Below are 55,153 nucleotides of genomic sequence, written 5' to 3' on the forward strand. Positions count from 1 at the left end.
GCGCCGAACAGGTGCAAGCCCAGCCGGCGCTGGCGGAGGAGCGTGAGCGGCCGATGCTGTTGCTGGTCGCCGCACAGCGCTGAGCGGGGAAAGGCCGGCGGCTATGCTGGAAACATTGCGCCCGTTCCCCGTCGGAGATCGCCATGTCCACGCCCGTTCCCGCCGTCCGTCCCAGCGTCATCCCGTGCCTGCGCTACCGCGATGCGCCCCGCGCCATCGACTGGCTGTGCGCCACCTTCGGCTTCCAGCGCCAGTTGGTGGTGGCCGATGACCACGGCGGCATCGCCCATGCGCAACTGGTGCTCGGGGATGGCAGCGGGCTGCTGATGCTCGGCTCGCTGCACGACAACGAGTACGGCCGGCTGATGCGCCAGCCCGACGAGGCCGGCGGCTGCACCCAGAGCATCTACGTCGTGGTGAAGGACGCCGAGGCGCTGTATCGCGCGGCCGTGGGCGGCGGCGCGCAGATCGTCATCGACATCAAGGACGAGGACTACGGCGGCCAGGGCTTCACCTGCCGCGACCTGGAAGGCCATATCTGGAGCTTCGGCACCTACGACCCCTGGCACTGAGAGCCCACGCGAAATCCTGTCGGCTGCGCTACCCTGTCCAGCCCGCTGCCCCGACGGGCGGTCGGCCCCGTGATCCCCAACCCAACGACAAGGAGCACGTGATGAACACAGTGGTATTCGCCGACGGCACCGCCGTTCCCGCCATCGGCCAGGGCACCTGGCGCCTGGGCGAGAACCGTTCCGAGCGCTCGCGCGAAGTGGCGGCGCTGCGCGAAGGCATCGAGCGCGGCCTGACCCTGATCGACACCGCCGAAATGTACGGCGAAGGCGGCTCGGAAGAGGTGGTCGGCGAGGCCATCGCCGGGCTGCGCGAGCAGGTCTTCCTGGTCAGCAAGGTCTATCCGCACAACGCCAGCCGGCGTGGTATTCCCGAAGCCTGCGAGCGCAGTCTCAAGCGCCTGCGCACCGACTGCCTGGACCTCTACCTGCTGCACTGGCGCGGCCAGTATCCGCTGGAGGAAACCGTCGAGGCCTTCGAGCGCCTGCGCGAGGCCGGCAAGATCCGCCGCTGGGGCGTGTCCAACTTCGACCTGGACGACATGCAGGAGCTCGGCGAGCCGGCCTGCGCCACCAACCAGGTGCAGTACAGCCTGGAAGAGCGCGGCATCGAATGGGACCTGCTGCCCTGGTGCCAGGAGCAGCGCATGCCGCTGATGGCCTACTGCCCGGTGGGGCAGGGCGGCAGCTTGCTGCGCCACCGCGCCCTGGCTGAGATCGCCGCCCGGCATGACGCCACTCCGGCCCGCGTGGCGCTGGCCTGGCTGATCCACCAGCCGGGGGTGATCGCCATTCCTAAGGCGGTGGAGTCGCTGCACGTGCGCGACAACGCCGCCGCGCTGCAACTGCGCCTGAGCGCCGAAGACCTCGAACTGCTCGACGCCGCCTTCCCGCCGCCCACGCGCAAGCGGCATCTGGCGGTGGTCTGAGTCCTACCCAAGGGTCGGCCCCGGTCGTCGCCGCAAACGGCGTGGCCGGGGCAGGGTGCTAGCCTTCCCCGATACCGGACGCACCGGCAGGGAGGGCTGCACAGATGAGCAACTACACGGCCGATAGCGCCGCCATCAACCGGGTTCTCACGGATTACGTGGAGGGCATGACCTTTGCCGACGAGGCGAGGTTGCGCCAGGCGTTCCATCCGTCCTGCAAGATCATCGGTAACTACCACGGCGAGCTGGAATGGGCTTCGCTGGATGACTTCATCGGCGCGATCAAGGCCGAATCGCCGCCGTCATCCGGCGCACCGCCGGTATGGGAGCTGAAGTCGCTGGACATCACCGGCGACAGTGCGGTGGCGAAGGTGACGGACGATTTTCTCGGCATGCATTTCACCGATTACCTGTCGTTGCTGCGCATCGGTTCGCAGTGGTCGATCATCAACAAGCTCTACTACCTGCACGAGTGACCGTGGAGCGCATCGGTCTGCGCGGTACGCCGGAAACCTTGCTGATCACCTTCTACGCCAAGGCGAAGGAGAGCGAGCTGCCCGACAGCCTGCTGCACGACCATTTCTCCCGGCGGGTGCTGGATCGGCTCGACTATGACTTCGCCCGCCTGCACCTGGGCCGCTCCGGTTGGATCGGCGTGGCGTTGCGGGCCAAGCTGTTCGACGACTGGGTGCGCGACTTCCTCGCGCGCCACCCGCAGGCGGTGGTGCTGCAGCTGGGCTGCGGGCTCGACAGCCGGGTCTGGCGTATCGATCCGCCGTCCACCGTGCAGTGGTTCGAGGTGGACTTCCCCGAAGTGATCGCCCTGCGCGAGCGCCTGTATCCGGCGCGGGAGAACTGTCACCTGGTGGCCAGCGCGCTGACCACGCCGGATTGGTGGCGTGTAGTACCGGTGGGGCGGCCGGTGCTGATCGTCGCCGAAGGTGTGCTGCCCTACGTGGAAAGCGAGGCGGTGCCCTGGCTGCTGCGCGCCCTGATCGCGCATTGTGGCAGCGGCGAGCTGATCTTCGACGGCTATACCCGGCAAGGCATCCGCTGGATGCAGTACCACCCGATGATCCGCAAGACCGGCGCGATCCTGCGCTGGGGGATCGATGATTCCGCCGAGCTGGAGGCGCAGGTGCCCGGCCTGCGCTTCGTCGATACGGTCGAGCCCTACGACGAGACGCAGATCGCCCGGATGTCCCTGGGCGTGCGCCTGCTGTACCGGATTACCCTGGCGATCCCGCCCTTGCGGCGCATGGGGCGGCTGCTGCGTTATCGGTTTGGCTGAAGAAGGGCGCTTGGGGAACATGGCCGGTGAGGGATGCGGCTGCTTTACTCAAGGGGTTATGAGCACGCCTTGCAGGAGCTGTGGATGAAACTCGAGCCGCTGATGAACATGCACGTGAAGGCGAGCGTGCCGCTGGAAATTGGCCGGGTGCCCCACGGGCAACGCCTGATCTCGGCGGCCGGCGGCGGAACCTTCCAGGGGCAGCGCCTGAGCGGCGAAGTCCTGCCCGGTGGGGGCGACTGGATTCTGGTGGACAACGACGGCGGCTGGCACCTGGAGGTGCGCCTGGTGCTGCGTACCGACGACGGCGCGCGGATACTGATGCAGCATAACGGCCTGCTGGTGGCCAATCCGAAGACCATCACGGCGGTATCCCGGGGCGAGAGCTCCGAGTACGGTGACACCTACTTCATGATCCAGCCGCGCTTCGAGGTCGGGGACGAGCGGTACCGCTGGCTGAACCATCTGCTTGCGGTGGGCGAGGGACGGCTGGGGCCGGGCTGGGTGGAGTACCGGTTGTATTCATTGGCCAATGGGTGAGCGATGAGAACCCGTAGTTGTCACATACGGCGGGCAGAGTGTGCGGACCAGGCTTCCGGAGACGACGCCATGCCGCTGCCCCCCAACATGCTTCCCGGTGACAAGGTTGTGCTGTTCGACGGCGCATGCCGCCTGTGCAATGGCTGGAGCCGCTTCCTCCTGCGTCATGACCGGCAGCAGCGCGTGAAGCTGTGCAGCGTGCAGTCGGCGGAGGGCCAGGCGATCCTCGACTGGTTCGGGCTGCCGACCGACTATTTCGACACCATGCTGTACATCGACGGTCACTGTGGCTACGACCGCAGCGAAGCCTTCCTGCGCGTGATCGGCCAGCTGCCGGCGCCGTGGAACTGGCTGCGCGTGCTGTGGCTGGTGCCCATGGAGTGGCGCGACGCGCTCTACGACCGTATCGCCGTCAACCGCTACCGCCTGTTCGGCCGCGAAGACCGCTGCCTGGTGCCTTCGCCGGAATTCCGCGGTCGTTTCCTGGGTAATGGCTAGCGCCGCCTTAGCGCGTCTGGCGCTGGGCGTGGTGTTCCTCTACCACGGTCTGGTGCCCAAGCTGTTGTTCCTCAGTCCCGATGAGGTGCGCATGATCGAGGCCCACGACTGGCCGCTCTCGACCCTGCGCATCGCCCAGGCCGCCGGCGCCGCGGAGGTGGTCCTGGGGCTCGCCATCCTCCTGCTGCGTCGCAGCCGCTGGCCCTTGTGGATTGCCAGCATGGCGCTGGTGGCGCTGCTGCTGGACGTGGCGCTGTTGGTGCCGGAGCTGCTGCTCGGCGCCTTCAACCCTGTCACCACCAATATCGCCGCCCTGGCGCTGTGCCTGATCGCCCTGCAGGGCGAACGGGGCGCGCGGCCGCCCCGCTCGAACGCCCTGCGTTAGAAGGTCTTCGAGACACCAGCCACCACGGTGGCGGTGCAGACGTCCTTGTAACCCTGGTTGTTGAAGCACTCGTTCTGCGAAAGGTCGGTGTCGATGTAGCTCAGCGACCAGTCCAGCCCCACCAGTTCATGGCTCAGCTTGACTTCCCACTCGTTGTAGCCGTCGCGGGTGTCGCCGCTGCCGGAGAGGTAGAGCGGGTCCTTGGCGTCGTTGTGGCCGAAGCGCGTGCGCAGCTTGAACTCGGCCGGCAGCTCGGCGTTGTAGGCCAGGTAGCTGTAGAGGTTGCTGTTTCTGTCGCCGAAGTAGTTGGGGTAGTCGTTGCCGTAGTAGACCCCCGCCTCGAAGCCATAGGCGTGGAGGATGGCGTACACGTCGCTCTGGTTGAACTCGCTCGACTTGGGATAGGTGTACTTGATGTAACCCAGGTCCAGGGCGACGTCGTCGTTGGCCTGCCAGTAGTAGCCTGCGTAGTAGTCCACTTCCTGGCGGGTGTCGTAGCCGTAGCCGTAATCGACGTTGGAGGTCCAGGCACCCACGTACAGGCCGCTGATGTGCTGCAGGGTGAGGCCGAACTGGGCGGCCGGGTCGCCCTGGGTCTGCGAGAGGCCGCGGGTGCGATAGTCGCTGACCAGGGCGGCGTCGATCTGCAGGAGGAAGTCCTGGTTGAGTTCCACGGCCAGGGTGGAGGTGAGCGGCGCGCAGGTGAGCAGCGCACCGATGAGCCATTGCGGGCGGTTCATGCGGATGTCCCTTTTTTTGTGATTGTGTGTAGGGCAGTGCGAAAAGGCCCGCGCAGCACCAGCGCTCTCGACGTCGCCGAGGGACTTGAAGAGAAGGCTGGGCTGGCGGGCAGGGCGCCGGGGGTGTTCAGGCCCCAGCGCAGGAGCCCGACTCGGTCAGAGAGCCGGAGCGTCGTCGGCGCGGTAGACTTCGCGACCTTCGAACAGGGTGTGCAGCACGCGGGCTTCGGCCAGTTGCTCGTCGGGCACGGTGAACACGTCACGGTCGAGCACGACCATGTCGGCCTGCTTGCCGGGGGCGAGGGTGCCGATCTGCTTGTCCAGACCGATGGTCTGCGCGGCATTGCGGGTATAGGCGTAGAACATGGTTTCGCGGTCGACGCGCTGCTCGGGGATGAGCACGCCCAGCTCGCCCTTGCGGGTGACGGCCTGGTAGATGGCCTTCATCGGGTCCGGGGTGGACACCGGCCAGTCGCTGGCGCCGGCGATTTCGGCGCCGTTGTCCAGCAGGGACTTGGCCGGATACATGCCGCGGTAGGCGTCATCGGCGATGTAAGGCTTCACCAGGTCGACGGTGTAGGGTTCGGCGGCGGCCCAGTCCAGTTGCATCGAGGCGATCACGCCCAGTTGCTTGAAGCGCGGGTAGTCCTGCGGGGTGACCAGTTGCAGGTGGGTGATCGAGTGGGCGATGCCGCTCTGGCGGTCCTTGCGCGCCTGCTCGATGCCGTTGAGCGATTCGCGCACCGCGCGGTCGCCGATGGCGTGGATGTGCACCAGCCAGCCACGGGCATCGGCGGCGCTGACCAACTCGCCGAAATGCTTCGGATCGATCAGCAGCTCGCCGGGCTTGTGGCTGTTCTTGTAGTCCTCCAGCAGTGCGGCGGACTGTGCCGGGAATTCGATCACGCCATCGGCGAACACCTTGATGCCCGGCAGCGTCAGGTTGGGCACGCCCTGGAATTGCTCGCGGACCTTTTCGATCACGTCCAGATCGGCCGGGCTGCTCTTCGGATTGACCACCTGCAGCGCGGCGACGTGGGCAGTGAGCTGGCCGTTGCGAGACAGGTTGCGGTACACCGGCAGTACGCCAACGCTCTTCTCGGTGGGCTTGATATTGAACACCGCCTCGCCCGGGCTGCCGTTGGCGGCCGGGTCCATCCAGGCGGTGATGCCGAAGCTGTTGTTGTACTTCACCGCGGCCAGGCCCGCGCGGTCCATGGTCTTGGCGTCGGCGGCCGGCATGGCGGCGGCGACCAGGTCGAAGCCAGAGTCGACGACGAAACCGGTGGGGTTGAAGTCCTTGTCGTGGGCGATGTTCTGCTGTTCCAGCTTGCTCAGGCTGCGCAGGCGCTTGGCGTCGAGGCCGGCGCGCTTGAGCATCGCGGCGTTGGCCCAGGCGGTGTGGTGGTCGCTGCCAGCCAGCACCACCGGCACCTTGGCCCACTCGCCGTGGTTCAGGCGCTTGGCCAGGCCGTCGGCCTGGGACCAGTAGCTGGAGTGCATGCCGTTCATCACCACGATGTCGCCGACCCGCGCCTTGCCGCTGTCGCGGTCCTGCTCCAGGCGCTTCATGAAGGCGTCGAGGTCCATCTGCTCGTCCACCAGGCTGGCGGAGATCAACTCCAGGCCGCCGAAGACGGAGTGCGAGTGGCTGTCGATGAAGCCCGGCATCAGCACCTTGCCACCCAGATCGACGACCTTGCTCCTGGCATCGCCCAGGGCGCGGATTTCGTCGTTGGAGCCCACCTTCAGCACTTTGCCGTCCGCCACCGCGACGGCCTGCTGCAGCGCCTGGCCGGGTTCGGCGGTGAAGACCTTGCCGTTGAGCAGGATCAGGTCTGCGTTCTGTGCCTGTGCTTCCAAAGTGCTGAGCGCGATCGCTACTGCCAGTGCGCCTTTGAGCCACGTGTGCATGAGGTTACCTTGTGTGCCGGTTGATTTTTATTGGTCTGCGCAAGAGGCTATCGAGGCGGCCGGCGGCTCGAAAGGCGTCATCGCTCATAACACTTGTGAATGTTTGGAACGAATATGGACAAGTTCAGCAGCCTCGAGATGTTCGTCGCCAGTGCCGAAACCGGTAGTTTCAGCCGCGCCGCCGAGCGCCTGGGCAAGACCCCGTCGGCGGTAACCAAGGCCATCGGCCTGCTCGAAAGCGAGCTGGGCGCGCGGCTGTTCGAGCGCACCACGCGCAGCATGTCGCTGACCGAAGCCGGCCAGCTCTACCTGGACGGCGCCCGCGAAGTGCTGGAACGCATGCGCGAGACCACCGAGGAGATCGCCCAGTTGCATCACAGCCTGCGCGGTGTGCTGCGTATCACCGCGCCGCTGGTGTTCGGCCCGGCCTTCCTCGACCAGGCCTGCGCGGACTTCCTCGCCCTGCATCCGGATGTGCGCCTGCAGGTGGACCTCTCCGACAGCTACCTCGACCTGCTCGACGGCCGCTACGACCTGGCGCTGCGCATGGGCAACAGCGACCTGCCGGGGCTGATCGCCCAGCCCCTGGCCGGCAGCCGCCTGGTGGTCTGCGCGAGTCCCGACTACCTGGCGCGGCGCGGCACGCCGCGGCACCCGCGCGAGGTGATCGAGCACGACTGCCTGATCTACCGCCATCCGGCGCTGGAAGAACGCTGGTGGTTCGACCTGGGCGAGGAGCGCTATTCGACGCCGCGCCACGGACGCCTGAGCAGCGACAACCAGGCGGTGCTGCTGGCGGCTTGTCTGACGGGCCACGGCCTGCTGCCGTGCCCGCGCTGGAGCGTGCTGGAGCACCTGCGCTCCGGGCGGCTGGTCACGGTGCTGGATGAGTTCTACTTCGAGCCGGACACCTTCGGCGCACAGATTCTTGCGGTGTACCCGAGCAACCGCCGGGCCACGCGCAAGATCCACGCCTTCATCGAGCACCTGCGCGAGGCGCTGAAGCTCAACGGCATCCTCTGAGCCGCTCAGAGCAGCGCGCCGGCCCAGGCCGAGACCAGCAGCAGGATCGCCATCAGCTGGTTCAGCCGCTGCATCTGCCGGGGCGTGAGCAGGCGCTGGCTGCCGATGCCGAGGCTGGCCCAGACCGTCATGCAGGGCAGCGACACAAGGAAGAACAGCAGCGACAGCAATTGCACGCGATCCAGGCGATCGGTGCCGTGGCCGGCGTACACGCTGACCACCGCCAGCGCCATCATCCAAGTCTTGGGATTGACCAGTTGCAACGCGGCGGCGCCGACCAGGCCCAGCCGCGCGGCATCGGCGCCCTGTTCCAGGCGGACCGGCGGGCTGCGGAAGATCTGCCAGGCCAGCCAGCTCAGCCAGAGCACCCCGACCGCGCTCATGGCCTGCTGTACGCCGGGCAGCCGTCCCAGCGCCTCGCCCAGGCCGCTGCCCACCGCCAGCACCAGTGCAGCGGCGGCGCCGCAACCGCCGAGGATGATCGGTAGTGCCGCGCCCCAGCCGAAGCGCGCGCTGTTGCTGAACACCAGCAGATTGGTCGGACCGGGGGTGATGGACGACACGAAGGCGAAAAGCAGGAAGGGCAGCCATTGGCTGATCTGCGCGAGGGTCATGGCGAGGGCTCCGCTGAGTCGGTGGGAGCCTCATCTTCGCCAGGGGGCTGGGCTCAGTCTGGAAGCTTTGAGCAGCGCTTGCGGTAGTAGGCCGGCGTCACTCCGTAGGCACGGCGGAACCAGCGGCCCAGGTGGCTCTGGTCGGCGAAGCCGAGATCGGCGGCGACTTCCGCCGGTGCTATGCCGCGCCCGAGCAACTGGCGTGCGCGGGCGAGACGCAGCTGGATCAGGTAGGCATGCGGCGGCAGGCCGAAGGCCTGCTTGAAGGCGCGGGTCAGGCGGAAGCGGTCGCAGCCGCTGGCGCGGGCCAGGTCGTCGAGGCCGATGTCGGTGGTCAGGTTGGCGTGCAGGAAGTCCCGCGCGCGCTGCGCCACCAGCGGCAGGTGCGCCTGTGTGGTGCCGCGCTGGCGCCAGTGCAGGTGGCGGGTCATGCCGTCGAGCAGATCGTCGATGGCGCTCTGCCGGACGATCTTCAAATCATGGCTGTGCACCGCCTGGAAGGCGTTGTCGATGCGCCGCGCGAGCTGCGGGTCGTCGATCAGCAGCTCGGGTACGGCCAACTGGCAATTGCCCGGCGCTTCTTCGAACAGCGTGGCGATCTCCCGCTCCAGCCAGGGCGCGTCGAGATACAGGGTGCGGTAGGTGAAGCCACCCTCGGTGGGCGCATCGCCGTCATGGATGTCGCCGGGTTCGAGGAAGAACACCTTGCCGGTGGTGCTGATATGGCGCTGGTTGCGGCTGCGGAACTGCTGCACGCCGGACTCGGTGAAGCCGATCAGGTAGCTGTCGTGCCAGTGCGGGTCGTAGGCGTGGCCCTTGAAGTGCGCGCGCAGGCTCTGGATGCCGGTGTCGGCATCCTGCAGCAGGTCGATCCAGTTGTCCTTGTGCATGGGCCATTCTCGCCTCGCTTGCCCGGTTGGCCAGCATAGCGCGCCAAAATGCCCTGTCTGGAAGATTCGTGCAGCCGCCGCTCGGGCTGCCGTCTGGGAGGTTCTTGATCCTGCACAGGAGCGGCGTAGCGTGACCGGTGTATCGTGCGTCGGGCGACTCGCAGCGACAGACTGCCAGCGCCAGAGGAGCCGTGTCATGCCCGAATCGATGAGTTTCAACCGCGCGCTGGTGGAAAAGTACGACCGCCCCGGCCCGCGCTATACGTCCTATCCCACCACGCCGCAGTTCCATGGCGCCTTCGCCGCCGACGACTATCGCGCCGCCGCCCGGCGCAGCAACGAGGCGCCGTCCAAGCCGCTCTCGGTGTACATCCACATCCCGTTCTGCCAGAGCCTCTGCTACTACTGCGCCTGCAACAAGATCATCACCCGGAAGACCCACCGCGCCGTCGAATACCTCGATTACCTCAAGCGCGAGATCGCCCTGCAGGCGGCACTGTTCGATACGTCGCGCAAGCTGACCCAGTTGCACCTGGGCGGCGGCACGCCGACCTACCTGACCAGCGAGCAACTGGGCGAGCTGATGGACGGCCTGCGCGAGCACTTCAACCTGGACGAAAGCGATGCCCACGAGTTCTCCATTGAAGTCGACCCGCGCACCATCAGCCGCGAACGCATCGCCGAACTGCGCGCCCAGGGCTTCAACCGCCTGAGCTTCGGCGTGCAGGACTTCGACGAAAAGGTCCAGGCCGCGGTCAACCGCGTGCAGAGCGAGCAGCAGGTCTTCGACCTGGTCCAGGCCGCCCGCGAGGCGAACTTCAAGTCGGTCTCGGTGGACCTGATCTACGGCCTGCCGTTGCAGACGGTGGAGAGCTTCGACACCACCCTGGCCAAGATCATTGCCCTGCGCCCCGACCGCATCGCCGCCTACAGCTACGCCCACCTGCCCGAGCGGGTGCGCGCGCAACGGCTGATCCGCCGCGAGGACATGCCGCCGCCCGAGCGCAAGCTGGAGCTGCTGGAGCTGACCATCCGCCGGCTGACGGAGGCGGGCTACGCCTACATCGGCATGGACCACTTCGCGCTGCCCGACGACGAACTGACCGTGGCCCGCGCCAAGGGCACGCTGCAACGCAACTTCCAGGGCTACTCGACCCACGCCGATTGCGACCTGATCGCGCTGGGCGTGTCCTCGATCAGCAAGGTCGGCGATACCTACGGGCAGAACGTGAAGGAGCTGTCCCAGTACTACGCGCGCATCAACGAGGGCCTGCTGCCGGTGCACAAGGGCTACCGGCTGACCGACGACGACTGCCTGCGTCGCGAGGTGATCGGTGCGCTGATGTGCCATGGTCGCGTGGATTACGCACCGCTGGAGGCGCGTCACGGCATTCGATTCAAGGAGTACTTCGGCGATTCGCTGCGCCAGTTGCAGGAGCAGGCCGGCGACGGGCTGGTGGCGTTGCATGACGATGCGCTGGTGCTGCTGCCCCAGGGGCAACTGATGATGCGCAGCGTGGCGATGGCCTTCGATGCCTACCTGGGCGGTGGGCAGCAGGAGCGCTTTTCGCGCACCATCTGAAGCGGGACGGGCCCCGGCAACCGGTACAGGTTGCCGGGGCTTTTTTCAGGGTGGCGTCAGCCGGCGGCCGCTTCGAAGCTGTCGCTGCGCGCCATGCGCCAGATGCGCTCGTAGAACTCGCCCTCGATATTGCCCGAGAGCAGTTCGCCGGGTTTCAGGAAGTAGTGCAGGTGCGAGAACAGGCGGATCTCGGTGGCCGAGACGCGGCGCACCAGGTGCTTGGCTTCCAGCTGCGAGGGATGCTGCAGGCCGGCGGCGGCGATCATTTCGGCCAGGCCCTTGAGGGTGTTGTGGTGGAAGTTGAGCACTCGCTCGGCCTTGTCCGGCACCACCAGGGCGCGCTGGCGCAGCGGGTCTTGGGTGGCCACGCCAGTCGGGCACTTGTTGGTGTGGCAGCTCTGCGACTGGATGCAGCCGATGGCGAACATGAAGCCGCGCGCCGAGTTGGCCCAGTCGGCGCCCATGGCCAGTACGCTGGCGATGTCGAAGGCGCTGACGATCTTGCCGCTGGCGCCGATGCGGATCTTGTCGCGCAGGCCCAGGCCAACCAGGGTGTTGTGCACGAACAGCAGGCCTTCGCGCATCGGCAGGCCCATGTGGTCGGTGAACTCCAGCGGTGCCGCGCCGGTGCCGCCTTCCTTGCCGTCGACCACGATGAAGTCGGGGAGGATGCCGGTCTCGTGCATGGCCTTGGCGATGCCCATGAACTCCCATGGATGGCCGATGCACAGCTTGAAGCCCACCGGTTTGCCGCCGGAGAGCTCACGCAGTTTGACGATGAAGTCGAGCAGTTCCTTGGGTGTGCTGAAGGCGCTGTGGGAGGAGGGCGAAATGCAGTCCTGGCCCATGGGCACGCCACGGGTGGAGGCGATTTCCGGGGTCACCTTGTGCTTGGGCAGGATGCCGCCGTGGCCGGGCTTGGCGCCCTGGCTTAGCTTGATTTCGATCATCTTCACCTGCGGGTCGACCGCCTGCCTGGCGAAGCGCTCCGGGTCGAAATGGCCGTCCGGGGTGCGGCAGCCGAAGTAGCCGCTGCCCAGCTCCCAGGTCAGGTCGCCGCCGTATTCGCGGTGGTAGGGGCTGATGCTGCCTTCGCCGGTGTCGTGGATGAAGTTGCCCATCTTCGCACCCTTGTTCAGCGCGCGGATGGCGTTGGCGCTGAGGGAGCCGAAGCTCATCGCCGAGATGTTGAACACCGAGATGGAGTAGGGCTGCTTGCACTCCGGCCCGCCGACGTCGACGCGGAAGGTGCGGGGGTCGGACACCGGCGCCGGGCGGATGGAGTGGGCGATGAATTCGAAGCCCGACTGGTAGACGTCGATCAGGGTGCCGAAGGGTTTGTCGGCGCTCTCGTTCTTCGCCCGCGAGTACACCAGCGCACGCTGGGCGCGGGAGAAGGGCAGGGCGTCGTTGTCGCCTTCGAGCAGGTACTGGCGGATTTCCGGGCGGATGCCTTCCACCAGGTAGCGGATGTTGCCCAGGATCGGGTAGTTGCGCCGCACGGCGTGGCGCTCCTGAGTGAGGTCGAGTACCCCAAGGATGCTCAGGGCGAAGGTGAGCAGGGTCAGCGGCCAGATATCGCCGAGAAACGGCAGGCTGAACAGGGTGAACAGGACACACGCGGCAAAGAAGGCATAACGGCTTAGGAGCGACAGGTTCATGGAATCTCCAGTCGTCGGGCTGAACACGGTAAGGGTGAGTCGAAAGGACCGCTAGAGCATGGCATTCGTTGCAGGAATGCGCCTGGCCGAAGGTCAATGCGGCGTACTTTCGGAAGATTTCTAGTGTTGGCGGAGCGACGTTAGTCCGAAGGCGAGAAAAAAGAAAGCTAGCTAACTATTTTCTCTGGGGGTGAGAAAGGTTGTCTCGGGCGGTGCAATAAATGGGGGCAGGGTGCGTGCTCTTCGTAGGAGCGAGCTTGCTCGCGAACCGCGCCCTGCCCAACTAACAGGCGATCACATTCACCGCCAGCCCACCCTTGGAGGTCTCCTTGTACTTGTCCATCATGTCGCGCCCCGTGTCGCGCAGGGTGTCGATGGCCTTGTCCAGGCTGACCAGGTGCTGGCCGTCGCCACGCAGCGCCAGTTGGGCGGCGTTGATGGCCTTGAGCGAGGCCATGGCGTTGCGCTCGATACAGGGCACCTGCACCAGCCCGGCCACCGGGTCGCAGGTCAGCCCGAGGTTGTGCTCCAGGCCGATCTCGGCGGCGTTCTCCACCTGTTCCAGGCTGCCGCCGAGGACTTCCGCCAGGCCGCCGGCGGCCATGGCGCAGGCCGAGCCCACTTCGCCCTGGCAGCCCACTTCAGCGCCGGAGATCGAGGCGTTGAGTTTGCACAGGATGCCGATGGCAGCGGCGGTGAGCAGGTAGCGTTCGATGGCGTCCGCGTTGGCCTGGCCGTCGTAGCGGGCGTAGTAGTGCAGCACCGCCGGGACGATGCCGGCGGCGCCATTGGTGGGGGCGGTCACCACCCGTCCACCGGCGGCATTCTCCTCGTTCACCGCCAGCGCCCAGAGGTCCACCCAGTCCATGGCACCGAGAGTGCTGGCGATCAGATTGCCGCTGTCGGCTTCGTTCAGCCGGCGGAAGAGCATGGGCGCACGGCGGCGCACCTTGAGTCCGCCGGGCAGGGTGCCTTCGGTTTCCAGCCCGCGGCGCACGCAGGCCTGCATTTCCTCCCAGATATGCGCAAGGCCGGCGTGGATTTCCGCCTCGCTGCGCACGGCGAGCTCATTGGCCCACATCAGGTCGCTGATGCGCGTGAAGCCTTGTTGGTGGCACAGGCGCAGCAGTTCCTCGGCGCTGTGGAAGGGGTAGGGCATGGGGCTGTCGGGCAGGGCGCGGTCGGTGTTGAAGTCGGCCTGGTCGACCACGAAACCGCCGCCCACCGAATAGCAGATGCGCTCGGCCAGCAGCTCGCCGTTGGCCGCCAGCGCCCGCAGGTGCAGACCGTTGGGGTGGGCGGGCAGGCTGTCGTCGTGGAAGACCAGTTGCTGCGCCGGGTCGAAGTCGATTTCCTGAAGGCCGCCCAGGCGCAGGCGATGGCGCAACAGGATGTCGTCCACTTGTGGCGCCAGCGCGGCCGGGTCGGCTTCCGCCGGGTCGATGCCGAGCAGGCCGATCAGGCAGGCGCGGTCAGTGGCGTGGCCCTTGCCGGTGGCACTGAGGGAACCGTAGAGATGCACCTCGACCGACGCTACCCGGTCCAGCAGGCCGTCCGCCCGCAGGCGGTCGACGAACTCGCGGGTGGCGCGCATCGGCCCCACGGTATGGGAGCTGGACGGTCCGACGCCGGGCTTGAACATGTCGAAAACGCTGAGGCTCATGGGGAATTCCTCCTGTCCTCAAGCATGGACCCGCAATGGCGCCGATGCTCACCGACCGCTCGACGGCTGGCCGTTCTTGCAGGAGCGAGCCTGCTCGCGAAACGCATGGCAGGGGAGGTGCCGGTAAATTCTGTTCGCGAGCAAGCTCGCTCCTACAGTGAGGGCTCGGCTCGCGTAGGAGCGGACCTTGTCCGCGATCCGGCCGGAAGGCTGGTGGTCGGGGATTGCATCGCTATCGCGGTGATCGCGGAGAAGCTCCTCTCCTACGGGAGCAGAAGCAGCTCGGAGCACGGCAGTTTGCTTTTGCTCTTGTGGACTTCCAGAGAACTATCCGTGCACTCCGAGCGCCCCTTCAGGAGGCCGAGCGGAATCGGAGTTTCAGGGGTTGAGCGGCATGGATGCCGCGAGAGCGTCGTTGGGCCAGGGATGGCCCGTCGACGCGTGCCCCTGAAACTTCGATGGAACGAGGGAAACGAAGCGCAGCGAAGTAACAGCCGAAGGCTGGCCCGAAGGGTGAGCGAAGCGAATCAGTCCCGCGAAGCGGGAACCGGATGATGGGGCAGAGACTTTTGCCTACTTTGCGTGGGGCGGCCATCCGTCGTTTGGCAAAGTAGGTCGCCCGAGGGGGCGAAACAAAATCTCTCAGCGCGCACCGAAGCGGCGCAGAACACCAATCCCCAAAAAATCGCGGACAGAGTCCGCTCCTACGGGGGCGTTGCCACGCCTCACCCCTGCGCTTGCAAAAACAACGAGAACAACTCCGACTGCGACTTGATCCCGAGCTTGGCGTACATGTGCTTGCGGTGAACCTTCACGGTTTCGGCGGAGATCGCCAGCTTGCGGGCGATTTCCTTGCTGGAGCAGCCGCTGAGCATCAGCCGGCCCACTTCCAGCTCGCGGGCGGTGAGCGGGGTTTCCACCTGCTGGGCGGTGGCTTCCAGACGGGTCTGCCAGCGCGGCGGCGGGGGCGCTTCCTGGACTTCGCACTCGAAGGTCATGCGCTGGCGCATCAGCCCGGCGACCCAGGGCTGCACCAGGCCCAGCAGGGCGATCTGCTCGGGGCTGAAGCGGCCCTTGCTGCCCACCGAGCAACACAGGGTGCGTTCGCCATCGAGCTGCACGTTGATCTGCACTTCGTCAGCCACCACGTTGAGGCTGAAGTAGCGCTGGTAGTAGTCGGTCTGCTCGAACATCTCCGGCGCCACGTCGTCCAGGCGGAACAGCCCGCTGCCGGGCGCTTCGCGGCTGGCGATGTAGAAAGGGTCGAGCAGGTAGAGGCCCTTGAGGTAGTCCTGGAACAGCGGGTCCGGCCCGCCGTCCTCGCCCGGGCATTCGGCGAACACCTGTGGCCTGCCATTGCTGAAAAGCAGCACGACCCAGCTGTCGAAGGACACATACTGGCCCAGCAGACGCACCAGCAAGGTCCAGAAGTTCGGCTTGTCCAACGCCTCGATCAGCTGCCCGACCGAGCGGTGCCAGGCGATGTCCTGAAGGGAAAGGCCCATGACTCTACCCCCGTTGGGTTACCACGCGGGCGTAATTACCCGGTGAGGGCGCCGCCGGCATACTCGACCGATACCTTGAGCCGGCGCGGGGTGCAGTTTGACCCTTTTGCAGCGCGCGGTCACCGGAAGACAAGAATCTGAGGAAGCCCATGAAAGTCGAACTCGTGCAACTGGCCGGCCGTGATGGCGATGTGGCCTGGAACCTGGCCCGCACCCTGGAGGCCATCCACGCCTGCGCAGCGGACACCCAGTTGGTGGTGTTCCCCGAGACTCAGCTGACCGGCTTCCCCACCGAGCAGAACATCGCTGCCATCGCCGAGCCGGTCGACGGTCCCAGCGTGCAGGCCGTGCAGCGCGCCGCACGGGAGAAGAACATCAGTGTTGCCGTAGGCTTCGCCGAGGCCGCCGCCGACGGCCGCTTCTACAACACCACGCTGCTGATTACGCCTGAAGGCATCGCCATGCAGTACCGCAAGACGCACCTGTGGGCGTCGGATCGCGGCATCTTCACCCCGGGCGATCGCTACGCCACCTGCCTGTGGAATGGCATCCGCGTGGGCATCGCGATCTGCTTCGACATCGAGTTTCCGGAAAGCGTCCGCGCCCTTGGTCAGTTGGGCGCGGAACTGATCATCGTGACCAACGGCAACATGGACCCCTACGGCCCGACCCACCGCACCGCGATCATGGGCCGCGCCATGGAAAACCAGGCCTACGCAGTGATGGTCAACCGCGTCGGCGAGGGTGACGACGGCCTGGTGTTCGCCGGTGGCAGCGCGGTGGTCGATCCCTTCGGCCAACTGCTCTGCGAAGCCGGCCGCGAAGAGTGTCGGCAGATCGTCGAACTGGACTTCGAGCGCCTGGCACAGGCGCGCCGCGACTACAGCTACCTGGCCGAGCGCCGCTTCGTGCTGCCGGGCGAAATGCGCGAGCACGAAGGTGGCCTGCGCGAGCTGATCATTCCGGCCTGACGTTTCTTTCCGGCCCGGAGTGTTTTCCGGGCCGGGGCGCAGGGCCGCGCCACCACAGCGATTCTCCAACACCGACGGGGGCCCCGAGCACCCGCACGGCTTTCGGGTGAGCGGAAGCCGGAATCTTTGCACTGCCCATAACAAACACAATGTGGAGTAAGCAGTAATGGCTCAACTGAAACGAACCCTGTCGCTGGGTTCGGTGGTGCTGTTCGGCATCGCCTACATGACCCCGATCATCGTCCTGGGCACCTTCGGCATCCTCGCCGACGTCACCCGTGGCGTAGTGCCCTCGGCGTACCTCGTCGCCTCCGTTGCAATGCTCTTCACCGCGCTCAGCTATGGGCGCATGGCCGCTGCCTTCCCGGTGGCCGGGTCCGCCTACACCTATGTGCGCAAGTCGATCAGCCCGAAACTGGGCTTCCTCGCCGGCTGGGCGGTGCTGCTGGACTACCTGTTCCTGCCCATGGCCATCTGGCTGATCGGCGCGGCCTACCTGCACTCGGCCTTCCCGGCGGTGCCCCAGGCGCTCTGGGTGCTGGCCTTCATCGGCGTGACCACGGCGATCAACGTCGTCGGCCTGCGCCTGGCGAAGAACGTCAACGGCGTGCTGATGCTGGTGCAGTTCCTGGTGCTGATCGCCTTCGTCGGCCTGGCGATCCACTACGTGATGGGCGACGCCAGTCGTCCGCTGTGGACCCTCGAGCCGTTCCTCAAGGAGGGCACCCAGCTGCCGCTGATCATGGGCGGCGCGGCCATCGCCTGTTACTCCTTCCTGGGCTTCGATGCGGTCAGTACCCTGACGGAAGAAACCCACGAGCCGCGCAAGACCATTCCGCGCGCCATCCTGCTGATCACCCTGATCGGCGGTGGCATATTCATTGCCGCCAGCTATTTCGTACAACTGGCGCATCCGTCGGTGGAGTTCCAGAACGCCGATTCCGCAGCCTACGAAATTGCCCGCAACATCGGCGGCGACCTGTTCGTCAGCTTCTTCCTGATCGGTCTGATCGTCGGCCAGTTCACCTCCGGCCTGTCGGCCCAGGCCAGCGCCTCGCGCCTGCTGTTCGCCATGGGCCGCGACGGCGTGCTGCCGCGCCCGTTCTTCGGCCGCATCAGCAAGCGCTTCGAAACCCCGGTGAACAGCATCGTGCTGTGCGGCGTGGTGGCCCTGCTGGCGCTGCGCATGGACGTCACCACCTCCACCTCGTTCATCAACTTCGGTGCCTTCCTGGCCTTCAGCCTGGTGAACCTCTCGGTGATCTTCCACTACTACCTGAACGCCGAGCGCCGTGGCCCGCGCGAGCTGGTGCTGTTCCTGCTGTTCCCGCTGATCGGCCTGGTCGCCGACCTGTGGCTGATGGTCAGCCTCGACCACCTGGCGATCTGGCTCGGCGCCACCTGGCTGGTACTGGGTGTGATCTACCTCGCGGTAATCACCGGCGGCTTCCGCGAACAGCCGCCGGAGATGAGCTTCGAGGAGGCGTGACGGCCGAGCGGGGCTATGCTGGGGGCTCCATGCAGTGGCGTGCCACAGGAGATCCCGCCATGTCCCGCATCACGCTTTATCACTCGCCCCAGACACGCTCCAGCGGCGCCCTGGTGCTGCTGGAGGAGCTGGGCGCCGACTACGACATCGAACTGATCAACATGAAGGCAGGCGAGCAGCGCAAGCCGGCTTACCTGGCAATCAACCCGATGGGCAAAGTCCCGGCGATCCGCCACGGCGAGGCGCTGGTGACCGAGCAGGGCGCGGTCTTCCTCTACCTCGCCGATCTCTTCCCCCGCGCGGGCCTGGCGCCCGCCCTGGACGACCCGCTGCGCGGCCCCTACCTGCGCTGGCTGGTGTTCTACGGCTCCAGTTTCGAGCCGGCCATCCTCGATCGCGCGCTCAAACGCGACCCCCCGCCGCCGGCCATGAGCCCCTACGGCGACTACGACAGCGTGATGCGCACCCTCGCCGAGCAGCTGGAAAACGGACCCTTCCTGCTGGGCAGCCGCATGACCGCCGCCGACGTGCTGTGGGGCACGGCGCTGAGCTGGACCATCGGTTTCGGCGTGGTGCCCAGGCTGCCGGTGTTCGAGCGCTACGTCGAACTCATCACCTCGCGGCCGGCCTTCGCCCGCGTACGCGAGCGCGATGAGCAGTGGGCGGCGGAGCACGCACGGGCCGCCGAGGCGAAGGCGCCCTGATACCGGAGGGCAGGGGCGTAGCTGCAAGTGGGGACGGGTGGAGAGGCCGTTGCGCGTTCTGCGAAAACGGTCTCAAGTCCCATAGGAAGTTTCTTATTTGCTTGTAGCTTTCTTTGCTGGCTTGCAGGGCTGATCAATGATGGCCCCAACGCCGCGTCGTTCCCCATCTCGCGGCGTCTGCTCCAGCATAACGATGAGAAAGGTGTTGCATCCGTTAGGTCCCGAAGCCCATCCGCGAGGATGGGCTTTTTTTCGTTCGCTATTCGGGTGCTCTTCATGCCTGATCTTCCTCAGGTGAAGTCGGAAAGGTCTTTTGTTTTGAGGGGAGAGGTGTAGGCAGCTCGGGGAAATGCCGACGATGTGCTGTTTATCTCAAATCGGCTTAGGTCTTTTCTTACATGGATATCTGGGGCTTGGAGACGGCTGTCAGCTGCTGGATCATATGTCCCGCGCCCTGTTCCTACAGGGAGCCCTAAAGATTGATCGACTAGTCAATCGTTTAGTCCTTGGCCCGCCAGCAATGGCGGGCTTTTTTATGCGCGGTTTCATGGTGGGCTGCGCAGGACGCTCAGGGTAGGGCGGTTGAGCGCGTTTCCCTGTGAGCCAGAGGCTTTTCGTCAGACTGCCTTTCTTGTGGGATTCCAGTGTCAGCTCTTTGCCGCGCTGACCCCTTCCAGGGTGGCGAAGGAGGTGTCCTTGGCCGTCAGCAGGAAGTCGCGCATGAACGGCGCGTCCAGCATGTCGGCGCGAATCGCCGCGAACAGCGTGCAGTACAGACCTTTCTCCCCCAGGCGCTTGGCGGTGACGTAGCCGCGCGAGCTGTATTCGTGCAGCGCCCAGTTGGGCAGGCTGCAGACGCCGCGTCCGGAGGCCACCAGCTGCATCATCATCACCGTCAGTTCCGAGGTCCGCACCTGCGCCGGCTCGATGTCGGCGGGCTCCAGGAAGCGGGTGAAAATGTCCAGGCGGTCCCGCTCGATGGGGTAGGTGATCAGGGTCAGGCTGGCCAGGTCTTCCGGGACTATGTACGACTTGCCGGCCAGCGCGTGGTGGTTGTCCACCGCCAGCAGCGCCTCGTAGGTGAACAGCGGCACGTAGGTGATGCCGGCCAGGTCCACAGGGTCCGAGGTCACCACCAGGTCGAGATCACCACGGGCCAGTGCCGGCAGCGGGGCGAAGGAGAAGCCGGAGGCGAGGTCGAGTTCGACTTCCGGCCAGGCGTCGCGGAACTGGTCGATGGTCGGCATCAGCCACTGGAAGCAGCTGTGGCATTCGATGGCCATGTGCAGGCGGCCGGCGGTGCCGCCGGCCAGGCGCGCCAGGTCGCGTTCGGCGCCGCGCAGTTGCGGCAGCACGCTGTCGGCCAGTTGCAGCAGGCGCAGGCCGGCACTGGTGAAGCGCACTGGCTTGGTCTTGCGGATGAACAGCGACAGGCCGAGGCGATCTTCCAGTTCCTTGAACTGGTGGGAGAGGGCGGATTGGGTGAGGTGCAGGCGCTCGGCCGCCTCCACGAGGCTGTCGGCCTCGCGCAGGGCGTGGAGGGTTTTCAGGTGACGGAGTTCAAGCATGGTGCCGGCCTCGACCTCAATATGAGGAAAACTTGATTTCAACGCGAATGAATTGAGTTTGTCTCATGAGTGGCCGGCTGTCGACAATGCGTGCATCTGACGTATTGGTTTGGAGTCTTCGCCATGGCATTGGCACACACCCTCGGCTTTCCCCACATCGGTCGTGACCGTGAACTGCAGACGGCGCTGGAGGGCTTCTGCAACGGCGAGCTGGACGAGACCGGACTGCGTCGTGTGGGGCGCGAGCTGCGTGCTGCGCACTGGCAGGCACAAAAGGACGCCGGCATCGACTTGCTGCCGGTCGGTGATTTCGTCTGGTGCGACCCGGTGCTGACCCACTCGCTGACCTTCGGTGTGCTTCTTGGGGGCGACAAGCCAACCCTGCAAACACTGTTCGCAATGGCTCAGGGTGGCAACGGTGCGCCTGCTGCACAGTGGTTCGACACTGACCACCAGTACCGGGTCCCGGAGTTCAGCGTTGACCAGCAGTTCGAGCTGAGCTGGGAGCAACTGTTCGAGGAGGTGGATGAGGCGCTGGCGCTGGGGCACACCGTCAAACCGGTGCTGATCGGCCCGCTCACCTACCTGTGGCTGGGCAAGCTCAAGGGTGAGGACGCCGGCTTCGACAAGCTCGACCTGCTGGAACGTCTGCTGCCGGTCTATGGCCAGATATTCCAGCGCCTGGCCGCCCAGGGCGTGGAGTGGGTACAGATCGACGAGCCGATCCTGGTGCTCGACCTGCCGCAGGACTGGAAGAACGCCTTCGAGCGCGCCTACAACCTGCTCCAGCGTGAACCGCTGAAGAAGCTGATCGCCACCTACTTCGGCGGCCTGGAAGACAACCTCGGCCTGGCCGCCAGCCTGCCGCTGGATGGTCTGCACGTCGACCTGGTGAGTGCGCCGCGGCAGTATCTGACCGTCCTCGACCGCCTGCCGTCCTACAAGGTGCTGTCCCTGGGCCTGGTGAGCGGCGGCAATGACTGGGGCTACGATCTCGAATCGGCGCTGGACGTGCTGCGCCATGCCCATGAGCGGTTGGGTGAGCGGCTGTGGGTGGCGTCGTCCTGCTCAGCGCTGCAGAGCCCGGCGGATGCGCCGGAGGATTCCCAGGCGATTGCCGCGCAGAAGTGCGCCGAGGTGGCGCTGCTGGCGCGGGCGGTCAACCAGCCCGAGGCGCCGGATGTGCTCGCCGCGCTGGCCGGGATTGGGCGTCGCCAGTGTGCTTGAGTGCCCGTTCGAGGATGCGTCAGAGGTAGAACATGCCCTTGGCCAGCACCACGATGGCCAGCACATGGACGAACACGCTGTAGTGGATACGCCGCGAGCGCTGGCCGGTCATGCGGCCGGTGCGGAAAGACAGCATGGCGAAGGCGAAATGCCCGAGCACGCTGGCAGCCAGCAGCAGCTTGAGGCTGAGCAGGGTGGCGAAGGTGGACGCCAGCGGATCGGCCAGCAGCGGCAGGTAGCGCAGGTGCAGCATGCCCAGGCCGGCGCCGAACAGGACGAGGATGGCCCACGGCATCAGGCGCCGGGCGCGCCGCCCGACGGCGGCTTCCACCATGCGCATGGCCCGCGCTGGCACGTGCTGGCGGACGCTCTCCAGGACCAGCACTTCGAAGAACACCGTGCCGACGAACAGGATCGCGGCGAGCAGGTGCAGGGTGAGCAGGAGCGGGTAGGCCATGGCGCTGGGTTCCGAGAGGGAAGCCGCTATCTTCGCCAGCGGGCCGTGGCTCGCCCATGACCCCGGTCATGCCGCGCGTTGTGACGGGTGCACGACCGCTCAGCGCCTTTCATCAAATTGTCACGGACCTGTGGCAGAGCGAATGACGGAAATTCATCAGAATCCCGTTCCACTGGGGTTTTGCGTTCCGGATTTTCATGATGCGTGCTTTGCTGCTGGCGGTCGCCCTTTTGTGCGGACTGCCGTCCTTTACTTTTGCCGGCGATCGTTGCGATCCCCGGGTGCCGACCGAGCTGGTCGACCTGGGCGACGTGCGCCTGGCCTATCAGAGCATCGGCCGTCCGCAGGACCCGGCACTGCTGTTGATCATGGGCCTGGGCGGCCAGCTGATCCACTGGCCCGACGAGGTGGTCGAGGCGCTCTGCCAGCAGGGCTTCCGGGTCATCCGTTATGACAACCGCGATGTCGGCCTGTCCGCCTGGCGCATTCCTACGCCCAGCGGCAACCTGACCTATGAAGTGATCCGCTATCGCCTGGGCCTGCCGGTGAGCGCGCCCTATAGCCTGACCGACATGGCGGGTGATTCGCTGCGTCTGCTCGATGCGCTGCACATTCAGCGTGCTCACGTGCTGGGGGCGAGCATGGGCGGGATGATCGCCCAGCATGTTGCCGACCTTGCGCCGGAGCGGGTGATCAGCCTGACCCTGGTGATGACCAGCTCCGGCGCCGAAGGCCTGCCGGCGCCCAGCGAGTCGCTGCTGCGCCTGCTCGCCCGGCGCGAGGCGGCCAGCCGCGAACAGGCCATCGAGCAGCAGGCCGATCTGCTGGCTGCACTGGGCAGCCCCGACGTGCGCGACGACCGCCAGCAATTGCTGCAACAGGCGGCGCGCTCCTACGACCGCGCCTTCAACCCCGAGGGCGTGCAGCGGCAAATGCTGGCGATCCTCGCCGAGCCGAGCCGGGTGGAGTTGCTCAACCGCCTGGACGTGCCGACCCTGGTGGTCCACGGCACCGCCGATCCCTTGCTGCCGGTGATGCACGGGGTGCACGTGGCGGCGCATATCCGCGGTTCGGAGCTGAAGCTGATCCCCGGCATGGCGCATCGCTTCCAGGAGGACTTCAAGGAACCGCTGCTCGGTGCAGTATTGCCCTACCTGCGGGCGCATCAGGGGAACGGGCACGTGGCGCAGCTCTGATCCTGCGTAGCGCCAACCTGTAGGCGGCGCTCTTCGCGGGCATGACCCGCTCCTTCGGATCTGGACGGCTCCCGTAGGAGCGGACCTTGTCCGCGAAATGGTCCGATTCACGCCGGGCCGTTCAGGGCGCGCCGGTCGGGACTTCGCGGAGAAGCTCCGCTCCTACGAGATGCATCTGCGCTCGGGTTGGCCCTCACCCTAACCCTCTCCCAGGGGGAGAGGGGACCGTCCGGTGCAGGATGAAACTACTCTGTCAGCCGGCACGATCTGGCTCCCTCTCCCTGAGGGAGAGGGCTGGGGTGAGGGGGAAAGCCCAGGCACAGATTCAGCCGGGACAAGACAGTTGCTCCTACGAGATCAAAAACCTGGGGACGCGCAGGCCTATGACCGTCACGTTTCCGGCAGGCTGTAGCGCTCGGCGAAGTACTGCCGGAGGAACTCCACCGCCACCCGCACCTTGGCCGAGCTGGCCAGCGGCGCGGTGTACACCGCCCAGATGTCGGCCGGCTGCTGGTATTCCGGCAGCACCCGTTGCAGGCGCCCGTCGGCCAGGCTGTCGTGCACGTCCCACCAGGAGCGCAGCAGGATGCCGCGTCCGTCGAGGCACCACTGGTGCACCACCTCGCCGTGGTTGGACGACAGCGGCCCCGTTACCTTCACGTTCTCCTCGCCATTGGGCCCCTGCAGGTGCCAGATGCCGAAGGGGTGGTCGCGCTCCTTGATCACCAGGCAGTCGTGCCCGGCCAGCTCCGCCAGGGTGCGTGGCGTGCCGCGCCGTTCGAGGTAGGCGGGCGCGGCGCAGAGCACCCGGCGGTTGCGCGCCAGGGGCTTGGCGATCAGGTGCGGATCGATCTCGTTGCCCACCCGCACGTCGAGGTCAAAGCCTTCGTCTATCAGGTCCACCAGGTGGTCCTGCACGTCCAGGCGGATATCCAGTTGCGGGTGGCGTGTCGCCAGTTCCGACAGGGCGGGGGCGACGAAACGCCGGCCCAGCCCCAGGCTGCTGGCGATGCGCAGCTGGCCGCTGGGCTCGCGGTGCAGGGCGGAGACGTCGTCCCCCATCCGCTGCACCGCGTCGAGGATACGCAGCGCCCACTGGTAGACGCGCTCGCCGTCCTCGCTCACCGATACCCGACGAGTGGTGCGGTGCAGCAGGCGCACGCCGAGGTCCTCCTCCAGCAGGCGGATGCGCTTGCTGACGAAGGCGGTGGACATGCCCAGCTCGGCGGCGGCGCTGGCGAAGCTGGTGCGGCGGGCGACCTGGATGAAGACCCGCAGGTCCTCCAGATTGGGAAGATTGTTCACGATTCGTGATCCAAGAATCCACGGAAGTGATGATTATGTTTGATTTGTCGGCTTATAGCATGAAGGCCACTTCTTCCCCATCCCATCTGCAAGGGTGCCCTCATGAGCAAGACATACAGAATCGCTGCCATTCCCGGTGACGGTATCGGCCAGGAAGTCCTTCCCGAGGGCCTGCGCGTGGTTCAGGCGGCGGCGCGCAAGCACGGCCTGAATCTGGAAATCGAACACTTCGAATGGGCCAGCTGCGACTACTACCTGGAACACGGCAAGATGATGCCGGACGACTGGTTCGAGCAGCTGCAGCAGTTCGACGCCCTGTACTTCGGCGCTGTCGGCTGGCCGGACAAGGTGCCGGACCACATCTCCCTGTGGGGCTCGCTGCTCAAGTTCCGCCGCGAGTTCGACCAGTACGTGAACATCCGCCCGGTACGCCTGTTCCCCGGCGTGCCGTGCCCGCTGGCGAACAAGAAGCCCGGCGACATCGACTTCGTGGTGATCCGCGAGAACACCGAGGGCGAGTACTCCTCCCTGGGCGGTCGCATGTTCGAAGGCACCGAGAACGAGTTCGTGCTGCAGGAGTCGGTGTTCACCCGCCGTGGCGTGGATCGCATCCTCAAATACGCCTTCGACGTGGCCCAGACCCGCGAGCGCAAGTACGTCACCTCGGCGACCAAATCCAACGGCATGGCCGTGAGCATGCCCTACTGGGACGAGCGCACCGCCGCGATGGCCGCCAACTACCCGGAAATCAGCTGGGACAAGCAGCACATCGACATCCTCTGCGCACGCTTCGTGCTGCAGCCGGAGCGTTTCGACGTGGTGGTGGCTTCCAACCTGTTCGGCGACATCCTCTCCGACCTCGGCCCGGCCTGCGCCGGTACCATCGGCATCGCGCCGTCGGCCAACCTCAACCCCGAGCGCAAGTTCCCCTCGCTGTTCGAGCCGGTACACGGCTCGGCCCCGGACATCTTCGGCCAGAACATCGCCAACCCGATCGCCATGATCTGGTCCGGCGCGCTGATGCTGGAGTTCCTCGGCCAGGACGACGAGCGCTACCGCGCCGCCCATGACGACATCCTGAGCGCCATCGAGCAGGTCATCGCCAACGGCAATGTCACCCGCGACATGGGCGGCAAGCTGTCGACCCAGGCGGTCGGCCAGGCCATCGCCGAGATCGTCGCCGGCTGATCCCTTCGCTTCGGGCTGGCGCCTGCCCTGGACGGGGTATGGCGCCGCCATGAGGCGATGGACTGCTCTTGCGTTGCGTGGCAAATCACCGCACACTGTTAACCAATAGATTGTTGTTAACCAATGGTTGATTGATAGGAGAAACGTCAACCTGCCCTAGCGCTGCACTTCATGTCCCATCGCCTGCCTGGGCGGGGATGTGAAGCACAATAAAATCGTCCCAGGAGACGCCTGATGTCCCACAAGAATAAAAAGGTCGATGTATTCCTGATCACCATGAGCCTGGTTGCCGTCCTGCTCACCGTGATCGGCCTCGCTGCCTTCCCGGCAGAGGCGGAACACGCGGCCAATCAGCTGTTCGAGTTCTCCACCCGTTCCTTCGGTACCGCGGTCCAGTTGCTGATCTTCGGCAGTTCGCTGGCGGTGCTGTACATCGCCTTCAGCAAGTACGGAAACATCCGTCTGGGCAGCGGCAAGCCGGAATACTCCACCGCGACCTGGGTATTCATGTTCATCTGCGCCGGCATGGGCTCCTCGACCCTCTACTGGGGCGTTATGGAATGGGCCTACTACTACCAGTCGCCCGGCCTGAACATCGCCCCGCAGTCCCGTGAGGCCCTGGAGTACAGCGTCAGCTATTCGTTCTTCCATTGGGGCATCAGCGCCTGGTCGATCTATGCCCTGGCGTCGCTGGCCATGGCCTATCACTTCCACGTGCGCAAGAAGAGCGGCCTGAACCTGGCTTCCATCGTCGAAGCCGTCACCGGCTTCAAGGCCACCGGCCCGGTAGGCCGCCTGGTCGACCTGGTCTTCCTGCTGACCATGATGGGCGCGCTCACCGTCTCCCTGGCGCTCACCGCTTCGACCCTGACCCGTGGCCTCTCCGGCCTGGTCGGCACGCCGGACACCTTCACCGTACAGGTCATGGTGATCGGCATGATCGCCGTGCTGTTCTCCCTGAGCTCCTACATCGGCATCGACGGCGGCCTGCAGAAGCTGAGCAAGATCGTCTGCTACGGCGCCCTGGTGTTCGCCGCGGTGGTACTGCTGGTCGGCCCGACCCAGTTCACCATCAACAACACCGCCAACGGCATCGGCCTGATGATCCAGAACTACGTGCACATGAGCCTGTTCACCGACCCGGCGGGCGATGGCGCGTTCACCCGCAACTGGACGGTGTTCTACTGGCTCTGGTGGGTGTCCTACGCGCCGGGCGTGGCGATGTTCGTGACCCGCGTATCCCGTGGCCGGCAAATCAAGGAAGTGGTGTTCGCCCTGCTGCTGGGCGGTAGCTTCGGCTGCTGGTTCTTCTTCGGCGCGCTGGAAAGCTACAGCATGCACCAGTTCATCACTGGCGCCATCGACGTACCGAAGATCCTCACTGAGCAGGGTGGTGAGAGCGCGGTGGAAGCGCTGCTGGTAGGCCTGCCGTGGGGCAAGGTGTTCCTCGCCGTGTACCTGTTCATCATGGCCGTGTTCTGCGCCTCGCACATGGACGCCGCCGCCTACGCCGTGGCCGCCACCAGCACCCGCAACCTGGAAGAAGGCGACGACCCGACTCCGACTCACCGTCTGTTCTGGGCCATTACCCTGACCCTGGTGCCGCTGGCCATGTTGTTCGCCAAGGCCTCGCTGTCGACCATGAAGACCGCCGTGGTGCTCACCGCGATCCCGTTCACCCTGATCCTGCTGGTGAAGGTCTACGGCTTCATCAAGTGGATGCTGGAAGACTACGCCAAGGTGCCGGCCTACCGTATCGAGGAAGAAGCCGCCGCCATGGCCGACGAGGCCCTGCCGGAAAGCGCCGAGCCCGCGCCGGTGCGCAAGCCTCTGGCCGAGGCAATGGCCCAGTAATTCCTGCGTGGCGCCGTTCGCCTCTGGGCGGCGCCACCCGCAGGCTTTTTTTTTGCCTGTTTTGTTAACCAATAGGTTGCAGTTAACCAATAAGTAAACCGACCGCCTCGCCGCGAGTCGATGAAGCCTGGAGATAGCAAGATGACCGATTTCGAACGCCTGCCCGCCGATTTCTGCAACAACCCCAACCACGCCTACACCATTCCGGCGAAGTTCTACACCAGCGATGCCGTGTTCGAGCACGAGAAGGAAAAGATCTTCGCCCATAGCTGGATCTGCATGGGCCACCGCAGCGAAGTGGCGGAAAAGAACGCCTACATCGTCCGCGAAGTGATCGGCGAGAGCATCATCGTCGTCCGTGGTCGTGACGGCGTGCTGCGCGCCTTCTACAACGTCTGCCCGCACCGCGGTCACCAACTGCTGGAAGGCACCGGCGGCATCGCCAAGAACGTGATCGCCTGCCCCTACCATGCCTGGACCTTCAAGCTCGACGGCGAGCTGACCCACGTGCGCAACTGCGACCAGGTGGAAGCCTTCGACAAGGGCGACTACAGCCTGGTGCCGGTGAAGGTCGAAGAGTACGCCGGCTTCATCTTCATCAACATGGATCTCGATGCCGGCAGCGTCGAAGAGCAGCTGCCGGGCCTGGAAGCGCGCATGCGCCAGGCCTGCGGCGTGATCGACGACCTGCACCTGGCCGCCCGCTTCGTCAGCAACACCCCGGCCAACTGGAAGTCCATCGTCGACAACTACATGGAGTGCTACCACTGCGGCCCGGCTCACCCGAGCTTCGCCGACTCCGTGGACGTTGGCCAGTACACCCACACCCTGCACGGCAACTGGTCGCTGCAGTACGGCATCGCCAAGTCCTCCGAGCAGTCGTTCAAGGTCGACGAAGGCGTTTCCGATCCGTCCTTCGCCGGCTTCTGGGCCTGGCCGTGCACCATGTTCAACGTGCCGCCGGGCGCCAACTTCATGACCGTGATCTACGAGTTCCCGGTCGATGCCGAAACCACCCTGCAGCACTACGACATCTACTTCCTCAACAAGGACATCACCGAAGAGCAGCAGAAGCTGATCGACTGGTACCGCGAAGTCTTCCGTCCGGAAGACCTGCGCCTGGTGGAGAGCGTACAGAAGGGCCTGAAGTCCCGCGGCTACCGTGGCCAGGGCCGGATCATGGTGGACAAGGAGCGCTCCGGTATCAGCGAGCACGGCATCGCCCACTTCCACAACCTGATCGCCGTCGCCCACCTCGACTGATCCATATCGCCGCCGGCCCCTGCGGCCGGCGGTCTCTCGCGGAGTGCCTTGCGTGAAACTCAACGATTCCAACCTGTTCCGCCAGCAAGCCTACATCGATGGGCGCTGGTGCGACGCCGACGACGGCCGCAGCCTGGACGTGCATGACCCGGCCACGGGCGAGCGCCTGGGCAGCGTGCCGTTGATGGGCGGCGCCGAAGCGGTGCGCGCCATCGAAGCGGCCAACGCCGCACTGGAAGGCTGGCGGGCGAAAACCGCCAAGGAGCGCGCGCAGATCCTGCGCCGCTGGTTCGAGCTGCTGCTCGAACACGAAGAAGACCTGGCCCGGCTGATGACCTTCGAGCAGGGCAAACCGCTGCACGAAGCCCTCGGCGAAATCCGTTACGCGGCTTCCTTCATCGAGTGGTTCGCCGAAGAAGGCAAGCGCATCTACGGCGACGTGATTCCCAGCCCGGCGGCGGACAAGCGCCTGCTGGTGATCAAGCAGGGTATCGGCGTCTGCGCGGCCATCACCCCGTGGAACTTCCCGGCGGCGATGATCACCCGCAAGGCCGCGCCGGCACTCGCCGCCGGCTGCACCATGGTGATCAAGCCGGCCAACGAAACGCCGTTCTCCGCACTGGCGCTGGTGGAACTGGCCGAGCGTGCCGGCATCCCGGCGGGCGTGCTCAGCGTGGTCACCGGCGACGCGCCGGCCATCGGTGCCCAGCTCACCGGCCATCCGCTGGTGCGCAAGCTCAGCTTCACCGGCTCCACGCCGGTCGGCCGCCTGCTCATGGGCCAGTGCGCCGAAACCATCAAGAAAGTCTCCCTGGAGCTGGGCGGCAACGCGCCGTTCATCGTCTTCGAGGACGCCGACATCGAGGCCGCGGTGGAAGGCGCCTTGATCGCCAAGTACCGCAACGCCGGGCAGACCTGCGTATGCGTCAACCGCTTCTACGTGCATGACGCGGTGTACGAACGCTTCTCCGCGCGCTTCGTCGAGCGCGTGCGCGAACTGGCGGTTGGCCATGGCGCCGAGCAGGGCACCCAGATCGGACCGCTGATCACCGACAAGGCCGTGGCCAAGGTGCAGAGCCTGGTCGATGACGCCACCGCCAAGGGTGCCGAGCTGGTGCTGGGCGGCAAGCTCCATGCGCGCGGCGGCAACTTCTTCGAGCCCACCGTGCTTGGCGGCATCCGCCCCGGCATGGACCTGCTGCAGGACGAAATCTTCGGTCCGGTGGCGGCGCTGGTGCGCTTCTCTTCCGACGCCGAAGTGATCGAGCTGGCCAACGACACCCTCTATGGCCTGGCCGCGTACTTCTACAGCCGCGACCTGGCCCGCGTATTCAAGGTCGCCGAGCGTCTGGAGTACGGCATGGTCGGGGTCAACACCGGGCTGATCTCCAACGAGGTCGCGCCCTTCGGTGGCGTCAAGCAGTCGGGCCTGGGCCGCGAAGGCTCCAAGTACGGCATCGAGGACTACCTGGAAATCAAGTACCTCTGCCTGGCGGTGTGAGCCGGGCGAGGAATAGCCGGGGCGGCGAGGCCGCCGCCCCGTGTCGCAATTGAGGTGAATGATGGCCAACACATACGAGATGTTCAGCGTGCGGGTGACCGCGGTAGAACAGGCGACCCCGCAGATCAAGCGCTTCACCCTGGCGCGCACCGATGGCCAGCCGATGCCGGCCTTCACCGGTGGCAGCCACGTGATCGTGAAAATGACCGACGGCCTGAGCAACGCCTACTCGCTGATGAGCGACCCGCGCGACCTGAGCCACTACCAGATCGGCGTGCGCCTGGAAGAACAGTCCAAGGGTGGTTCGGCCTTCATGCACCAGCAGGTGGAAGTCGGCAGCGAGCTGACCATTTCCACCCCGAACAACCTGTTCGGCCTGGACCCCAAGGCCGGACGCCATGTGCTGATCGCCGGCGGCATCGGCATCACCCCGTTCCTTTCCCAACTGCATGAGCTGGAAGGCGGCGCGGTGCCCTACGAACTGCACTACGCCTTCCGCAGCCCGGAGCACGGCGCCTTCCAGGGCGAGCTCGCCGACGGCCCGCATGCCGAGAGTGTGCGTTTCTACATCGACAGCCTGGAACGCCGCCTGGACCTCGCCGGGCTGTTCGCCTCGCTGGCGGAAGACGCCCACGTGTACGTCTGCGGTCCCAAGCCGCTGATCGATGCCGTGATCGACGGTGCGAAAAAGGCCGGCATCGCCGAATCCCGCGTGCACTTCGAACAGTTCGCCGCGGCCCCGGCCAGCGGCGGCGCCTTCACCCTGGTGCTGGGCCGCTCCGGCCGCGAGCTGCGGGTGGAAGAGGGCATGACCATCATCCAGGCCATCGAGAACGTGAAGGCCGCCAAGGTGGAGTGCCTGTGCCGCGAAGGTGTTTGCGGCACCTGCGAGACGGCCATCCTCGAAGGCGAGGTCGAGCACTTCGACCAGTACCTCTCCGACGATGAAAAAGCCTCGCAGCAGACCATGATGCTCTGCGTCTCGCGTGCCCGTGGCGAGCGCCTGGTGATCGATCTCTGATCCGTGCGTAGGGCGTACAACCGTTCGCGGTTGTACGCCGATACACCGCGCTCCATCGTCGGCTCCGACTACGTTCGAAGCGCTCTGGCATGGAGCTGCGGGCTCCCGTCCGGAGTGCGGTGGGCTACGGTCAAACGGCGTATAACGTCGAACGTTATACGCCCTACGTTCCATCTATCCGTAACTGCCACGCCTCTGTTATCCACCAGTTTACAGCTGTGTATACTGCGGTCCTCGACGACTTTCAGGGACCACGCCTTCCATGCAGGAAAACAGCTTCGCCTTCCGTCTCAAGGAATTGCTCGAACTCCACAAGCTGACCCTGCAGGCAGTGGGCACGGCCCTGGGCATCTCGCGCACCGCGGTGCACAAGTGGACCAAGGGTGGCGAGATCGACTACGACAACCTGCGCAAGCTGGCGGATTTCCTCAAGGTCAACTGGATCTGGTTGCGCTACGGCGAGGAAGCCCTGCGCGACGTGCAGCAGGCCGAGCCGATCGAACTGCCGATGACCGACCTGCGCCGCCGCTACACCGCCGAGATCATGGAAAGCGAGACGCGCATGAAGCTGGCCCAGGAAGGCGCACGCATCGTCACCTGGGAATGGAACCTGATCAGCGACGAAGTGACCTACTCGCCCAACGTCGAGGCCGTCTATGGCTGGCCGGTCACCTCCAACAAGGACTTCTGGCGCCATCTGCCGCCGGAGGACGTCGCCGCCATGCAGTCCATGTACGACCGCGCCATCGCCGAGGGCGGTACCTGCGAGTGCGACTTCCGCATCTTCCAGCCCGATGGCGCGCTGCGCTGGATCGCCTCCCGCGCCACCGTGGTCCAGGACGCGGCGGGAAGGCCGGTGAAAATGGTCGGTATCAGCATGGACAACACCGCGCGGATGATCACCGAGGAGGCGCTGCGCAACAGCGAGGAGCGTTTCCGCGCGATCTTCGAACTGACCTGGGGCGCACTGGCCTACATCGGCCTGGACGGCGGCTGGCAGCGGGTCAATGGCAGCCTCTGCGAACTGCTCGGCTACAGCCCGCTGGAGCTGTACTCCATGACCTTCCAGGAGCTCACCCACCCGGATGACCTGGGCAAGAATCTCGAATTGCTGCGCCAACTGCTGGCCGGCCATTTCGACCGCTACGTGGTGGAAAAGCGCGTGCGCCGGCGCGACGGCGCGTATGTCTGGGTGCGCGTGCGCACCTCGCTGCAGCGCCGCCGCCAGGATGGCCTGCCCGACCACCTGATCAGCGTGTTCGAGGACATCAGCGCCGAGCGCGCCGAACGCGACCGCCTGCAGGCGCGCATCGCGGAACTGGAAGCCCGCCTGGCCGAACGCGCCTGATTCAGTGCAGGCGCACCCATACGCCCACCAGTAGCGAGGCGGCCACCAGCCAGGCCAGCGCCGCCATCGCCAGGGATAGCTCCAGGCGCAGGCGATCCACCAGCAGGTAGAGCGCGGCGAGGTAGACGAAGTAGGGGATGATCGACCACATGCCGAAGGCGATGGTGGTCTTCAGGTCATCCAGCGAGCGGCTCTTGCCGACGATGTAGTGGGCGATCAGGGCGAAGGTGGGGAACAGCGGCACCAGCCCGGCGATGTAGTAATTGCGCGTCTTCGACAGCGCGGCGAGGATCAGCACCACGCCGGCGCCGAGGGTTGCCTTGAGAATCAGGTCCACGGAGTTCTCGATACAGCGACGCCACCGGAATGGTGGCGTCGGGCATTATCGGCGAGCGCGGCAGGCCGTCAATCAGAGCGTGCGTTCAGGCCACCTGCGTGCTCGGCTCCAGCGGGCTTTCGCTGTGCAGGAACTGCTCCAGCCGCTCCTGCTGCCGGTCGGTGAGGAACAGGCCGAGCTTGGTGCGGCGCCAGAGAATGTCTTCGGCTTCGCGCGCCCACTCCTCGCGGCACAGGTATTCCACTTCACGGGCATAGAGCCCGCCACCCAGGTGTTCGCCCAGCTCGCTGAGGTTGGCGGCACCGTCCAGCAGCTTCCAGATGCGATTGCCGTAGGTGCTGGCCCAGCGCCGGGCGAGAGCGGGGTCGAGCTGGCGCAGGTGCTCCATCAATTGGATGGCCAGGTCCTCGATGCCGAGCATCGCTTCGCCGCCGGGCAACGGGGCGCCGGCGGTCCAGCGCGGACCCATGACGCCGGCGAAGTAGGGCGCCAGTTGCTCCAGCGCGGCTTCGGCGAGCTTGCGGTAGGTGGTGAGCTTGCCGCCGAACACTGAGAGCAGCGGGGCTTCGCCGGGGGTGTTGTCCAGCGCCAGGGTGTAGTCGCGGGTGACGGCGGACGGATCGTCGGACTCGTCATCGCACAGCGGGCGAACCCCGGAGAAGCTGCGCAGGATGTCCTCGCGGCCGAGTTGGCGCTTGAAGTGGGCATTGACCACGTTCAGCAGGTAATCGGTCTCTTCCTCGCTGATGCGGATCTGCGCCGGGTCGCCCTTGTACTCGCGGTCGGTGGTGCCGATCAGGGTGAAGCGCTGCAGATACGGGATGGCGAAGACGATGCGGCGGTCCTCGTTCTGCAGGATGTAGGCATGATCGCCGTCGTACAGGCGCGGCACGATCAGGTGGCTGCCCTGGATCAGACGGATGCCATAGGGCGGGCGCTGGCGCAGTTCCTCGCGCAGAAAGCGGTCGACCCAGGGGCCGGCGGCGTTCACCAGGCAGCGGGCGCGGACCGAGTAGAGGCTGCCGTCCTTGCGCTCCAGGTGCAGGTGCCACAGCCCCTTGCTGCGCCGTGCACTGACGCAGCGGGTGCGCGGGTGGATATGCGCGCCGTGCTCGCGGGCGCTCATGGCGTTGAGCACCACCAGGCGGGCGTCGTCCACCGAGCAGTCGGAATATTCGAAACCGCGGCTGATCTCGGCTTTCAGCGGGCTTTCCGGGCCGAAACGCAGGCCGCGCGAACCCGGCAGCTTCTCGCGCTTGCCGAGGTGGTCGTAAAGGAACAGGCCGGCGCGGATCATCCAGGCCGGACGCAGGTGCGGACGGTGCGGCAGGACGAAGCGCAGCGGATGGACGATATGCGGTGCCTTGGCCAGCAGTACTTCGCGTTCGGCCAGGGCTTCGCGCACCAGGCGGAATTCGTGGTGTTCGAGGTAGCGCAGGCCACCGTGGATCAGCTTGCTGCTGGCGGAGGAGGTGTGGCTGGCCAGGTCATGCTGTTCGCAGAGGAACACCGACAGGCCGCGCCCGGCGGCGTCTGCCGCGATGCCCACGCCATTGATGCCGCCACCGACGACGGCCAGGTCATAGACTTCGGCCAGGGGCGCGTGGCGTGAGCGGGTTGGATTCATGGGGCGCCTCGGTATTGGAAATGAACGCGGTTATGTTCGTTTTCGAAAATATCTTAGTTCGATGAACGAAACATGACCAGCCGAAAGCGCGAAATCGCGCATACATTCGTCAGTTTCTTCGAAATTGAACGTGCGGGGATTGGCGGCGCGCGCTCAGACCAGTTCGAGCTGGACCTTGTGCTGTGCCAACAGGCGCGCCACGGCGGCGGGGGGCGGGCTGTCGGTGAACACGCGGTTGACTAGGGCGATCGGCCCCAGGCGCACCATGGCGTTACGCCCGAACTTGCTGGAGTCGGCGGCGAGGAACACCTGCCGGGCGTTGTCGATGATCGCGCGGGAGACGCGCACTTCCTGGTAGTCGAAGTCCAGCAGGCTGCCGTCATCGTCGATGCCACTGATGCCGACCACGGCGAAGTCGACGCGGAACTGCTCGATGAAGTCCACGGCCGCCTGGCCGACCACGCCGCCGTCGCTGCGCACCGTGCCGCCGGCGACCAGCACTTCGAAGTCGTCCTTGCCGGCGAGGATGCTGGCCACGTGCAGGTTGTTGGTGATGATCTTCAGGTGGTTGTGGCCGAGCAGGGCGCGGGCGATCGCTTCGGTGGTGGTGCCGATGTTGATGAACAGCGAGGCGTTGTCCGGGATGTGCGCGGCGATGGCTTCGGCGATGCGCTGTTTTTCGTCGCGCATCTGGTCGGCACGGGTGTTGTAGGCGGTGTTCTCGACACTCGAGTCCCAGGCCGCACCGCCGTGGTAGCGGCGCAGCAGGCTCTGCTCGGCGAGCTGGTTGATGTCACGGCGGATGGTCTGCGGGGTGACGGCGAACTGCTGGGCGAGTTCCTCGATGCTCAGGTAGCCGCGCTCGCGGACCAGGTCGAGGATGCTTTGCTGTCGGGGTGGCAGGTTCATGCGCGGTGCTCGCTGGGACGGGCCGAAGGGGCAAGGATGCCGGAGTGGGCAGGGTATGTCATGAACTTGTAGGAGCGAGCTTGCTCGCGAACCCCGCTTGGCACGTCGGCATCAGGCGGTTCGCGAGCAAGCTCGCTCCTACAAAGAGCCTGTCGCGTCAGTCCTCGGCGGCCCAGCCGCGAGTACGCTCCACCGCCTTCTTCCACCCCGCATACAGCCGTGCGCGCTCCGCTTCGTCACACGCCGGCTGGAACACCCGCTCGATCACCGCCTTGTTCTTCAGCTCCGCGAGGCTGCCCCAGAAGCCGCAGGCCAGCCCTGCCAGTACGGCGGCGCCGAGGGCAGTGGTTTCGCGCATCTGCGGGCGCTCCACCGGGGTGCCGAGGATGTCGGCCTGGAATTGCATGAGGAAGTTGTTGGCCACCGCACCGCCGTCCACGCGCAGGGCGCGCAGCGGTTCGCCGGCGTCCTGCTGCATGGCGTCGAGTACATCACGGGTCTGGTAGGCGATGGATTCCAGGGTGGCGCGGATCAGGTGGTCGGCCTTGACCCCGCGGGTCAGGCCGAACAGCGCGCCACGGGCGTACGGGTCCCAGTAGGGGGCGCCGAGGCCGGTGAAGGCGGGGACCAGGTACACGCCGTTGCTGTCCTTCACCTTGGTGGCGAAGTATTCGGAGTCGTGGGCGTCGTTGATCACCTTCAGTTCGTCGCGCAGCCACTGCACGGTGGAGCCGCCGTTGAACACCGCGCCTTCCAGCGCATAGGCCACTTCGCCGCGCGGGCCGCAGGCGATGGTGGTGAGCAGGCCGTGGGTGGACTTCACCGCCTTGGCGCCGGTGTTCATCAGCAGGAAGCAGCCGGTGCCGTAGGTATTTTTTGCCTGGCCCGGCTCCACGCACATCTGGCCGAACAACGCGGCCTGCTGGTCGCCGGCGATCCCGGCGATCGGCGTGCGGTGCACGCCCAGGCCACCGACCTTGCAGTGGCCGTAGATTTCGGAGGAGGCGCGCACCTGTGGCAGCATGGCACGCGGGATGTCCAGCGCGGTGAGCAGGCGCTCGTCCCAGTCGCGCTTGTGGATATCGAACAGCAGGGTGCGCGAGGCGTTGGTGTAGTCGGTGACGTGCACCTCGCCTTCGGTGAGCTTCCAGATCAGCCAGCTGTCCACGGTACCGAACAGCAGCTCGCCGCGCTGGGCGCGTTCGCGAGCGCCGTCGACGTTGTCGAGGATCCACTTGAGCTTGGTGCCGGAGAAGTAGGGGTCGATGACCAGTCCGGTGGTGTCGCGGATGTGCTGTTCCAGGCCGTCGCGCTTGAGCTGCTCGCAGATCGCCGCGCTGCGCCGGCACTGCCAGACGATGGCGTTGTGGATCGGCCGGCCGGTAGCCTTGTCCCACACCAGGGTGGTCTCGCGCTGGTTGGTGATGCCGATGGCGGCCACTTCGGCGACGCCGATGTTAGCCTGGGCCAGCGCCTCCACCAGGGTCGAGCTCTGAGTTGCCCAGATTTCCATGGGGTCGTGCTCGACCCAGCCCGGCTGCGGGTAGATCTGCGCGAACTCGCGCTGGGCCACGCTGACCACGTTGGCATCATGATCGAAGATGATGGCGCGGGAGCTGGTGGTGCCCTGGTCGAGGGCAACGACATATTTCTTGTTCGTAAGGTTCGTCATGGCGGCGGCCTTGTGCGGATTCCATTCGGCGATCCCGGCTGCGGAGCCGAGAAGAGAATGGCGCAGAACATACGGGATTCATCCCCGTCGGTGAAGCGAACTCCGTGCAACGCACCACACCTTGGCTTACTGTTATGCGCTTGAAAGCCGCTTGCGAGAACCCTGCACGACCATGACTCCCGCCATCGACCTGTTGAAGAAGAACCGCGCCGAACACCAGGTGCTGAGCTACGAGCACGACCCCAAGGCGCCCTCTTATGGGCTGGAGGCTGCCGAGAAGCTCAACCTCGATCCGGCCCGGGTGTTCAAGACCCTGCTGGCCGCCAGCGAGAAGGGCGAGCTGCTGGTGGCCGTGGTGCCGGTGGCCGGCACCCTGGACCTCAAGGCGCTGGCCCATGCTGCCGGGGTGAAGAAGGCCGACATGGCCGACCCCAACGCCGCCCAGCGCGCCACCGGCTATCTGGTCGGCGGCATCAGCCCGCTGGGGCAGAAGAAGCGCCTGCGCACCTTCATCGACGAATCCGCCCAGGCTTTCCCGACCATCCATGTCAGCGCCGGCCGGCGCGGCCTGGAAGTGGAACTGAGCGCCGGGACGCTGGCCACGCTGACTGCCGCGAAGTTCGCCCCGATCGGTCGAAGCTGAACGGTCGAAGCAGTCGACTGTCTGGTCCGTTCTGTACGGTTCGCGGTTCGGTGGCTTCTGTCATGCTCGGGCATCACTTTTCAGGAGACTGCCATGCAACTCGACTTCCATCAGGTCGATGCCTTCACCGACCGCCCCTTCGCCGGCAACCCGGCGATGGTCTACCGCCTGGATGCCTGGCTGGCCGACGAGTTGATGCAGAAGATCGCCGCCGAGCACAACCTGTCCGAAACCGCGTTCCTGGTGAACGAGGCCGACGGCTGGCGCATCCGCTGGTTCACCCCGACCGCCGAGGTGCCGCTGTGTGGCCATGCCACGCTGGCGAGCGCCCATGTGCTGTTCGAGGTGTTCGGCGAGCCGGGCCAGTCCCTGGAGTTCAATTCGCAATCCGGGCCGCTGCGGGTGTTCCGCGAGGAAGGCCGGCTGGCCCTGGATTTCCCCGCCCAGCCGCCAAGCGAGGCGGGCAGCACCGTGGAGCTGGAGCAGGCGCTGGGCCTGCCGGTAGTGGACGCCCTGAATACCCAGTCGCACCTGCTGGTGCTGCTGGAGTCGGAATACGCGGTGCGCAGTTGTTCGCCCGACTTCGCGGCACTGGCGCGCATGCCGTACCTGGGGGTGATCGTCACCGCGCGCAGCGACGACCATGACTTCGTCTCGCGCTTCTTCGCCCCGGCCATCGGCCTCAACGAAGACCCGGTGACCGGCGCTGCCCATTGCAGCCTGATTCCCTACTGGTCGCAGCGCCTGAACAAGCTGCAGATGCGCGCCTACCAGTGCTCGGCGCGTGGCGGCGAGCTGTGGTGCCGCCTGGAGGGGGATCGGGTGCGTATCGCCGGCCATTCGCGGCTGATCGCCAGCGGCCGGATCGTCATCTGACGGTCAACGCTGGCGGTTGAGGACCTGTTGCGCTTCCACGCTGCCCTGGGCGGGGAACAGTACCAGGTGCTCGGCGGCCACGCTGATGCCTACCTCATCACCGGGTTGGTGATCGGCATGGCTGGGGAAGATCGATTCCAGCTGGGTGCCGGTGGGAAGCTGAAGACGGTAAAGGGTCGCGGCGCCGAGGAATGACTTGCCGACGATCCGCGCCTTGAGCGCACCCTCGGTAGCCGGCACCAGGTCGTCCGGACGCAGCAGCACATCCACCGCGCTGCCATTGGGCAGGCTGTAGGCGCGGTTGCCGCGCAGCACACCCAGTTCGGTCTGCACCGCGTCGGCGCCGTGCATCTGGCCACGAATGAAGTAGCCCTGGCCGATGAAGCTGGCCACGAAGGGCGTCTGCGGTTCGTGGTAGAGATTGAACGGGGTATCCCACTGCTCCAGCCGGCCGTGGCGGAACACGCCCACATGGTCGCTGACGGCGAAGGCTTCTTCCTGATCATGGGTGACCAGGATGGCACTGGTGCCGCGCGCCTTGAGAATGTCGCGCACCTCGTGGCTGAGCTGGCGGCGCAGCTCCACGTCGAGGTTGGAGAAGGGTTCGTCGAGCAGCAGCAGTTGCGGTTGCGGAGCCAGCGCACGGGCCAGGGCCACGCGCTGTTGCTGGCCGCCGGAGAGTTCGTGCGGGTAGCGCTGGCCCAGGGCATCGAGCTTCACCAGTTGCAGCAGCTCGTCGACGATGCGCGTGCGCTCGGGATGCTTGCGAATGCCGAAGGCGATGTTGTCCGCCACCGACAGGTGCGGGAACAGCGCGTAGTCCTGGAACACCATGCCGATCCGGCGCTTCTCCGGCGACAGGGTGAAGCCGGGGCGGGAGATGACTTCGCCGGCCAGTTCGATGCGCCCGTCCTGCACCGGCTCGAATCCGGCGATGGCGCGCAGCGTGGTGGTCTTGCCGCACCCCGAAGGGCCCAGTAGGCAGCCGATGTCGCCGGCATTCAGGTGCAGGCTGACGCCTTGCACCACGCGCTGCTGTTCATAGCCACAGGAAAGGTTATCGAGGGTGAGCAGCAGCGGTTGTGTCATCGAGCTTGGAACCTGTTCGGCATCTCGCCGAGCGCAGTTCGGGCCGGGCGGAAGCGGGAAATGAGGCGCAGTCTACGCCGGTTCCTGCATCCAAGGCCGCCCGGTCAGGCACGGGCGGCGGATGGAGAGGCTGTCAGGCGTAGTGGGCGTGCTCGACCAGCAGTTCGAGCAGGGCTTTCTGGGCGTGCAGACGGTTTTCCGCCTGGTCCCAGGCCACCGAGCGCGCGTCGTCCAGCAGGTCTTCGCTGATCTCTTCGCCACGGTGGGCCGGCAGGCAGTGCATGAATAGTACATCCGCCGCCGCGCCATCGAGCAGCGCACGTGTTACCTGATATGGCTGGAACAGGCGCAGGCGCGCGGCCGCTTCGTCTTCCTGGCCCATCGAGGCCCAGACGTCGGTGCTCACCAGGTGCGCGCCGGCCGCCGCCTCGCGCGGGTCGCGGACGACCTTCACGCGATCGCCCGCCAGCTCCAGCAGGGCGGCGTTCGGCTCATAGCCTTCCGGGCAGGCCACGCGCAGCTGGAAGTCGAAGCGGATGGCCGCCTCGATGTAGCTGTTGCACATGTTGTTGCCGTCGCCGATCCAGGCCACGGTCTTGCCGGCGATGCTGCCGCGATGCTCATGGAAGGTCTGCATGTCGGCCAGCAGCTGGCAGGGGTGCAGGTCGTCCGACAGGCCGTTGATCACCGGCACGCGGGAATTCTCGGAGAACTCGATCAGGTTGCTGTGGGCGAAGGTGCGGATCATCACCGCATCGACCATCCGCGACATCACCTTCGCGGCATCGGCGATCGGCTCGCCGCGGCCCAGCTGGGTGTCGCGCGGGGAGAGGAAAATGGCCTGGCCGCCGAGCTGGATCATGCCGGCTTCGAAGGAAATCCGCGTACGGGTCGAGGCTTTCTCGAAGATCATGCCCAGCACGCGGTTCTTCAGGGGCTCGTAGAGCACGCCTCGGTCACGCAGGTCCTTCAGCTCGCTGCCGCGGCGGATCAGACCGAGAAGTTCGTCGGTCGTGTAATCCAGCATCGAGAGGAAGTGCCGTGCGCTCATGGTTCGTACCTACTACTTATTCTCAGAATCGGGCCGAGGTAGCGACCGGATTTCGTGAGAAAAAACGGCTGAACCTGCGGCGGGACCGCATGGAGCGGAAAATGGGGGAAGGCGCGATCCTATAAGGAAATTACGCATCTACGCAAGTTTCGTCCGGAGAGGGATCGAGTGGACACAGAAATTTCCCTCTGAGGGGACGGACGAGGCCGACATACGAGGCATTGGGGCGATTGATAGCTTTTCGCCGCCTTCGGAAGTTGGCCTATCTGTTTCATCCCTCAAGGAGTTGTTTCATGAAGAAGTTCTGGATGTCCGCTGCCATCGCCGCCGTGATCGCCACTGCCAGCGGCTGCACCACCTACAACATCAGTCAGCCGAGCGCCGCGCTGGACCAGGAGGTCAAGACTGGCCTGAAGGCCGATGTCGCCGTAGGTGAGACCATCAGTGGCCAGTCCCAGGTCAACATCCTGTTCGGTTTCCTGAAGTTCGGCGGCGACTCCCAGTTCGCCGACGGCGTGACCTACGGCGGCGAGTCCGGCGGCCTGGGCCTGGGCGCCTTCGATCCGATCTCCAGCGCCAAGGCGGCGGCTGCCTTCAAGGCAGTGAAGAGCTCTGGCTCCGACCTGATCGTGGCGCCGCGCTATGAAGTGAACGTCCAGGATTACTTCATCTTCAAGAAGGTCGACGTCAAGGTCACCGGCAACAAGGGCTCGATCAAGAGCATTCACTGATCCGCCCCGCCGATGGGGGGATCCCGTCGGTGCATTGCGCGGGCGCCATGGCGCCCGCGCAATCCTTCCATCCTCCCCTCTGATGCCTCCTGATTCACCCGACTGACGCTGGTGGCGTTCGTCGCATCCCCGCTCCATAGTGCTTGCTCGACAAGACGACCGGTGTGCCACGCGCCCCCGGCGACAACAACGACGAGGCGAGCCATGAGCAAGACCCTCCACCACCGTGCGTGCCATCTGTGCGAGGCCATCTGCGGCCTGACCATCGAGACCGAAGACGAGCGCATCCTCTCGATCAAGGGCGATTCGCAGGACAGCTTCAGCCGTGGCCATGTCTGTCCCAAGGCCGTGGCGCTGCAGGATATCCAGAATGACCCGGACCGCCTGCGCCAGCCGGTTCGACGGGTCGGCAGCGAATGGCAACCGATCGGCTGGGACGAGGCTTTCGAACTCGTCGCCTCACGGCTGGCGGATATCCGTGAACGCCATGGCAACGACGCCGTCGCGGTGTACCAGGGCAATCCCAGCGTGCACAACTACGGGCTGATGACCCACAGCAACTACTTCCTCGGCCAGTTGAAGACGCGCAACCGCTACTCGGCGACCTCGGTGGACCAACTGCCGCACCACCTGGTCAGCCAGCAGATGTTCGGCCACGGCCTGCTGATCCCGATCCCGGACATCGACCAGACCGATTTCATGTTGATCCTCGGCGGCAACCCGCTGGCGTCCAACGGCAGCATCATGACCGTGCCGGACGTGGAGAAGCGCCTGAAGGCCGTGAAGGCGCGCGGTGGCAAGCTCGTGGTGGTCGACCCCCGGCGCACGGAAACTGCCGCGATTGCCGACCAGCACCTGTTCGTCCGTCCCGGCGAGGACGCCGCGTTGTTGCTGGGTATCCTCGACACGCTGTTCAGCGAAGGGCTGACCCGCGAGAGCCATCTGCCGGTGAGCGGCCTTGCGGCTGTGCGGGAGGCGCTGAAACCGTTCAAGGTCGAGGCGATGGCGAAGCGTTGCGGCGTGCCGGCCGAGGACATCCGCCAGCTGGCGCGGGACTTCGCCGTCGCCGACAAGGCTGTCTGCTACGGCCGCATGGGTGTTTCCACGCAGGTCTTCGGCAGTCTCTGCCAGTGGCTGGTGCAACTGATCAACCTGCTGACCGGCAACCTCGACCGGGTCGGTGGCACCCTGTGCACCACTCCGGCGGTGGACCTGGTGGCGAGCACCTCTGGTGGCGCCTTCAACCGTTGGCAGAGCCGCGTCTCCGGCCTGCCGGAGTACGGCGGCGAGCTGCCGGTGGCGGCACTGGCCGAAGAAATGCTCACCGACGGCGACGGACAGGTCCGCGCGCTGGTGACGGTGGCGGGCAACCCGGTGCTCTCCACGCCCAACGGCCGGCGCCTGGAGCAGGCGCTGGACGGCCTGGAATTCATGCTCAGTGTCGATCTCTACATCAACGAGACCACCCGCTACGCCGACCTGATCCTGCCGCCCACCGCGCCGCTGGAGCACGATCACTACGACACCACCTTCAATCTCTTCGCGGTGCGCAACGTCACGCGCTTCAACGAGGCGGTGCTGCCCAAGCCGCAGGGCGCGCTGCACGACTGGGAAATCTTCGTGGGGCTGGCCAAGGCATACGCCGCACGCATGGGCAGCGAACTCAAACCGACCATGGCGCCGGAGCAGATGATCGAGATGGGCCTGCGTTTTGGCCCCTATGGCGATGCCTCCGAGCACAAGCTCAACCTGGCGCGGTTGCGGGAACATCCCCATGGGCTGGACCTCGGCCCGCTGCAGCCCAACCTTGCGGCGCGCCTGAAAACCGCCAGCCGCCAGGTCGAAGCAGCGCCGGAGATCCTGCTGAACGACCTGCGCCGCTTTGCCGACACCCAGGCGCCGGCAGCGGACCAGTTGCTGCTGATCGGCCGCCGCCATGTGCGCAGCAACAATTCCTGGATGCACAACTATCACCGCCTGGTGAAGGGCAAGCCACGTCACCAGTTGCTCATGCACCCGCGGGACCTGGCGGCGCGCGGGCTGGCGGACGGGCAGAAGGTGCGGGTGCGCTCGCGGGTCGGCAGCATCGAGATCGAGGTGGCGGCCAGCGACGAGGTAATGGCCGGCGTGGTCAGCCTGCCCCACGGCTGGGGGCACGGGCGGCCGGGTGTACAACTGTCGATTGCTCGCGAGCAGGGTGGGGCCAGCGCCAACGACCTGACCGACGAGCGCCATCTGGATGCGCTCTCCGGCAACACGGCGCTGAACGGCGTGCCCGTTGAGGTCGAGGCGGCCTGACAGGCTGTCGCTGTGCTCCTGCAAAGCCGAGCGTAGTGCTCGGCTTTGCAGTACAATGCGCGCAACCGTGCCGGCCAAACGCCGCCTGTGGCGATGCCGGGTCAGTATCTGATAGTTCAGCCGAGGAAGTTCATGGATATCATCGATACCATCAAAGAACAGATCGCCAACAACCCCGTCCTGCTGTACATGAAGGGCTCGCCGAACGCTCCGCAGTGCGGTTTCTCGGCCCGCGCTGCGCAGGTGCTGATGGCATGCGGCGAGAAGTTCGCCTACGTCGACATCCTGCAGAACCCGGAAATCCGCGCCAACCTGCCCAAGTACGCCAACTGGCCGACCTTCCCGCAACTGTGGGTCGGCGGTGAGCTGGTCGGCGGCAGCGACATCCTGGTCGAGATGTTCGAAAAGGGCGAATTGCAGCCGCTGATCAAGGACGCCGTAGGCAAGGCCGACGCCTGAGTCTTTCGTGCTGTCGCACAAAGCCCCGCTTCGGCGGGGCTTTGTTTTTGGGAAGAAATAAATGACTGAGCAAACACGGACGAACGCTGCCCGCTGGGCCTGTGGATACTGCTTCGCCATGGGCGGGATGGTGCACGGCAGCGTGATGGGCCGGGTACCGGCCCTGAAGAGCATGACCGGGGTCGACGAGCAGGAGCTGGGCCAGGCATTGCTGGGCGCGGGCTTTGGCGCGCTGCTGGCGTTCGTCTTCGCCGGCGCCCTGGTGCGCCGTTACGGCAGCCGGGCGATCACTGTCGTCTCCGGTCTGGCGCTGATGGCCAGCTTCCCGCTGCTGGGCCTGGCGCAGAACGTGTGGGAGCTGGCGGCGGGCTTTCTGGTGGTCGGCCTGACCTTCGCCACCATGGATGTGGCGATGAACACCCAGGCGGTGGAAGTGGAGCGGCGCCTCGGCCGGCCGTGTATTGCCAGCTTGCATGGCATGTACAGCCTGGGCGGGCTGGTCGGCGCGGTTGGCGCAGCGGCCTTCGCCGATCTGGCGCCTGTGTGGCATTTCACCCTGCTGGCGGCGATCGCGGTGGCCATACTGCCCTTTTTCGCCCGCAACCTGTTCGAAGGGCGCCCGGAGCCCATGGAGGAGGCGGCGCCAGCCCAACGTGGCTGGCGCCTGCCGCCACTGTCGCTGATCGGTCTTGGATTGCTGACGGCGTGCGCGTTCGTTTCCGAAGGGGCGGTCGCCGACTGGGGCGCGTTGCTGCTGCATCAGGTGATGGGCGCGTCCGAACGCCTGGCGGCACTGGGCTTCGCGGCGTTCTCCGCGACCATGGTGCTGGGACGGCTGTTCGGCGATCGCCTGCGTGTGCGATTCGCCGACGAGGCCTTGGTGCGCAACCTGGCGTTGCTGGCCATCGCGGGCATGTTGCTGGCGCTGTTCAGTCCCTGGGTAGCGAGTGCTATCGCCGGCTTCGCCCTGGTGGGCGTAGGCCTGTCGGTGGTGGTGCCGATCCTGATCGGGGCGGCGGGCAATCGGCCGGGCATCGAACCGTCCAAAGGCGTGGCGGCGGTGGCGGGGTTCGGTTACGGGGGCTTGCTGATGGGGCCGCCGCTGATCGGCTTCCTCGCCGAGCACGTGGGGCTGCGCCTGTCATTGCTGGTGGTGGTGGGGCTGTGCGCCGGGCTGGTGCTCAAGGCGTCACTGGTGCGGCGCCCGCCGAAGGCGAACGGCTAGGAGGGAAGGGCACCGGCGTCCACAACCGCGCCAGTGCCTTTTCGTTGATCAGTCGTCTTCGTGCATGTGCGACTGCAGGTAGTTCTCCAGGCCGACCTTCTGGATCAGGCCCAGCTGGGTTTCCAGGTAATCGATGTGCTCTTCCTCGGACTCGAGGATGTTCTTGAGCAGGTCGCGGCTCACGTAGTCATGCACGCTTTCGCAATGCACGATGGCGTCGCGCAGGTCCTTGCAGGCCTTGAGTTCCAGGTTCAGGTCGCACTGCAGCATTTCCTGGGTGTTCTCGCCGATCAGCAGCTTGCCCAGGTCCTGCAGGTTGGGCAGGCCCTCGAGGAACAGGATGCGTTCGATGAGCTTGTCAGCGTGCTTCATCTCATCGATGGACTCATGGTACTCGTGCGCGCCGAGGCGTTTCAGGCCCCAGTCGTTCCACATGCGCGAGTGCAGGAAATATTGGTTGATGGCGATCAGCTCGTTACCGAGGACCTTGTTCAAGTGCTGGATGACTTTCTTGTCGCCTTTCATGCCGGTGTCCTGCCGTGTGGAGTGGGAGAGACTGAAAGTGTGGTCCTCTTATAACTGACTGTCAAACATAAGTGCTTGAATTTGCTATAAAAAGGAATATGAATGCGAATGTTTTCATTCCGCAATTCGGCGTTAAAGCTCTGAATTTCAGGCATAAAAAAACCGGGCATGGCCCGGTTTTTTTCGGAATCTCTGCTGAGTTGGCCGTCAATCGCGTCGATCAGCTTGCCGCGTAGGCGAGGGAGTAGTTCATCGACTGCGCGCTCTGCAGTTCGCCCAGGGTCTCGCGGACGACCTGCTTGGCGAGGCAGGCGCACTTGCCGCACTGGGTGCCGACACCGGTGCTTTCACGCACTTCGCGGTAATTGCAGCAGCCTTCGTAGATCGCATCGCGGATCTGGGTATCGGTGACACCTTGGCAGAGGCAGACGTACATGGTTGCACTAGCATCGCTGTGGGGTTGTTGGAGGCGATACTAATCTTAATGAGAATGATTGTCAAAGTTTGCTGGGCAGGCTTTTCCATGACCAGATAAATGGTCATGTCCGTCAATGGCTTAGCCTTGTGGGGCGATGGGGCAAAGCGCTGGGCGCCTCGGAAAACGGCGGTGTATCATGACCGGCCCACTGGAGTGGATAACCCGCCGATCCGGCTTTTCGAGCCAGGCAGGGCATCTTGCACTCCCTCACGCCCTCACCCGAAGGAGACATGGAATGAGCGTACTCGTAGGTAAGAAAGCTCCCGACTTCAACGTAGCCGCCGTCCTCGGTAGCGGCGAAATCGTCGACAGCTTCGTGCTGTCCGAAGCCATCAAGGGCAAGTACGGCCTGGTGTTCTTCTACCCGCTGGACTTCACCTTCGTCTGCCCGTCCGAGCTGATCGCCCTGGACCGTCGCATCCCTGAGTTCCAGGCGCGCAACGTCGAAGTGATCGGCGTGTCCATCGACTCCCATTTCACCCACAACGCCTGGCGTAACACCCCGGTGGACAAGGGCGGCATCGGCCCGGTCAAGTACACCCTGGCCGCCGACATCACCCACGAGATCGCCAAGGCCTATGACGTCGAGTCCGCCGACGGTGTCGCGTTCCGTGGTGCCTTCCTGATCGACCAGAATGGCGTGGTGCGTTCGCAGATCGTCAACGACCTGCCGCTGGGCCGCAACATGGACGAGCTGCTGCGTCTGGTCGATGCCCTGCAGTTCACCGAAGAACACGGCGAAGTCTGCCCGGCCAACTGGAAGAAAGGCGACAGCGGCATGACCGCATCGCCGGAAGGCGTTGCCGCCTACCTGGCCCAGCATGCCAGCAAGCTGTAAGGCTGTCCGGTGATGAAAGAGCCCCGCTTCGGCGGGGCTTTTTCATGGGCGCGCAGGATTGCTTTTCGTAGGAAGCCGGCAAGCCCTGCGTGCAGGAAAGAAAAAGCCCCGCCTGAGCGGGGCTTTGTCATGGGATCAGGAAGAGAGGATCAGTCCTCGTCTTCCATCCAGCCGCCGAATTCCTTCCAGCGGTTGACGATGCCGCAGAACAGCTCGGCGGTTTTCTCGGTGTCGTAGCGTGCCGAGTGCGCCTCGCGGTTGTCGAACTCGATGCCGGCGGTCTGGCAGGCCTTGGCCAGTACGGTCTGGCCGTAGGCGAGGCCGGCAAGGGTCGCGGTGTCGAAGCTGGAGAAGGGGTGGAACGGATTGCGCTTCACGCCACTGCGGTTTACTGCGGCGTTGAGGAAGCCCAGGTCGAAGCTGCTGTTGTGGCCAACCAGGATCGCCCGTTTGCAGCCGTTGGACTTCAGCGACTTGCGCACGCCCCGGAAGATCTCGGTCAGCGCCTGTTCTTCCGGCACGGCCATGCGCAGCGGGTGGTCCAGCTTGATGCCGGTGAACTCCAGCGCAGCCTGCTCGATGTTGGCGCCTTCGAAAGGCTCCACGCGGAAGAAGTAGGTGTGCTCGGGGAACAGGTAGCCGCTCTCATCCATGCCGATAGTGACGGCGGCGATTTCCAGCAGGGCGTCGGTGCCGGCGTTGAAGCCGCCGGTCTCGACGTCCACCACGACCGGCAGGTAGCCACGGAAACGGCGTGCCATCGGGTGGCGCGGGCCGGGTGGGAAGGAACCGTCGAGTTCTTCCTCGAAGATTTCGTTCTCGTCACTCATGCCTCGGTCTCCAGCAGGCGCCAGCGCAGTTTCTCGCCGGCACGCAGCGGGACGACATCGAAATCACCGAACGGCAGGGCCGCCGGGGCTTCCCATTCTTCACGCACCAGGGTGATGCGGTCGCTGTTGCGCGGCAGGCCGTAGAAGTCCGGACCATGGAAGCTGGCGAAGGCTTCCAGCTTGTCCAGCGCGTTGCGCTGCTCGAAGGCCTCGGCGTACATCTCGATGGCGGCATAGGCGGTGTAGCAGCCGGCGCAACCGCAGGCGGCTTCCTTGGCGTGGCGCGCGTGGGGCGCGGAGTCCGTGCCGAGGAAGAATTTCGGGCTGCCGCTGGTGGCCGCATCCAGCAGGGCTTCCTGGTGGGTGTTGCGCTTGAGAATCGGCAGGCAATAGAAGTGCGGACGGATACCGCCGACCAGCATGTGGTTGCGGTTGTACAGCAGGTGGTGCGCGGTGATGGTGGCGCCGACATTGGCCGGGGCGGCCTTGACGAAGGCGGCGGCATCGCCGGTGGTGATGTGCTCGAGAACCACCTTGAGGGTCGGGAAGCGCTCGACCACACGGGTCAGGTGCTCGTCGATGAAGCGCTTCTCGCGGTCGAACACGTCGACTTCGGAGCGGGTCACCTCGCCATGCACCAGCAGCGGCAGGCCGACTTCGGCCATGGCTTCCAGGACGTGGAAGATATTGTCGACGCTGGTCACGCCGGAATCGGAGTTGGTGGTGGCGCCGGCCGGGTACAGCTTGGCGGCGTGCACGTAGCCTGAGGCCTTGGCCGCGCGCACGTCCTCGACGCTGGTGCGGTCGGTGAGGTAGAGCACCATCAGCGGCTCGAAGCGGCTGCCGGCCGGACGGGCGGCCAGGATGCGCTGGCGGTAGGCGTCGGCTTCGACGGCGTTGCGCACCGGCGGAACCAGGTTCGGCATGATGATGGCGCGGCCGAAGGTACGGGCGGCGTCGCCGACGGTTTGCGCGAGTGCGGCGCCGTCGCGCAGGTGAATGTGCCAGTCGTCGGGGCGCAGGAGTGTCAGGCGGTCGGACATGCGGATTCCAGGAAGGCGGTTGCAGCGGAGAAAGTAGGGAAATGCTACCGGAAAAGGCCGTCGGCGGCACTCGCTATCAAGTTTCGCCGTGGCTGACCGATAGATTCAGAGACCCCATCCTGCTTGTGTGGAACCGCCGTGCGCCAGCCATCTCTTCTCCTGCTCGTACTTTGCGCGAGCCTCCCGGCCTGGGGGCTGACGTTCCAGCCGCGCCTGGAAAGCGCCGAATGGACGGTGGCGGGCGACCAGTTCGAGTGCCGGCTGTCGCAGAACGTGGCGGGTTTCGGCGTGGGCGAGTTCGTCTGGCGCGCCGGCGAGCAGCCGACTTTCCGTCTCAAGTCACAGCAGGACTGGCTCGGACGCGGTTCGGCAACTCTCCTGGCGGCGGCTCCGCCGTGGCGGCCGGGGCAGGGCGATGTGAACCTGGGCTCGGTGCAGGTCAGTGGCGGCGAAGTGCCGTTCAACAGCAGCCAGCAGCAGGCGGGGCGTTTGCTCAGCGGTTTGCTGGAAGGGCGTACGCCGGAAGTGCGGCACCGCACCCGGGATGGCGATCGCCTGCTGGTGCGCTTGCTGCCGACGCGATTCGCCGCCGGCTACGCGCAGTTCCAGGATTGTTCGGCGAAGATGCTGCCGGTCAATTTCGACCAGGTACGACAGAGCCAGATCGGTTTCCCCAGCGGCACCGAACTCGACGCCCTGGGCCGCGCCAAACTGGACATCATCCTGCAGTACCTGAAGGCCGACCCGAGCGTGAACCACATCGAGATCGACGGTCACTCGGACAACAGCGGCAATCGCCTGGTCAATCGCGACACGTCGCGCCGTCGTGCTCTCGCGGTGATGGAATATCTCAAGGCCAATGGCGTGCCGGAGTCGCAGATCGTCGTGCGCTTCTATGGCGAACGTTATCCGTTGGTGAAGAACAACTCCGAAGCCAACCGGGCGCGCAATCGCCGGGTGACGGTGAACCTGTCCCGCGAAGTGGTTCCTGAGGAGGTCCCGGCCGAGGCGCCGACGGCTCCTGTTGCTCCCACCGCCTCGGCGCCCGCCGCGCCGATGTCCAGCGCCAGTGCCCCGGCGAAGGCCGCGGTTCCTGCCGCTCCGGCGGCGCCCGCCACCAACGCTGCCACGCCGCCTGCGACGCCCAAGGGCTGAGCCTGCGGCAGCGAGTCGCACCGACGATAGTATTTGTCGCTTTGTCGTCAAAAGCTGTCGCGCCTCTGTAAATTATCCTGGGCGGGCAGTAGAATCGATCCCTTTCGTGACAACCCCCGTGGAGTTGAGTGGCATGGCGGACGTGAAGAAGGTAGTCCTGGCGTATTCCGGTGGCCTGGACACCTCCGTAATTCTGAAGTGGCTGCAGGATACCTATAACTGTGAAGTGGTGACCTTCACTGCCGACCTGGGTCAGGGCGAGGAGGTCGAGCCGGCCCGCGCCAAGGCCAAGCAGATGGGCGTGAAAGAGGTCTTCATCGAGGACCTGCGAGAAGAGTTCGTCCGCGACTTCGTCTTCCCGATGTTCCGTGCCAACACCGTCTACGAAGGCGAGTACCTGTTGGGTACTTCCATCGCCCGTCCGCTGATCGCCAAGCGCCTGATCGAGATCGCCAACGCCACCGGCGCTGACGCCATCTCCCACGGCGCCACCGGCAAGGGCAACGACCAGGTTCGCTTCGAGCTGGGCGCCTATGCGCTGAAGCCGGGCGTGAAGGTGATCGCTCCCTGGCGCGAGTGGGACCTGCTGTCCCGCGAGAAGCTGATGGACTACGCCGAATCCCACAACATCCCGATCGAGCGCCACGGCAAGAAGAAGTCGCCGTACTCCATGGATGCCAACCTGCTGCACATCTCCTATGAAGGCGGCGTGCTGGAAGACACCTGGACCGAGCACGAAGAAGACATGTGGAAGTGGACCGTTTCTCCGGAGAAGGCCCCTGACGCTGCGACCTACATCGAGCTGACCTATCGCAAGGGCGACATCGTTGCCATCGACGGCAAGGACATGACCCCGGCCCAGGTACTGACCGAGCTGAACCGCATCGGCGGCGCCAACGGCATCGGTCGTCTGGACATCGTCGAGAACCGCTACGTCGGCATGAAGTCGCGCGGCTGCTACGAGACCCCCGGCGGCACCATCATGCTCAAGGCGCACCGCGCCATCGAGTCGATCACCCTGGACCGCGAAGTCGCTCACCTGAAGGACGAGCTGATGCCGCGTTACGCCAAGCTGATCTACACCGGCTACTGGTGGAGCCCGGAGCGCGAGATGCTCCAGCAGATGATCGATGCTTCCCAGGAGCACGTGAACGGCGTCGTGCGCCTGAAGCTGTACAAAGGCAACGTCATCGTGGTCGGCCGCAAGTCCGACGACTCGCTGTTCGACGCCAACATCGCGACCTTCGAGGAAGACGGCGGCGCCTACAACCAGGCCGATGCCGCGGGCTTCATCAAGCTCAATGCGCTGCGCATGCGTATCGCCGCGAACAAGGGCCGCAAGCTGTTCTGATAAGCTGGTGACCCCGTGACAAGCGAACCCCGGCCACGAGCCGGGGTTTGCGTTTATAGGCCCCGCATCCGGGGCGCCTGAAGAGGAAGAATCGATGAGACTGCTGCACACCATGCTGCGCGTCGGCGATCTGGACAAATCCATCGCCTTCTACACCGAAGTCCTGGGCATGACCCTGCTGCGCCGCAAGGATTATCCGGACGGCCAGTTCACCCTGGCGTTCGTCGGCTACGGCAGCGAAGACGAGAACAGCGTGATCGAACTGACCTACAACTGGGGCGTGGACCAGTACGAGCTGGGCACCGGTTACGGCCACATCGCCCTGGAAGTGGCGGACGTCTACAAGGCCTGCGAGGACATCCGCTCCCGCGGCGGCAAGATCACCCGCGAGCCGGGCCCGATGAAGCACGGCACCAGTATCCTCGCCTTCGTCGAGGACCCGGACGGCTACAAGATCGAGCTGCTGAGTCCGCAGCGCAAGGACTGATCTTCCGCTCCTTGTGATTCGTCTCTGGAGAAACCCCGCCCTTGAAGGCGGGGTTTTTCTTTATTGGCTGTCATCAGAAAGTCACCGGAGCGGTCATACTCAATCTTGCATCGACGTCGGATGCGTCGATTGCGGAAGCAGTTTTCGCCATTTGCTTGTCAGAGACAGAGGAGCATCGTGCACGGGCCGGACAATCCCCGTTGCACCGCTTCCGATAATGACGACCGATGGACGGCCGCACCGATTTTTCCGGGTGCCCGGCGCTCTGCGTCCGGCAGCCTAAGTCAAGGAATACAGTATGTCCCCAAGACCGGTAAACAATGCCTCGGTCAGCCCCAAGGGCAGCCTCGAAACCCTCTCCCAACGTGAAGTGCACCAGCTCAGCGAAGCGGGCTCGGGCAGCAGCTACAAACTCTTCCGCCAGTGTGCCCTGGCCATCCTCAACACCGGCACGCAGATCGACAACGCCAAGCACATCCTCGACGCCTACCGCGACTTCGAACTGGAAATCCACCAGCAGGACCGTGGCGTGCGCCTGGAGCTGTTCAACGCTCCGGCCGATGCCTTCGTCGACGGCGAGATGATCGCCAGCACCCGCGAGATGCTCTTCAGCGCCCTGCGCGACATCGTCTACACCCAGAACGAACTCAACAGCCGGCGCTTCGACCTGGAGAGCTCGGCCGGCATCACCGACTACGTCTTCCATCTGTTGCGTAACGCCCGCGCGCTGCGTCCCGGCGTGGAGCCGAAGATCGTCGTGTGCTGGGGCGGCCACTCCATCAGCACCAACGAGTACAAGTACACCAAGAAGGTCGGCCACGAACTGGGCCTGCGTAGCCTCGATGTTTGCACCGGCTGCGGGCCGGGCGTGATGAAGGGCCCGATGAAGGGCGCCACCATCGGCCACGCCAAGCAGCGCAACACCGAAGGACGCTACCTGGGCCTGACCGAGCCTGGGATCATCGCCGCCGAGGCGCCGAACCCCATCGTCAACGAACTGGTGATCCTGCCGGATATCGAGAAACGCCTTGAGGCCTTCGTCCGCGTCGGCCACGGCATCATCGTGTTCCCCGGCGGCGTCGGCACGGCGGAGGAATTCCTCTACCTGCTGGGCATCCTGATGCACCCGGACAACCAGGACATGCCGTTCCCACTGGTGCTCACCGGCCCGCGCAGCGCCGCGGCTTACATCGAGCAGTTGCACGCCTTCGTCGGCGCGACCCTGGGCGAGGCGGCGCAGCAGCGCTACCGCATCATCATCGACGACCCGGCGGAAGTGGCGCGGGAGATGAGCGACGGCCTGAAGCGGGTCAAGCAGTTCCGCCGCGAGCGCAACGACGCCTACCACTTCAACTGGTTGCTGAAGATCGACGAAGGCTTCCAGCGTCCGTTCGAGCCGACCCACGAGAACATGGCGGGCCTGGACCTGGGCTGCGACGTGCCGCCTCACGAGTTGGCGGCGAACCTGCGCCGGGCGTTCTCCGGCATCGTCGCCGGCAACGTGAAGGACCGTGGCATTCGCCTGATCGAGGAGTTCGGCCCATACGAGATCAACGGCGATGCGGCGATCATGGAGCCGCTGGATGCGTTGCTGCAGGCGTTCGTCGAGCAGCATCGGATGAAGCTGCCGGGCGGCGCGGCGTATGAGCCGTGCTATCGGGTGGTGCAGCGCGCCGGAGTCGCGGTCTAAGCCTCCCCGACTTTGCCGGCGATGCCTTGATCAGGTGTCCTGCGCCGCTTCGGTGTGTGCTGAGAGATTCTGTTTCGCCCACTCGGGCGACCTACTTTGGAAAGACCCAAAGTAGGCAAAGGTCTTGCCCCGACATCCGGTTTTTCGCTTCGCGAAAAATACCCTCGGTTCTTCGGAGTTTCAGGGGCCCGCCGCGAAGGGCCATCCCTGGCCCATCGCGGCTCTCGCGACATCCATGTCGCTCAACCCCTGAAACTCCGATCACCTTCGGCCTCCTGAAAGGGGCATTCCGGAGTGTGCGGATGTTTCTCTGGAAGGCTGCAGGAGCCAAAGCGTGAGTTGGGGTCGTATTCCCGTATGCGCGCATGGCGCGTTCCTGCACAGAGCAAAAAACAAAAAGCCCCGCCAGGATGCGGGGCTTTTTCATACAGGTCTTGCTTTCAGGAGAAGGCTTACAGATCGAAATCGTAGTCGGACAGCTGACGCTGCAGGCGACGTTCTTCGAGATAGTTGTCGATGATGCGGCGCTTGGTCAGGTTGGTCTTGGCGACCTCTGCCGAGGCTTCGGCGCCGTCATCGCTGTCGTCTGTGCTGACATCGTCCTCGAGTTCGAGGTCTTCTTTGTCGTTTGCCATTCGGTGCACTCCACAACACGGGGTGTGTTGGCGCCCCTTATAGCGACAAAGGACCGGGCGGTAAAAAAGATTTTTTCAATGAAGCTGAAGGATTTTTCCCATAACGCTCAATCGTCCGAGGTCTTGTGCTTGTACTCGCACAGGTCTTCGATCCGGCAACTGCCGCACTGAGGCTTGCGCGCCTTGCAAACGTAGCGCCCGTGCAGGATCAGCCAGTGGTGTGCGTCGAGCAGGTATTCCTTGGGTACGAACTTCAGCAGTTTCTTCTCGACTTCCAGCACATTCTTGCCCGGCGCTATCCCCGTGCG

General features: G+C 65.4%; 53 protein-coding genes and 1 pseudogene (2 of these 54 cut by a window edge). 32 read left to right on the plus strand and 22 right to left on the minus strand.

The genetic code is table 11. The annotated features are described in order from the left end of the window. The 8 genes from SD196_RS06625 to SD196_RS06660 all read left to right on the plus strand — a co-directional run. Window positions 1–83: the 3' portion of a class I SAM-dependent methyltransferase gene (locus tag SD196_RS06625; RefSeq protein WP_331316496.1), read on the plus strand. Its footprint begins 646 nt before the window's first position; only the last 83 of its 729 coding nucleotides appear in the window; the start codon falls outside the window, past its left edge; it ends in the stop codon at window positions 81–83. A gap of 60 nt (window positions 84–143) precedes the next feature. Continuing rightward, window positions 144–572 (plus strand): VOC family protein, encoded by a 429-nt coding sequence (locus tag SD196_RS06630; protein ID WP_416311202.1) that lies wholly within the window; start codon window positions 144–146, stop codon window positions 570–572. Window positions 573–673: 101 nt separating this feature from the next. After that, entirely contained in the window at window positions 674–1,498 is an 825-nt protein-coding gene (locus SD196_RS06635; RefSeq protein WP_416311203.1) for an aldo/keto reductase, read from the plus strand. A gap of 104 nt (window positions 1,499–1,602) precedes the next feature. Next, window positions 1,603–1,974, plus strand: a complete 372-nt coding sequence (locus SD196_RS06640) for a nuclear transport factor 2 family protein (RefSeq protein WP_331316490.1) — start codon at window positions 1,603–1,605, stop codon at window positions 1,972–1,974. A gap of 2 nt (window positions 1,975–1,976) precedes the next feature. Next, a complete protein-coding gene (locus SD196_RS06645; RefSeq protein WP_275610576.1) occupies window positions 1,977–2,789 on the plus strand; it encodes a class I SAM-dependent methyltransferase in 813 nt (270 codons plus the stop codon). An 84-nt stretch (window positions 2,790–2,873) separates the two neighbouring features. Then, entirely contained in the window at window positions 2,874–3,329 is a 456-nt protein-coding gene (locus SD196_RS06650) for a DUF3237 domain-containing protein (RefSeq protein WP_331316486.1), read from the plus strand. Window positions 3,330–3,398: 69 nt separating this feature from the next. Then, entirely contained in the window at window positions 3,399–3,827 is a 429-nt protein-coding gene (locus tag SD196_RS06655) for a thiol-disulfide oxidoreductase DCC family protein (RefSeq protein ID WP_416311204.1), read from the plus strand. Further along, on the plus strand, window positions 3,820–4,212 hold the full coding sequence (locus tag SD196_RS06660) for a DoxX-like family protein (RefSeq protein ID WP_331316484.1): 393 nt from the start codon (window positions 3,820–3,822) through the stop codon (window positions 4,210–4,212). The genes SD196_RS06655 and SD196_RS06660 overlap by 8 nt, the downstream gene beginning before the upstream one ends. On the opposite strand, the gene SD196_RS06665 is transcribed toward SD196_RS06660, so the two are convergent. Together SD196_RS06665 and SD196_RS06670 are read right to left on the minus strand one after the other, a co-directional pair. Beyond that, the gene (locus SD196_RS06665; RefSeq protein ID WP_275610580.1) at window positions 4,209–4,952 is read right to left on the minus strand and encodes a TorF family putative porin; all 744 of its coding nucleotides are present in this window, start codon (window positions 4,950–4,952) and stop codon (window positions 4,209–4,211) included. The genes SD196_RS06660 and SD196_RS06665 overlap by 4 nt on opposite strands. 156 nt (window positions 4,953–5,108) lie before the next feature. After that, window positions 5,109–6,866 (minus strand): amidohydrolase, encoded by a 1,758-nt coding sequence (locus SD196_RS06670; protein ID WP_343574360.1) that lies wholly within the window; start codon window positions 6,864–6,866, stop codon window positions 5,109–5,111. 114 nt (window positions 6,867–6,980) lie between these two features. Between SD196_RS06670 and SD196_RS06675 the strand changes: the two genes are divergently transcribed. Next, window positions 6,981–7,889 carry a LysR substrate-binding domain-containing protein gene (locus SD196_RS06675; protein ID WP_416311205.1) on the plus strand — a complete coding sequence of 303 codons (909 nt, stop codon included), beginning with the start codon at window positions 6,981–6,983 and terminating at the stop codon, window positions 7,887–7,889. A 5-nt stretch (window positions 7,890–7,894) separates the two neighbouring features. Here the strand turns inward: SD196_RS06675 and SD196_RS06680 are convergent, their stop codons facing one another. Together SD196_RS06680 and SD196_RS06685 are read right to left on the minus strand one after the other, a co-directional pair. After that, window positions 7,895–8,503, minus strand: a complete 609-nt coding sequence (locus tag SD196_RS06680) for a LysE family translocator (RefSeq protein WP_275610583.1) — start codon at window positions 8,501–8,503, stop codon at window positions 7,895–7,897. A 53-nt stretch (window positions 8,504–8,556) separates the two neighbouring features. Beyond that, complete coding sequence (locus SD196_RS06685) at window positions 8,557–9,393, minus strand: AraC family transcriptional regulator (RefSeq protein WP_331316477.1); 837 nt, start codon at window positions 9,391–9,393, stop codon at window positions 8,557–8,559. Window positions 9,394–9,589: 196 nt separating this feature from the next. Here SD196_RS06685 and hemN point away from each other — a divergent pair, with 196 nt between their 5' ends. Further along, complete coding sequence (gene hemN, locus SD196_RS06690; protein ID WP_343574354.1) at window positions 9,590–10,975, plus strand: oxygen-independent coproporphyrinogen III oxidase; 1,386 nt, start codon at window positions 9,590–9,592, stop codon at window positions 10,973–10,975. A 56-nt stretch (window positions 10,976–11,031) separates the two neighbouring features. On the opposite strand, the gene SD196_RS06695 is transcribed toward hemN, so the two are convergent. The 3 genes from SD196_RS06695 to SD196_RS06705 form a co-directional block, all read right to left on the minus strand. Continuing rightward, entirely contained in the window at window positions 11,032–12,636 is a 1,605-nt protein-coding gene (locus SD196_RS06695) for an FMN-binding glutamate synthase family protein (protein ID WP_343574351.1), read from the minus strand. Between the two features lie 283 nt (window positions 12,637–12,919). Continuing rightward, complete coding sequence (locus SD196_RS06700) at window positions 12,920–14,299, minus strand: L-serine ammonia-lyase (RefSeq protein WP_343574349.1); 1,380 nt, start codon at window positions 14,297–14,299, stop codon at window positions 12,920–12,922. A gap of 725 nt (window positions 14,300–15,024) precedes the next feature. Continuing rightward, complete coding sequence (locus SD196_RS06705; protein ID WP_416311206.1) at window positions 15,025–15,804, minus strand: response regulator transcription factor; 780 nt, start codon at window positions 15,802–15,804, stop codon at window positions 15,025–15,027. 149 nt (window positions 15,805–15,953) lie between these two features. On the opposite strand from SD196_RS06705, the gene SD196_RS06710 reads away from it, so the two are divergent. The 3 genes from SD196_RS06710 (at window position 15,954) to SD196_RS06720 (ending at window position 18,968) form a co-directional block, all read left to right on the plus strand. Continuing rightward, on the plus strand, window positions 15,954–16,775 hold the full coding sequence (locus tag SD196_RS06710; protein WP_331316467.1) for a carbon-nitrogen hydrolase family protein: 822 nt from the start codon (window positions 15,954–15,956) through the stop codon (window positions 16,773–16,775). A gap of 166 nt (window positions 16,776–16,941) precedes the next feature. Beyond that, window positions 16,942–18,264: an APC family permease gene (locus SD196_RS06715; RefSeq protein WP_275610590.1), complete on the plus strand. Its 1,323-nt coding sequence runs from the start codon at window positions 16,942–16,944 to the stop codon at window positions 18,262–18,264. 59 nt (window positions 18,265–18,323) lie between these two features. Further along, complete coding sequence (locus SD196_RS06720) at window positions 18,324–18,968, plus strand: glutathione S-transferase family protein (protein ID WP_343574342.1); 645 nt, start codon at window positions 18,324–18,326, stop codon at window positions 18,966–18,968. Window positions 18,969–19,615: 647 nt separating this feature from the next. Here the strand turns inward: SD196_RS06720 and metR are convergent. Then, window positions 19,616–20,536 (minus strand): transcriptional regulator MetR, encoded by a 921-nt coding sequence (metR, locus tag SD196_RS06725; RefSeq protein ID WP_343574339.1) that lies wholly within the window; start codon window positions 20,534–20,536, stop codon window positions 19,616–19,618. Window positions 20,537–20,659: 123 nt separating this feature from the next. Between metR and SD196_RS06730 the strand changes: the two are divergent. Further along, a pseudogene (locus SD196_RS06730) lies at window positions 20,660–21,733 on the plus strand (5-methyltetrahydropteroyltriglutamate--homocysteine S-methyltransferase); the annotation flags it as partial. A gap of 49 nt (window positions 21,734–21,782) precedes the next feature. On the opposite strand, the gene SD196_RS06735 reads toward SD196_RS06730, so the two are convergent. Beyond that, window positions 21,783–22,220: a CopD family copper resistance protein gene (locus SD196_RS06735; protein WP_275610593.1), complete on the minus strand. Its 438-nt coding sequence runs from the start codon at window positions 22,218–22,220 to the stop codon at window positions 21,783–21,785. A gap of 200 nt (window positions 22,221–22,420) precedes the next feature. Here SD196_RS06735 and SD196_RS06740 point away from each other — a divergent pair, with 200 nt between their 5' ends. Beyond that, a complete protein-coding gene (locus tag SD196_RS06740) occupies window positions 22,421–23,416 on the plus strand; it encodes an alpha/beta hydrolase (RefSeq protein WP_343574334.1) in 996 nt (331 codons plus the stop codon). 390 nt (window positions 23,417–23,806) lie between these two features. On the opposite strand, the gene SD196_RS06745 is transcribed toward SD196_RS06740, so the two are convergent. After that, window positions 23,807–24,721, minus strand: a complete 915-nt coding sequence (locus SD196_RS06745; protein WP_275610595.1) for a LysR substrate-binding domain-containing protein — start codon at window positions 24,719–24,721, stop codon at window positions 23,807–23,809. A gap of 102 nt (window positions 24,722–24,823) precedes the next feature. On the opposite strand from SD196_RS06745, the gene SD196_RS06750 reads away from it, so the two are divergent. From SD196_RS06750 to SD196_RS06775, 6 genes are all read left to right on the plus strand, one after another. Continuing rightward, entirely contained in the window at window positions 24,824–25,909 is a 1,086-nt protein-coding gene (locus SD196_RS06750) for a tartrate dehydrogenase (protein WP_343574328.1), read from the plus strand. Between the two features lie 234 nt (window positions 25,910–26,143). Continuing rightward, complete coding sequence (locus tag SD196_RS06755; RefSeq protein ID WP_275610597.1) at window positions 26,144–27,763, plus strand: BCCT family transporter; 1,620 nt, start codon at window positions 26,144–26,146, stop codon at window positions 27,761–27,763. A 141-nt stretch (window positions 27,764–27,904) separates the two neighbouring features. Beyond that, window positions 27,905–29,026 (plus strand): aromatic ring-hydroxylating oxygenase subunit alpha, encoded by a 1,122-nt coding sequence (locus SD196_RS06760; protein ID WP_275610598.1) that lies wholly within the window; start codon window positions 27,905–27,907, stop codon window positions 29,024–29,026. A 52-nt stretch (window positions 29,027–29,078) separates the two neighbouring features. Further along, the gene (gene gabD, locus SD196_RS06765) at window positions 29,079–30,527 is read left to right on the plus strand and encodes an NADP-dependent succinate-semialdehyde dehydrogenase (RefSeq protein WP_416311207.1); all 1,449 of its coding nucleotides are present in this window, start codon (window positions 29,079–29,081) and stop codon (window positions 30,525–30,527) included. 61 nt (window positions 30,528–30,588) lie between these two features. After that, on the plus strand, window positions 30,589–31,548 hold the full coding sequence (locus SD196_RS06770; protein WP_416311721.1) for a PDR/VanB family oxidoreductase: 960 nt from the start codon (window positions 30,589–30,591) through the stop codon (window positions 31,546–31,548). Window positions 31,549–31,810: 262 nt separating this feature from the next. Beyond that, entirely contained in the window at window positions 31,811–32,896 is a 1,086-nt protein-coding gene (locus SD196_RS06775) for a helix-turn-helix domain-containing protein (RefSeq protein WP_275610601.1), read from the plus strand. 1 nt (window position 32,897) lies between these two features. On the opposite strand, the gene SD196_RS06780 is transcribed toward SD196_RS06775, so the two are convergent. The 4 genes from SD196_RS06780 to glpK form a co-directional block, all read right to left on the minus strand. Continuing rightward, window positions 32,898–33,224, minus strand: a complete 327-nt coding sequence (locus tag SD196_RS06780; protein ID WP_275611900.1) for a GlpM family protein — start codon at window positions 33,222–33,224, stop codon at window positions 32,898–32,900. 94 nt (window positions 33,225–33,318) lie between these two features. Next, window positions 33,319–34,860: a glycerol-3-phosphate dehydrogenase gene (gene glpD, locus SD196_RS06785; RefSeq protein WP_416311208.1), complete on the minus strand. Its 1,542-nt coding sequence runs from the start codon at window positions 34,858–34,860 to the stop codon at window positions 33,319–33,321. A gap of 153 nt (window positions 34,861–35,013) precedes the next feature. Beyond that, window positions 35,014–35,769: a DeoR/GlpR family transcriptional regulator gene (locus SD196_RS06790; RefSeq protein WP_331316450.1), complete on the minus strand. Its 756-nt coding sequence runs from the start codon at window positions 35,767–35,769 to the stop codon at window positions 35,014–35,016. A 157-nt stretch (window positions 35,770–35,926) separates the two neighbouring features. Next, window positions 35,927–37,441 (minus strand): glycerol kinase GlpK, encoded by a 1,515-nt coding sequence (glpK, locus tag SD196_RS06795; protein ID WP_343574316.1) that lies wholly within the window; start codon window positions 37,439–37,441, stop codon window positions 35,927–35,929. A gap of 172 nt (window positions 37,442–37,613) precedes the next feature. Between glpK and ybaK the strand changes: the two genes are divergently transcribed. Together ybaK and SD196_RS06805 are read left to right on the plus strand one after the other, a co-directional pair. Next, window positions 37,614–38,084, plus strand: a complete 471-nt coding sequence (gene ybaK / locus SD196_RS06800; RefSeq protein WP_331316446.1) for a Cys-tRNA(Pro) deacylase — start codon at window positions 37,614–37,616, stop codon at window positions 38,082–38,084. A gap of 93 nt (window positions 38,085–38,177) precedes the next feature. Beyond that, window positions 38,178–38,960: a PhzF family phenazine biosynthesis protein gene (locus SD196_RS06805; protein WP_343574311.1), complete on the plus strand. Its 783-nt coding sequence runs from the start codon at window positions 38,178–38,180 to the stop codon at window positions 38,958–38,960. Between the two features lie 3 nt (window positions 38,961–38,963). Here the strand turns inward: SD196_RS06805 and SD196_RS06810 are convergent, their stop codons facing one another. Next, window positions 38,964–40,049, minus strand: a complete 1,086-nt coding sequence (locus tag SD196_RS06810; RefSeq protein WP_343574308.1) for an ABC transporter ATP-binding protein — start codon at window positions 40,047–40,049, stop codon at window positions 38,964–38,966. Window positions 40,050–40,182: 133 nt separating this feature from the next. Next, window positions 40,183–41,100 (minus strand): ornithine carbamoyltransferase, encoded by a 918-nt coding sequence (argF, locus tag SD196_RS06815; RefSeq protein WP_275610608.1) that lies wholly within the window; start codon window positions 41,098–41,100, stop codon window positions 40,183–40,185. Window positions 41,101–41,393: 293 nt separating this feature from the next. Between argF and SD196_RS06820 the strand changes: the two genes are divergently transcribed. The 4 genes from SD196_RS06820 (at window position 41,394) to SD196_RS06835 (ending at window position 45,813) form a co-directional block, all read left to right on the plus strand. After that, window positions 41,394–41,831: a hypothetical protein gene (locus tag SD196_RS06820; protein WP_331316438.1), complete on the plus strand. Its 438-nt coding sequence runs from the start codon at window positions 41,394–41,396 to the stop codon at window positions 41,829–41,831. 204 nt (window positions 41,832–42,035) lie between these two features. Then, the gene (locus SD196_RS06825) at window positions 42,036–44,129 is read left to right on the plus strand and encodes a molybdopterin oxidoreductase family protein (protein ID WP_416311209.1); all 2,094 of its coding nucleotides are present in this window, start codon (window positions 42,036–42,038) and stop codon (window positions 44,127–44,129) included. Window positions 44,130–44,261: 132 nt separating this feature from the next. Next, window positions 44,262–44,588 carry a Grx4 family monothiol glutaredoxin gene (gene grxD / locus SD196_RS06830; RefSeq protein ID WP_275610611.1) on the plus strand — a complete coding sequence of 109 codons (327 nt, stop codon included), beginning with the start codon at window positions 44,262–44,264 and terminating at the stop codon, window positions 44,586–44,588. Between the two features lie 61 nt (window positions 44,589–44,649). Then, on the plus strand, window positions 44,650–45,813 hold the full coding sequence (locus SD196_RS06835) for an MFS transporter (RefSeq protein WP_275610612.1): 1,164 nt from the start codon (window positions 44,650–44,652) through the stop codon (window positions 45,811–45,813). A 48-nt stretch (window positions 45,814–45,861) separates the two neighbouring features. Here SD196_RS06835 and bfrB read toward each other — a convergent pair whose 3' ends face one another. Beyond that, the gene (gene bfrB / locus SD196_RS06840) at window positions 45,862–46,338 is read right to left on the minus strand and encodes a bacterioferritin BfrB (RefSeq protein WP_275610613.1); all 477 of its coding nucleotides are present in this window, start codon (window positions 46,336–46,338) and stop codon (window positions 45,862–45,864) included. A 220-nt stretch (window positions 46,339–46,558) separates the two neighbouring features. Continuing rightward, window positions 46,559–46,774: a bacterioferritin-associated ferredoxin gene (locus SD196_RS06845; protein ID WP_275610614.1), complete on the minus strand. Its 216-nt coding sequence runs from the start codon at window positions 46,772–46,774 to the stop codon at window positions 46,559–46,561. Between the two features lie 277 nt (window positions 46,775–47,051). Between SD196_RS06845 and SD196_RS06850 the strand changes: the two genes are divergently transcribed. After that, on the plus strand, window positions 47,052–47,654 hold the full coding sequence (locus SD196_RS06850) for a peroxiredoxin (protein ID WP_275610615.1): 603 nt from the start codon (window positions 47,052–47,054) through the stop codon (window positions 47,652–47,654). 149 nt (window positions 47,655–47,803) lie between these two features. On the opposite strand, the gene rnt is transcribed toward SD196_RS06850, so the two are convergent. Both rnt and pyrC read right to left on the minus strand, forming a co-directional pair. Further along, window positions 47,804–48,484: a ribonuclease T gene (rnt, locus tag SD196_RS06855; protein ID WP_275610616.1), complete on the minus strand. Its 681-nt coding sequence runs from the start codon at window positions 48,482–48,484 to the stop codon at window positions 47,804–47,806. Then, on the minus strand, window positions 48,481–49,527 hold the full coding sequence (gene pyrC, locus SD196_RS06860; protein ID WP_275610617.1) for a dihydroorotase: 1,047 nt from the start codon (window positions 49,525–49,527) through the stop codon (window positions 48,481–48,483). The genes rnt and pyrC overlap by 4 nt, the downstream gene beginning before the upstream one ends. A 138-nt stretch (window positions 49,528–49,665) precedes the next feature. On the opposite strand from pyrC, the gene SD196_RS06865 reads away from it, so the two are divergent. From SD196_RS06865 to ppnN, 4 genes are all read left to right on the plus strand, one after another. Next, window positions 49,666–50,682: a flagellar protein MotY gene (locus tag SD196_RS06865; protein ID WP_416311210.1), complete on the plus strand. Its 1,017-nt coding sequence runs from the start codon at window positions 49,666–49,668 to the stop codon at window positions 50,680–50,682. Between the two features lie 133 nt (window positions 50,683–50,815). Continuing rightward, the gene (locus tag SD196_RS06870; RefSeq protein WP_275611901.1) at window positions 50,816–52,033 is read left to right on the plus strand and encodes an argininosuccinate synthase; all 1,218 of its coding nucleotides are present in this window, start codon (window positions 50,816–50,818) and stop codon (window positions 52,031–52,033) included. A gap of 94 nt (window positions 52,034–52,127) precedes the next feature. Further along, window positions 52,128–52,520, plus strand: coding sequence for a lactoylglutathione lyase (gene gloA, locus SD196_RS06875; RefSeq protein WP_275610619.1), 393 nt, complete (start codon window positions 52,128–52,130; stop codon window positions 52,518–52,520). A gap of 298 nt (window positions 52,521–52,818) precedes the next feature. Further along, window positions 52,819–54,210, plus strand: coding sequence for a nucleotide 5'-monophosphate nucleosidase PpnN (gene ppnN, locus SD196_RS06880; RefSeq protein WP_331316428.1), 1,392 nt, complete (start codon window positions 52,819–52,821; stop codon window positions 54,208–54,210). Between the two features lie 452 nt (window positions 54,211–54,662). On the opposite strand, the gene SD196_RS06885 is transcribed toward ppnN, so the two are convergent. Then, on the minus strand, window positions 54,663–54,845 hold the full coding sequence (locus SD196_RS06885; protein ID WP_081517714.1) for a PA3496 family putative envelope integrity protein: 183 nt from the start codon (window positions 54,843–54,845) through the stop codon (window positions 54,663–54,665). Between the two features lie 107 nt (window positions 54,846–54,952). Beyond that, a protein-coding gene (gene nth / locus SD196_RS06890; RefSeq protein ID WP_416311211.1) for an endonuclease III crosses the window boundary here: on the minus strand, window positions 54,953–55,153 show its 3' end. Its footprint extends 438 nt past the window's final position; the window shows 201 of its 639 coding nt (coding positions 439–639); its start codon lies beyond the right edge, outside the window; the stop codon is at window positions 54,953–54,955.

It is taken from the genome of Pseudomonas macauensis (assembly GCF_047902425.1).
In the GTDB taxonomy this organism is placed as follows: Bacteria; Pseudomonadota; Gammaproteobacteria; order Pseudomonadales; family Pseudomonadaceae; genus Pseudomonas.

Excerpts from the sequence above, each read along its gene's own strand:
- SD196_RS06630 (WP_416311202.1), top strand. The coding sequence starts at position 144 with ATGTCCACGCCCGTTCCCGCCGTCCGTCCCAGCGTCATCCCGTGCCTG.
- SD196_RS06635 (WP_416311203.1), top strand. The coding sequence starts at position 674 with ATGAACACAGTGGTATTCGCCGACGGCACCGCCGTTCCCGCCATCGGC.
- SD196_RS06640 (WP_331316490.1), top strand. The coding sequence starts at position 1,603 with ATGAGCAACTACACGGCCGATAGCGCCGCCATCAACCGGGTTCTCACG.
- SD196_RS06650 (WP_331316486.1), top strand. The coding sequence starts at position 2,874 with ATGAAACTCGAGCCGCTGATGAACATGCACGTGAAGGCGAGCGTGCCG.
- SD196_RS06655 (WP_416311204.1), top strand. The coding sequence starts at position 3,399 with ATGCCGCTGCCCCCCAACATGCTTCCCGGTGACAAGGTTGTGCTGTTC.
- SD196_RS06660 (WP_331316484.1), top strand. The coding sequence starts at position 3,820 with ATGGCTAGCGCCGCCTTAGCGCGTCTGGCGCTGGGCGTGGTGTTCCTC.
- SD196_RS06665 (WP_275610580.1), bottom strand. The coding sequence starts at position 4,952 with ATGAACCGCCCGCAATGGCTCATCGGTGCGCTGCTCACCTGCGCGCCG.
- SD196_RS06670 (WP_343574360.1), bottom strand. The coding sequence starts at position 6,866 with ATGCACACGTGGCTCAAAGGCGCACTGGCAGTAGCGATCGCGCTCAGC.
- SD196_RS06675 (WP_416311205.1), top strand. The coding sequence starts at position 6,981 with ATGGACAAGTTCAGCAGCCTCGAGATGTTCGTCGCCAGTGCCGAAACC.
- SD196_RS06680 (WP_275610583.1), bottom strand. The coding sequence starts at position 8,503 with ATGACCCTCGCGCAGATCAGCCAATGGCTGCCCTTCCTGCTTTTCGCC.
- SD196_RS06685 (WP_331316477.1), bottom strand. The coding sequence starts at position 9,393 with ATGCACAAGGACAACTGGATCGACCTGCTGCAGGATGCCGACACCGGC.
- hemN (WP_343574354.1), top strand. The coding sequence starts at position 9,590 with ATGCCCGAATCGATGAGTTTCAACCGCGCGCTGGTGGAAAAGTACGAC.
- SD196_RS06695 (WP_343574351.1), bottom strand. The coding sequence starts at position 12,636 with ATGAACCTGTCGCTCCTAAGCCGTTATGCCTTCTTTGCCGCGTGTGTC.
- SD196_RS06700 (WP_343574349.1), bottom strand. The coding sequence starts at position 14,299 with ATGAGCCTCAGCGTTTTCGACATGTTCAAGCCCGGCGTCGGACCGTCC.
- SD196_RS06705 (WP_416311206.1), bottom strand. The coding sequence starts at position 15,804 with ATGGGCCTTTCCCTTCAGGACATCGCCTGGCACCGCTCGGTCGGGCAG.
- SD196_RS06710 (WP_331316467.1), top strand. The coding sequence starts at position 15,954 with ATGAAAGTCGAACTCGTGCAACTGGCCGGCCGTGATGGCGATGTGGCC.
- SD196_RS06715 (WP_275610590.1), top strand. The coding sequence starts at position 16,942 with ATGGCTCAACTGAAACGAACCCTGTCGCTGGGTTCGGTGGTGCTGTTC.
- SD196_RS06720 (WP_343574342.1), top strand. The coding sequence starts at position 18,324 with ATGTCCCGCATCACGCTTTATCACTCGCCCCAGACACGCTCCAGCGGC.
- metR (WP_343574339.1), bottom strand. The coding sequence starts at position 20,536 with ATGCTTGAACTCCGTCACCTGAAAACCCTCCACGCCCTGCGCGAGGCC.
- SD196_RS06735 (WP_275610593.1), bottom strand. The coding sequence starts at position 22,220 with ATGGCCTACCCGCTCCTGCTCACCCTGCACCTGCTCGCCGCGATCCTG.
- SD196_RS06740 (WP_343574334.1), top strand. The coding sequence starts at position 22,421 with ATGCGTGCTTTGCTGCTGGCGGTCGCCCTTTTGTGCGGACTGCCGTCC.
- SD196_RS06750 (WP_343574328.1), top strand. The coding sequence starts at position 24,824 with ATGAGCAAGACATACAGAATCGCTGCCATTCCCGGTGACGGTATCGGC.
- SD196_RS06755 (WP_275610597.1), top strand. The coding sequence starts at position 26,144 with ATGTCCCACAAGAATAAAAAGGTCGATGTATTCCTGATCACCATGAGC.
- SD196_RS06760 (WP_275610598.1), top strand. The coding sequence starts at position 27,905 with ATGACCGATTTCGAACGCCTGCCCGCCGATTTCTGCAACAACCCCAAC.
- SD196_RS06770 (WP_416311721.1), top strand. The coding sequence starts at position 30,589 with ATGGCCAACACATACGAGATGTTCAGCGTGCGGGTGACCGCGGTAGAA.
- SD196_RS06775 (WP_275610601.1), top strand. The coding sequence starts at position 31,811 with ATGCAGGAAAACAGCTTCGCCTTCCGTCTCAAGGAATTGCTCGAACTC.
- glpD (WP_416311208.1), bottom strand. The coding sequence starts at position 34,860 with ATGAATCCAACCCGCTCACGCCACGCGCCCCTGGCCGAAGTCTATGAC.
- SD196_RS06790 (WP_331316450.1), bottom strand. The coding sequence starts at position 35,769 with ATGAACCTGCCACCCCGACAGCAAAGCATCCTCGACCTGGTCCGCGAG.
- glpK (WP_343574316.1), bottom strand. The coding sequence starts at position 37,441 with ATGACGAACCTTACGAACAAGAAATATGTCGTTGCCCTCGACCAGGGC.
- ybaK (WP_331316446.1), top strand. The coding sequence starts at position 37,614 with ATGACTCCCGCCATCGACCTGTTGAAGAAGAACCGCGCCGAACACCAG.
- SD196_RS06805 (WP_343574311.1), top strand. The coding sequence starts at position 38,178 with ATGCAACTCGACTTCCATCAGGTCGATGCCTTCACCGACCGCCCCTTC.
- SD196_RS06810 (WP_343574308.1), bottom strand. The coding sequence starts at position 40,049 with ATGACACAACCGCTGCTGCTCACCCTCGATAACCTTTCCTGTGGCTAT.
- argF (WP_275610608.1), bottom strand. The coding sequence starts at position 41,100 with ATGAGCGCACGGCACTTCCTCTCGATGCTGGATTACACGACCGACGAA.
- SD196_RS06820 (WP_331316438.1), top strand. The coding sequence starts at position 41,394 with ATGAAGAAGTTCTGGATGTCCGCTGCCATCGCCGCCGTGATCGCCACT.
- SD196_RS06825 (WP_416311209.1), top strand. The coding sequence starts at position 42,036 with ATGAGCAAGACCCTCCACCACCGTGCGTGCCATCTGTGCGAGGCCATC.
- grxD (WP_275610611.1), top strand. The coding sequence starts at position 44,262 with ATGGATATCATCGATACCATCAAAGAACAGATCGCCAACAACCCCGTC.
- SD196_RS06835 (WP_275610612.1), top strand. The coding sequence starts at position 44,650 with ATGACTGAGCAAACACGGACGAACGCTGCCCGCTGGGCCTGTGGATAC.
- bfrB (WP_275610613.1), bottom strand. The coding sequence starts at position 46,338 with ATGAAAGGCGACAAGAAAGTCATCCAGCACTTGAACAAGGTCCTCGGT.
- SD196_RS06845 (WP_275610614.1), bottom strand. The coding sequence starts at position 46,774 with ATGTACGTCTGCCTCTGCCAAGGTGTCACCGATACCCAGATCCGCGAT.
- SD196_RS06850 (WP_275610615.1), top strand. The coding sequence starts at position 47,052 with ATGAGCGTACTCGTAGGTAAGAAAGCTCCCGACTTCAACGTAGCCGCC.
- rnt (WP_275610616.1), bottom strand. The coding sequence starts at position 48,484 with ATGAGTGACGAGAACGAAATCTTCGAGGAAGAACTCGACGGTTCCTTC.
- pyrC (WP_275610617.1), bottom strand. The coding sequence starts at position 49,527 with ATGTCCGACCGCCTGACACTCCTGCGCCCCGACGACTGGCACATTCAC.
- SD196_RS06870 (WP_275611901.1), top strand. The coding sequence starts at position 50,816 with ATGGCGGACGTGAAGAAGGTAGTCCTGGCGTATTCCGGTGGCCTGGAC.
- gloA (WP_275610619.1), top strand. The coding sequence starts at position 52,128 with ATGAGACTGCTGCACACCATGCTGCGCGTCGGCGATCTGGACAAATCC.
- ppnN (WP_331316428.1), top strand. The coding sequence starts at position 52,819 with ATGTCCCCAAGACCGGTAAACAATGCCTCGGTCAGCCCCAAGGGCAGC.
- SD196_RS06885 (WP_081517714.1), bottom strand. The coding sequence starts at position 54,845 with ATGGCAAACGACAAAGAAGACCTCGAACTCGAGGACGATGTCAGCACA.